Genomic DNA, 57,671 nt, shown 5'->3' on the forward strand with positions numbered 1-57,671 from the left:
CGGCATGTACTCTTTAATAGCCACTACTTTTTTGTTAGGGTCGTGTGCTAAATATACAAAGCTAAACCCACCAGAGCTCAGCACTTTGGTAATGGTGTAATCGTGTAATTTAAAGCCTATGTCGAGCGCTTGGTTTTTGTTGGTGACAGCCATTAAAAATGATCTTTTACCCAAACGGTTGAAGGTGTGGCTTTATTTTCTCATATTAACAGGTGCATTTGATACAATTGTTGAAGATTAGACGAGAGTAACCCCTATGATTTTAAGCATGACTGGCTATGCATCGCATGAGCTGAATACCCAATATGGTGTATTGATGATCGAATTGAGGTCGGTCAATCACCGTTATTTAGAACTGCAATTAAAGCTAGATGACCACTTAAGAGTATTTGAAACCAGCGTACGTGAGCAGATGCAAGCCAAGCTGGGGCGCGGCAAAGTAGACTGTCGCATCCATTTAAAGCAGGAGAATCTGACCACACAATTTGCGGCCATTAACCATCAGGCGATTCAGCAAATTGCTGAAAGCTTGCAAGCCGCTTCACAATATTTTAGCGCGGTGCAACCAGTCGATGTGCTAGAGATTTTACGTATTCCTGGCGTGACGCAATCGGCCAAGGCTGACCATGACGAATTAGAGACGACGATTAAATCGACGCTGAGTGACGTGTTGGATGCACTGATTCACGCGCGGCAGCGCGAGGGCGAAAAACTAAAAGACGTCATATTGGCACGCCTGTCAGAAATTAACGCCTTGGTGATTCAGGTGAAACCTATGCTGCCAGTCTTGATTCAAACCTATCAGGACAAGCTCACCCATAAACTTAAGGAAGCGCTAGTGAGCGATGACGAGCGTGTGCGACAAGAGATTGTATTGTATGCGCAGCGTATTGATGTGGATGAAGAGCTTTCTCGGTTGGATGCGCATATCCATGAAGTGAGCCATATCCTTGCCAAAGGTGGCGCTGTGGGCAAAAAGTTGGATTTCTTGATGCAGGAAATGAACCGGGAAGCCAATACGTTAGGGGCAAAATCTGTTGCGATTGAAACCACGCAAATCTCTATGCAGCTGAAAGTATTGATTGAGCAAATGCGTGAGCAAATTCAAAACATTGAGTAGATGCCTACTTTCTGTGCGTGATGGCTTTGGTGGTTGAATCAAAAGCGCAAGGCTGCACTTTTTTAGTGCGTTCTCAAACAGTGTAGACTTTGCGTATTTTTAAGATGCTGATTTAATTGATTTTTTAAATTGGTATGCAGTTTGCTTTTAATCGTATTATTAACGAAAGAATAAAAGCATGGCACACTCCGTCGAACAGTTTTTTGATGAAATGCAAGCCAATGTAGGTGATGTACGCAGTATTTACAAAGCCTATCAAAATTGGTTGAAAAATGTACCTACACAGCAATTGGCGGCTAAGCGAGCGGAAGCTGAGTTATTGTTTCGCCGTGTGGGCATCACCTTCAATGTGTATGGTGAGGCGGATGGCGCGGAGCGTTTGATCCCGTTTGATGTGATTCCACGCTTAATTTCGAGCAAAGAATGGGCGCATTTGTCTGCCGGGGTCGTGCAGCGCGTGCGTGCGCTCAATATGTTCTTGCATGATATCTATCACAAGCAAGAAATCATTCAAGCCGGCATCGTGCCGTATACCATTTTAAGTAATCCGCAATATCGTCCAGAGATGTTTGGTGTGGATGTGCCGAATCAGATTTACGCGCATATTGCTGGGGTGGATCTGGTGCGCACCAGTGAATCGCAATTTTACGTGTTAGAAGACAACTTGCGTACGCCTTCAGGTGTCTCGTATATGTTAGAAAACCGCAAAATGATGATGCGGCTGTTCCCGGATTTATTCCGGCAATATTCTGTTGCGCCAGTTGAGCATTACCCCCAAGTCCTACTCAATAATCTACGCTCTGTTGCACAGTCTGGCGTGCAAGATCCAACCATTGTGTTGCTGTCTCCCGGTGCTTATAACAGCGCCTATTTTGAGCATGCGTTTTTAGCGCAGCAAATGGGGATCGAGCTGGTAGAAGGCCAAGATTTATTTGTGCGCAATAATGCGGTGTATATGCGCACCACGCAAGGCCCAAGGCGGGTAGATGTGATTTACCGTCGTATTGATGATGATTTTATCGATCCGCTCGTATTTAAACCAGACTCTATGTTGGGTGTGCCGGGCTTGCTGTCGGTGTATCGTAATGGCGGCGTGACCTTGGCCAATGCCGTGGGGACAGGCGCGGCCGATGATAAAGCTACCTATATCTACGTGCCCGCCATGATTAAATTCTACTTGGGCGAAGAGCCGATTCTGCAAAATGTGCCCACTTACGAGCTAAGCAAAGAAGATGATTTGACGTATGTATTAGACCATTTGGACGAGCTGGTGGTGAAGGAAGTGCAAGGCTCTGGTGGTTATGGCATGTTGGTTGGCCCTGCAGCAACCAAGCAAGAGTTGGCTGAGTTCAAACTACGTATTCTATCCAAGCCTTCCAGCTATATTGCGCAGCCTACACTGGCGCTTTCTACCTGCCCAACGTTGGTAGAAAAAGGCATTGCGCCACGCCATGTAGATTTAAGGCCTTTTGTGCTATCCGGCAAAACCGTCAGTGTGGTGCCAGGTGGCTTATGCCGCGTGGCATTAAAAGAAGGCTCGCTGGTGGTCAATTCATCACAAGGTGGTGGCACCAAAGACACTTGGGTGTTAGAGCGTGACGACACGCAGCCTGAAAAAGTCGCGCAATCGAATAAACAAGTAATGAAAGAAGAAGTGGCATGTTAAGTCGCACAGCAGATCACCTTTATTGGATGGCGCGTTATATTGAGCGCGCAGAAAATACGGCGCGTGTATTGGATGTGACCTACAACATGTCGCTGGTGCCCACGGCGACCGGCGACGATGCAGATTTATGGCAAGCCGCGATTGAAATTTCTGGAAACACCGAAGCGTTTGAACGTGATTATGGTCAGGCCAATGCAAAAAATACGATTCAGTATTTGACGATGGACAGTAATAATCCTTCCAGTATTTACAATGCGTTGCGTAGTGCGCGCGAGAATGCACGTGCAGTACGTGTGACCATGACGACCGAAACTTGGGAAAATATCAATGCGCTGTGGCTGGAGTTTGATCAGTTTTTGCGCAAAGATTTAACCGTAGAAGGGTTAAGCGAGTTTTGTGACTGGGTAAAAGCCAGATCGCACCTATTTAGAGGTGTGTGCTTTGGCACCATGTTGCGTGACGAAGCCTTTAGCTTTGTGCGTTTGGGTACCTTTATTGAGCGTGCCGATAATACGGCGCGCTTGCTCAATATTAAGTACGATTTCCTCATGCCGGTGCAATACCAAATGGGCGGTGCGGTAGATTATTACGAATGGAGCGCAGTGCTGCGTTCGGTCTCTGCCTTCCAAGCCTATCAAAAAATCTATAGTGATGCGATTGATCCGCTACGTGTGTCCGAGCTGCTGGTACTAAGGCACGATATGCCGCGCTCGCTACATGCTTGTTACGATGAGATTATGCCGATTATCGAGCAGGTGGCGGCTAATCGCCAAGGTGAGACCAGACGCTTGGCAGGCGAGCTGCATGCCAAGTTACATTATGGCAAAATGCAGGACATCTTTAAGCATGGCTTGCATGAGTTTTTAGAGAGCTTTATTCATTCTAACCATGTATTGGGCGAAGAAATTCAACGTAGTTTCTTGAGCGCAACCGTTTAATAGGTGTAGAGTAGCAAGCATTATGCGCCTTAATATTCAGCACCAAACACAATATGTGTACAGCGAAATGGTCACTTACACTATTCAACAATTACGTCTCACGCCACAAAATGGCTTTGGTCAGCATGTGCGGCATTGGGATATCAAAGTCAATGGCCAGTTGCATGAGGTGCAAGATACCTTTGGCAATATCGCACACACATTAGTCATCGATAATCCGCATCACGAGTTGTACATTTCCGTATCGGGTGAAGTGGAAACTGGTGTGGGTGATGTAAGCCAGCATGAGGCATTGCCGATGCCTATTTACCTGCGTGAAACAGAGCTCACAGCGCCCAGTGTAGGCATTACTGAATTTGCACACGCATTCAAAGCGAAGCCGCTTGAAGAAATGATGCATGCCTTGCGTGACAAAATGCAATATCTGAAAGGTGCCACACAGGTAGACACCACGGCAGCGCAAGCTTTTGCGCTAGGCCAAGGTGTATGCCAAGATCATGCCCATGTATTTATTGCTTGCTGTCGTAGCTTAGGTTATCCGGCGCGCTATGTCAGTGGCTATTTGTTTACAGAAGACGGCAGTTTGATGCAAACCCATGCGTGGGCAGATGTGTGGTTGGATGATCGTTGGCAAAGCTTGGATGTCTCTAATGGTTGCGTTACCAATGAAACGCATATTCGGCTGGCCGTTGGATTGGATTATCGCGGCGCTAGCCCAGTAAGCGGCATGCGTATTGGTGGTGGAGAAGAGGGGATGGCCACCAGCGTTATCGTCAACCAGAATGGCGGACAGTTGCTGCAACACCAAAAAGTCAGCACAGCCACCTTGTTACAGCAAGCACAACAAGCACAACAAGCACAGCAATAGCTTCCAAAACTAACTTTTCTTTAGCAGTTTCATGCTGCTTTCGGACTATATTTTTTCAAACCTCTGCCATATGCAAAGCGTAATTTGGCTGCGTTAGATCACTGTTCTAACCACTACATCGCCAAATTAAAGGAAAAATCATGCCCCAATCATCGTTTAAGTTAAAAGTACTTGCCGGCCTGCTGTTGGCCTTCGCAGGTAGCGCCTCTGCCACCACCTACACCAATGTGCCATCTGGCGCCAACGCCAATCTACCATTTGCTTACTTTGGTAATGCAGCTAACCCTAGCGGCGATTCGCCGATGGTAGGCCAAGTGTTTGCTCTGACGCTAGATAGCCTGCTGTCATCCTTCAACTTCTATGCAGTCGGTAACACGTCAGCAACTTTTCAGCTGAATGTTGCGCAGTGGAACCCTAGCACGAACGCACAGAACCAAGCAGTCAATACAGTAGGTAGCAACCTGTTGCCTAGTACCTTTACAGCTGTTGATACCTATAACTCGACTGGTAATTACACCACCATCTCGTTTGACAATCTAGGCTTGAACCTCAACGCCAACACTAAGTACATTGCCTTTCTGACCAGTAGCGATTCAACCGTGACAGGTGTTCAACTGTCACGCACCCAGACCGCGCAAGATGTTTCTGGCTTTGGTCTTGGTCATGCCTACCTGAGCACCATTCCTGGTCAAGGCTGGCAGCTTCCATTTAACGGCAACGGATTCCTCAGTCTGCAATACACGGCAGTGACGGCTGTGGTGCCAGAGCCAGAAACCTATGCGATGTTATTTGCTGGTTTAGCGTTGGTAAGTGCAGCAGTTAAGCGCCGCAATGCTGCGTAACTTTAATCATCGCTTGATGTAAGAAACGACGGGGGCTTTTGCCCCCATTTTTGTGTGGAATAGCCATCTTCACTAGCGTGTGGTTCTCTGTCTAAATGCGGTAGATGGCGCTTTGCCTAACTGCGCACGGCTGTTGTAATGATGATGAACGCTGATGCAATGTCTTTTGGATTGATTTGTCTCACTAAACGCTTAAGCTCAATCCCATCTTTCATAAAAATCAACGTTGGCCAAAGTTTAACGGAGAATGTCCTGCCAAGTTTGCGACCCTTGCCGTCTTCAATCTTGATATGGTGAATGTCAGGGTGCAATTTAAGTGCAGATGCAATCATGCTTTGTGCTGCTTGGCAGTGCTCGCACCACTCAGCTCCAAATTCCAGCATCACAGCACCTGTGAATTGATGGATTTCTTCGCGTGTAAGCTCTGATGTATGTTGAATGCTCATCTGCTTTACAGGCCTAAATAGACTGTTGATTCACACGTTTACTAAGCAACTCAGCTGACTCTTTGCGTTCACTGTATCGGTCAACCAGCAAGCTAGAAATATCTCGTGTTAATAACGTAAATTTAACAAGCTCTTCCATCACATCAACCACTCGGTCATAGTATGCAGATGGTTTCATTCTGCCATCTTCATTAAATTCTTGAAAAGCTTTAGCGATAGATGACTGGTTTGGGATGGTAATCATCCGCATCCAACGCCCTAATATTCGCATTTGATTGACTGCGTTGAATGATTGAGAGCCGCCTGAAACCTCCATGACAGCAAGTGTCTTGCCCTGTGTTGGTCGAATTGCCCCCATGGTTAAGGGTATCCAATCAATTTGCGCCTTCATGATGCCCGTCATTGCGCCATGTCTTTCTGGTGAGGACCACACCATCCCTTCAGACCATAACGTTAGTGCTCGTAATTCCTGTACTTTAGGGTGGGTCTCTGGCGCATCATCAGGCAATGGCAAGCCATGCGGGTCAAATATCCTGACCTCACCACCTAATGCTTCCAGCAATCTAGCAGCTTCAAGTATCAGTAATTTACTGTAAGCACGTTCTCGTAAAGAGCCGTACAACAATAAAAAACGAGGCGCATGCGTAGATGGAACGTAATTGGTAAGGGTCGAAAGGTGCGTTCGGCTCAGTAGTGCATTGTCAAGGTTTGGCAAGCTGGCAACTGTTTCCATTTACCTAATCTCACCAATTGCATTGAGTTGAGCTTGAATGGCATTTTTATCTTCAAATGCTGCTGCTGGTAATTTCATAAATGCTTCAATACGTTTACGTAGTATTGAATAAGCCAATTCAAATGCAGCATCAATTTCAGCATCGGTCCCTGTTGCTTTTGCAGGATCTTCAACACCCCAATGCGCTCTTATCACTTTGCCTAAATAAGCCGGGCAAGTTTCTCCCGCGGCATTACTACAAACAGTAATCACAATGTCGGGTGTTACTGGTAGGTTATCCCAAGACTTACTAACATAGCCTGCGGTTGCAATGCCTTTGGATGCTAGCAAAGCAATGGAATTTGGATGCACATATCCAGCCGGCTGGCTACCTGCACTCATGGCTTTCATGCCACTAGGTGCTAATGCATTAAATGTCGCTTCGGCTATGATGGAGCGGCAAGAGTTGCCCGTACATAAAAATAATATGTTCATTCATTGCTCTCAAAAATCAATTAGTTTCATACCAATGTTTACTACGATTGACGATAGATACCACAGATAGCATTACAGGCACTTCGATCAGTACACCGACAACAGTGGCAAGGGCTGCACCTGAGTTAAATCCAAATAATGCAATAGCGGTGGCTACCGCTAGCTCAAAGAAATTTGAAGCACCTATTAATGCTGATGGTCCCGCTACGCAATGCGCTACTTTAAGTTGCTTATTTAACCAATAAGCCAGCATTGAATTGAAGTACACCTGAATAGTGATTGGAATTGCTAGAAGTCCAATAATGATAGGCTGAGCCAATATTTGCTCACCTTGAAATGCAAACAATAGAACTAATGTAATGAGCAATGCTGAGAGTGAGATTGGGTGTAAGTGTTTTAACAAGTTGTCCAATGTACTCGGGCCTCTGGATAGTAGTAACTTACGTAATGCCTGACTCATTGCTACGGGCACAATAATATACAAAAATACGGATACAAATAGCGTAGCCCAAGGCACTGTGATACTTGATAAGCCAAGCAGCAAGGCTACTAATGGAGCAAATGCAAACAACATGATGGCATCATTAATTGCCACTTGAGAGAGCGTAAATTTAGGTTCACCACCACATAGGCCGCTCCATACAAACACCATCGCAGTACATGGTGCCGCGGCTAGTAGAATCAATCCTGCAACGTAGCTGTCAATCTGTTCTACAGGTAACAAGCCAGCAAATAAATGGCGTATAAATATCCAAGCAAGTAATGCCATAGAGAATGGCTTCACCACCCAGTTGATAAGCAGCGTTACTCCTATCCCTTTGCGATGTGCTAGAACTTCCTTTATTGCACTAAAGTCAATGTTAAGTAGCATCGGAATAATCATCAGCCATATCAGCACTGCTACTGGAAAATTTACTTCTGCAAACTTTATGTTGCCTACTAACTGGAAGAAACTTGGAAAGACTTTGCCTAATGCGATGCCTACTACAATACAGCTAAGCACCCACCAAGTAAGATTACGTTCAAAAGTACCCATTGTTGGTGTGGTGATTTGCAATTCGCCAGACGCTATTACTTTATCCATAGTCTTTCCTACGCAGTTGGTTTGCATGTAGATAAAGGGGCGCATTTTTTTGTCCCCGCACAACAATTCTCAGTGAGATAAGCTAGCAAGCCATCCATAGCCTCATAGTTTGCTGAATAATAAATGTAGCGACTTACTTGGCGTGAATGAATCAATCCGGCATGACTTAACTCTTTAAGATGGAATGAAAGCGTGCTGGCTGGGATTTGAAGTGTTTCGCCAATATTTCCAGCAGACAGGCCTTCTGGCCCTGCCTGAACAAGTAGTCTGAATATCTCTAAACGCGCCTCTTGGGCGATGGATGAAAGTTGCAATACTGCTGATTTAATGTTCATATGATCTATATTTCCATAAATATAGAAATATAGTCAAGTGATATATTGCATTACGCGAAAAAACGTTTGGCAGATTGCTGAAGTCTGAAAAGATAATTGGAACGTAGGGTTGCTCTCAAGGCAGGTCTCCACTTAAGACATATTGCGGCTAGGCATAATGGTTGGTCCCGCATTCGTTAATTTTGGTGATGCAATACGCTTTTTTCTGCCGCAGCGCATGCCTAATGGTATGATTTCACCATTCATAAAATTGAGTTTTCCATGACTTATTGTGTCGGATTATTATTAGAGCAGGGCTTGTTATTTGCCTCTGATACGCGCACCAATGCGGGTGTAGACCAAGTAGCCATTGCGCCCAAAATGCATGTGTTTGAACAAGCCGGCAAGCGTGTGATTGTGCTGTTAACTGCTGGAAACTTAGCCATTACCCAATCTGTGGTCAACCTGCTGACGGCACAACTTAAATCCAAAAGTAAATCGGCAAAGCACCTGTATAACGTAGACAGCATGTTTGATGTGGCGGGTTTAGTGGGCGATGCCATGCGTACCGTGCATGAGCGCGACGGTGACCATTTACAAAAGCATGGCATAGAGTTTAGTGCTAGCGTGTTGGTGGGTGGGCAAATTGAAGGGGAGCGTCCACGCTTATTTAATGTATACGCCGCAGGCAATTTTATTGAGACCTGTAGCGAAACGCCTTATTTCCAGATTGGTGAAACCAAGTACGGCAAGCCGATTATTGACCGCGTGGTGAAACATAACAGCGAGATGATGGACGCAGTGAAGTGTGTACTCATTTCGTTTGACTCTACCATCCGCAGTAATATTTCCGTGAGCGCACCGATTGATTTAATGATTTATCGTACCGATAGCCTGCATGCCGATTGTAAAAAACGGATCAACGAACAAGACCCTTATTACGCAACAGTACGCAAAGGTTGGGGCGAAGGGTTAAAATCCGTATTTTCTGCATTACCTAGTCCGGATTGGTGTTAAACAATGTCTCAAGGCAATTTATTTATTATTACCGCTGCTTCTGGCGCAGGAAAAACTAGCTTGGTGAAAGCCTTGCTGGCAAAAGATGCACAGATTAAGCTTTCCATCTCACATACCACGCGTTTACCTAGGCCGCTAGAGCAGCAAGGGATACATTATCATTTTGTAGAGGATGCTACTTTCTTGACCATGCTGGAGAATGGTGAGTTTCTGGAATCAGCGCATGTGCATGGCGCACGGTATGGCACTTCGCAAGCTGGTGTTGATGTGGCGCTGGCGTCTGGCCATGACGTGATTTTGGAAATTGACTGGCAAGGCGCTGCGCAAGTGCGTGAGATTTACCCAAGCGCCATCAGTATTTTTATACTGCCACCTTCAGTGGAAACCTTAGCAGAGCGTTTAAATAACCGCGGGCAAGACAGTGCGGAGGTAATTGCCAAGCGCGTGGCGGCGGCGCGTGAGGAGATGCGTCACTTAGTCGAGTTTGATTATGTTACAATCAACGATGATTTTGATGTAGCACTGCACGACTTACTGGCGATAGTGCGCACGCAACGACTTAAAATGACAGCGCAAGTCACGCGCTATCAAGCATTAATTCAAAAACTCACCTAAACTTACCCTGAGTTTAGGGTGGCTAACGTACATTTCTAAGAGGTTACATTATGGCGCGTATTACAGTAGATGATTGTTTAGATAAAATTCCAAACCGCTTTCAATTGACATTGGTGGCAGCTTACCGTGCACGCCAATTGGCCAATGGCTCTGATCCATTTGTGCATGGTTCTGCGCAAAAAGACAAGCCGACTGTATTGGCTTTACGTGAAATTGCAGCAGGTAAAGTGGGCGTGGAAATCTTAAACCGCGGTCATTCGTAATTTAAGCATGTAGCCTATGGTCACCACCGCTAATTATCTTAAGGCGGAATCTCCAAAACGCAAATCTGACACCCTATTAGACGTGCCGGATTTGCTTCCTGCAGACACCGAGCACTCCCCGCTTACCGTTCTGCTCAAGCAGTACCTGACTCAAGACGAAATTGAACAAGTGTGGGCGGCATATCGCTATGCCGATAACGCACACCAAGGACAAACCCGTAAGACGGGTGAGCCTTATATTACGCACCCGGTTTCAGTCGCATGCATTCTTGCTAAATTACACTTAGATATCCCCACTTTGCTGGCGGCTTTGCTGCATGATGTCGTAGAGGATACGGGTGTAGTGAGTGCTGAAATTGGCGAAGTATTTGGCAAGCAAGTGGCGGATTTGGTAGATGGTTTAACCAAGCTTGATAAAGTTGAATTACAAACCGCAACGCAGGCGCAGGCCGAAAACTTCCGTAAAATGTTGTTGGCCATGAGCCAAGACGTGCGTGTAATTTTGGTGAAACTGGCAGACCGTTTGCACAATATGCAGACGCTGGATGCAATGAAGCCTGAAAAGCAAAAGCGAATCGCGCGCGAAACCTTAGATATTTACGCGCCAATTGCTAACCGCTTAGGCTTGAATCCAATCTATCAAGAGCTGGAAGATCTAAGTTTTAAATACCTATACCCTACGCGATATCATGTGATTAACAAGGCTGTTAAGGCCGCGCGTGGTAATCGTAAAGAAGTCATCACCAAGATTTTAAACGCGATTGAAGATCAGTTAAAAGAAGCAAAATTAGAAGCGGATGTGATTGGCCGAGAAAAGCATATTTACAGTATTTATAAGAAGATGACGGGTAAAACCGTAAAATTGTCGCAAGTTAATGACATTTACGGATTTAGGATTATTGTAAAAGACACCGCCTCTTGTTATCTAGCATTGGGTGCTTTGCATGCGTTATATAAACCGATTCCCGGTAGATTCAAAGACTATATTGCACTTCCTAAGGTCAATGGTTACCAATCGCTACATACGACTTTGTTTGGGCCGTTTGGTACACCGATTGAAGTGCAGATCCGCAGTGAAGAAATGCATAACATCGCCGATGCCGGTGTGGCGGCACATTGGCTATACAAAACAACCGATGCGCATTTGACCAAACTGCAACAGCAAACACATCAATGGTTGCAGCGGTTGGTAGAGATTCAAACCGAGAGTGAAGACAGCTACGAGTTTTTGGAGCATTTTAAAGTCGATTTGTTTCCAGATGAAGTCTATGTGTTCACACCTAAAGGCAAAATTTTGGCCTTGCCCAGAGGCTCCAGCGCGGTGGACTTTGCCTATGCTGTGCACTCCGATGTCGGGAATAGCTGCGTTGCGGTAAAAATCAATAATGAGCTGGCGCCACTGAGGACCGAAATGCGCAATGGTGACAATGTGGAAATCATTACCGCGCCTTTAGCCAAACCTAACCCTGCTTGGTTGAACTATGTGGTGACAGGCAAAGCGCGTTCCCATATCCGCCATTATTTAAAGACGATTAAAGTGGAAGAGTCCGCGCATTTGGGCGAACGTATGCTCAATATAGCTTTGCGCGCACTGCATGTAGAGCCTAGTGAAGTGACCGATAAGCACTGGCAAAAAGTGATGCGTGACTATGGTGTGCAAACCAAAGCGGCTATTTTGACGGACATTGGCTTGGGCAAGCGTGTTGGTTTGATGGTGGCGCACCAGTTGCTTTCCAACAATAGTGAAGGCGCCGAGACAGAAAAAGAAAAAACCAGCAAACCATTAGACACGATTACCATTCGCGGCACCGAAGGTATGGCAGTGCAATTTGCGCAATGCTGCCGACCGATTCCGGGTGACCCGATTTTAGGCTTTATCAATAAAGACAAGGGGCTGGTCATTCATACGCACGATTGTCCGGCTATCCGCAAATTCAAGTTGGATCCAGACAAATGGCTGGATGTAGATTGGGATGCTGACAATAAAAAACTGTTCAAAGTGAACCTGCGCATTGCGGTAGCCAATCAGCGCGGTATGCTGGCAAAAATCGCCACGACCATTGCCAATGCAGAATCCAATATTGATAACGTCAGCGTGGAAGAGTCAGATGGCAGTCAATATACCAATGTCAATTTCACTGTGCAGGTGCACAATCGTGTTCATTTAGCAGAATTAATCCGTAATTTGCGTAAGATTCCTGATGTGGTGCGTATTAATCGCGTTAAAGGAAATCACGCCGAGCAAAAAATCTAGTGTATTCAGTTGTCTTCATTTTCAACACATCACTTATTAGCTGAGCAAAAAGGATTTACCCCTGCGTTGGTCAGCCATTTGGCCAAAATAGGTGTGCGTACCTTGCATGACCTGATTTTGCATTTGCCGTTGCGCTATATTGACGAAACCCGCATTACGGCAATACGTGATTTACGTTTGGGTGATGAGGCGCAGGTACAGGGCGAGATTGTGCATGCAGAAGTCACGTACAAGCCACGCAAAGCATTGATTGCACGCTTGCAAGATGAAAGTGGGCAGCTCACGTTACGCTTTTTGCATTTTTATCCCAGCCAAATCACGCAGCTTAAAGAAGGTGCAAAACTGCGTATTTATGGCGAAGTGCGCCACGGATTTTTTGGTTACGAGATGGTGCATCCGCAATGCAAAGCGTGGCGCGAGGATACACCCATCAATGCAGTATTAACGCCGGTTTACCCCACTACCGCAGGTTTATCGCAAGCGCATATTCGTAAAGCGGTAATGCTCGCTTTGCAGCGCGATCTTCTATTTGAAACGCTACCGGCGTCCATCTATGCCGAGCATCGCTTGCCTAGTTTTGCCGAAAGCATACGCACCTTACATCAACCCAGTCCAGATATTTCACTGGAGGCATTACAAGCACGCCGCTTGCCAGCGTGGCGTCGATTGGCGTTTGATGAGTTGCTGGCGCAGCAACTTTCCATGCGCAAACATCACGCAAAAAGACGTAGTTTGGATGCACCCAGTGTCGCTGCATCCGTGAAGTGGGTGCCGGCACTGCTCAAGCATTTGGCGTTTCAGCTTACTGCAGCACAACAAAAAGTCACTGCGGAAATCGCGCACGATTTAGCACAACCGTACCCTATGCAGCGATTGCTACAAGGCGATGTGGGTAGCGGAAAAACCATTGTGGCATGTATTGCGGCACTACAAGCCATTGAGCATGATTGGCAAGTGGCCTTGATGGCGCCGACAGAAATTCTGGCGGAACAGCACTATAAAAAATTTATGCAATGGCTAGTGCCGCTGCATATACACATTGCTTGGTTGACCGGCAGCCAAAGCAAAAAAGAGCGCGCACAAGCGCTGGATAGCATCGCCAGTGGCCAAGCGCAGCTGGCGATTGGCACACATGCCTTGTTTCAAGAGGCCGTCGTATTTAAACGTCTGGGTCTGGCCATTATTGATGAGCAGCACCGCTTTGGCGTGCAGCAGCGCTTGGCTTTGCGCCAAAAAGGGCAGCCTGAGCCACACCAGTTAATGATGTCAGCCACACCTATTCCGCGCACACTATCGATGAGCTACTACGCAGACTTAGATGTATCGGTGATTGATGAGTTGCCACCGGGCCGTACACCCATTGTCACTAAGCTAGTCTCTGATCAACGGCGAGACGAAATTTTACAGCGCGTGCGTGATGCCTGCCAATCAGGACATCAGGCGTATTGGGTATGCCCGCTGATTGAAGAATCAGAAGCGCTACAATTGCAAACCGCTAACGATACCTATGCTTACATGCAGGCGCAATTTCCTGAACTGAACATAGGCTTGGTGCATGGCCGCATGAAATCCGCAGAAAAACAGGCGGTCATGGAAGCCTTTAGCCAACACCAAACCCAGCTATTGGTTGCAACGACGGTGATTGAGGTGGGCGTGGATGTACCCAACGCAAGCCTGATGGTGATAGAACATGCAGAGCGTTTTGGGCTCAGTCAATTGCATCAGTTGCGCGGTCGGGTAGGGCGCGGCGCTGCCAAAAGTACCTGTATCTTGCTGTATCAGGCTAAGTTATCAGAGGCTGCGCGTGAACGTTTAAAAGTCATGTATGAGCATACGGATGGCTTTTTGATTGCGCAGGCTGATTTACAATTGCGTGGGCCGGGTGAGTTTTTAGGTACGCGCCAAAGTGGTGTGCCCATGTTAAAAATCGCCGATATTAACCGTGATGAAGATTTATTGATGGCGGCTAAAGCAACAGCAGAGCAGTTATTAATGCAGGCGCCGCAGGCGGTAGACGCACATTTGGCGCGGTGGATGTACCAAGTTGATGAGCTGGTGAAAGTATGACGGGCTGTGTATTAAACCATCACCACAATACAATGTGATAAACGGCTATGCCATAATCTGCAGCATGAATAAGCAGTCACTTTGAAAATAATCTTAACTTGAAAATATACCCGCATACCGTGAATCAAAGGCAACGTTGGTTACATAAACCGTTTGCTTGCCGTCGGGATCATGCCTGGCTGATCAATCACGATTCGCTGACTGCGCGCTTACAACAGCGCTATGTGCAGTTTTCCGTACAAACGCAGTCCATGCGTTTGGCGCGCGCCATGCAAGATGAAATTCAGTTGCTTGGGCTCAAGCCGCATCAATTGGCGACTGTGCGTGAGGTCAGATTAATCGGCAATCAGCAGGCAGTGGTGTTTGCACATAGCGTGATTCCGAGAAAAGCGTTGAGAGGGCAATGGCATCGACTTGCTCGCCTAGGTAATCAGCCTTTGGGCGCGCTATTGTTTGCCAATCCGCAAGTAAAACGCACGCCGTTACGTTATAAAAAGCTGACACAGCAACATCAGCTATACCAAAAAGCGGTGGCGCACCTTAATCATGCGCCCACTTACCTTTGGGCAAGGCGCTCTGTATTTTACTTAAATTGCGCTAGTATCCATCGTGCTAGTATCTTAGTCACAGAGGTTTTTTTACCGCAACTTTATGAATAAACAAACGCTGATGTTGAAGTTGGATGCTTATGAGCGCTTGATGCGCTTAGATAAGCCAATTGGTATTTTATTGTTATTGTGGCCCACGCTATGGGCATTACTCATAGCGGGGCGTGGCTATCCAACTCTTTCTATCGTACTTATTTTTGTGACAGGGACTGTGCTGATGCGCAGTGCCGGCTGTGTTTTAAATGACATGGCTGATCGCCGCTACGATGGATTGGTGGAGCGTACCAAATTGCGTCCATTAGCCACGCAAGAGGTGAGTGTAAAAGAAGCGGCTTGGCTGGCACTAGGGCTGTGTCTAATCGCCTTTATACTCGTGTGTTTTCTAAATCGGCAAACCGTGTTGCTTTCTGTCGCCGCTTTATTTTTAGCCGCTACCTATCCACTCACCAAGCGTTTTCTGGTGATTCCACAAGCGTATCTTGGCGTTGCTTTTGGCTTTGGTATTCCCATGGCGTTTGCAGCCATAAATGATTATGTGCCACCACTGGCCTGGCAATTGCTGCTTGCTAATGTGTTTTGGGCGATTGCCTACGATACAGCGTATGCCATGGTGGATCGTGAAGATGATCTAAAGATTGGCATTCGTTCTTCCGCGATATTTTTTGGGCGCTACGATGTGCTGGCGATCATGGTTTGCTTTGCGGCCATGCTAGGCATATTGACTTATGTCGGCATGTTTATGCGGTTCGGGCTGTTCTACTACGCAGGTTTACTGCTGGCGTTATTACTGATGATGCATCAATACTGGCTCATTAAAAAACGCCTTAAGGCAGATTGCTTTAAGGCGTTTTTGTGGAATAGCTGGATAGGTGGGGCAATTACGTTGGGCTTGTGGTTAGACTTGGTCTTCTACAAAGCCTCACACCTACTATTTTAGTTGCGTGCAAGATCCAATAATTCAAATTCGAAGTGCTCTTCGTTTGCAATTTCCACATTGTCTTTGCTTGTTTCTAGCGCAAGTTGTTTGAATGCTTCTGAGGTTTCGATTTCAGGTAAGTTAATGGTCATGGTTTTTTCCTTTTTCTGTCTACGTGATGTTTTTTCTTCATGCAGTGAAATAACCTCTGCAAGTTTGACTTCTTCTTCTGCAATTTCGCGCAATAGCACAAGCTCTTCAAATACAGGTTTATCAAAGCCAGCACGTGGCTCTAAGCGTGTGTTGTAAATCAGTTCATCTAAGAACACCAAGGCTTTTTCTGTGCCCCAGAGTTTTTGCAACTCTTTAGAAATGCGCTCAAAAGACTCTAGGCTGTTACTGTCAGCAAGCGGTCTTGAAAAGTCTTCAAGCTGCACGTTAAAGTGTTTTTTGCATTCGGTAGCGGCTACTTCAAACTCTTTTTGCATGCCTTCTTTGGCCAGTAAATCTAATAAGAATAACCAGGTGGAAGCTGAGTCTTTCGGTGTTTCGATTAAATGGTTTTGCAGCAACTCAATGGCTAAATGGATGCGGCCGTGTGAAATCAATAACTCGGCATCTTCGGTAATGTGCGTTTCTTCCTGAATGATTTCAGGCATGGCTTGGCTTGGATAAGTGCTATTAAAAAGCGGTGCATTACCCATGTCAGATAGTTCTTCTTGCGGTTTGGTAGAAGCGACAGAAGTTTGTGGCTCAAATGATTCATCTAAGCCAAATGTAAGATTGCTTTCGGCGGCATGCTGCTCGGCTTGCAAGCTTACCCATAAGGCTTGTTCATTTTCTGCGCGCGCAACAGCATTTCTTCTTCTTAACCAGTCTACAAAAAAGTAGCCAGTGGCCAATAAGCCGCCGCCTAAACAAAAGGAAAGCATGCGCAATACATCATTTTGTTGTTTAAGTGTAGTGAGCTCAGCTTGTGTGTTGATGTTGGCTTGTTTAAGGCTGGCGTTTTGTGCGTACAAGCTATTTAATTGCTTGTCTAGATGCGCCAAGCGGTTGTTCATCACGGTGACTTCATCGGCAAATTCTGCTTGTTCAGAATATGCCTGTGGGTTGGTTTCACGGCTGGTGTTGATACGTTTATCAAATGCCAATTTCATAGGCACATTGGCAAGTTCCCTAAAGTTGACATCGCCACTGGAAATAGACAATCTTGGTTTTGATTCCACCGGTGCAGCAACGCTGGATTTAGGGGTGTTGTAAACAACCTGTGCATTGTGTGCTGCGTTGTTGCTTGCGCCCGCAACAACAGAATCCACGTTTGGTGCTTTTACTTGTTTTGTGGCTGAGGCTTGGCGTTTGCTTTTGCGTGCTGTTTTGACAGTGGCTGCGTTTGTACTCAATGTACTTGCTGTTTCAGTTTCGGCCTCACTAAAGCTGCTTTGTACGCCGTTGTGGCTTATGGTCATTTCGCCATTGGTGTCGGTGTCTACATTAGAGATAGTGCTGGCCGGATCAATTAATAATTGATATTGGCGTGTAAATATAGCATCGCAGTGGCCTACCACAGTCAATGAAGCAATCGGCTCCAATACCGCTTTGTTAGAGGTCAAAGACAGAATGCCAGTTTCATCGGAGGTGCGATTGAGCTTGAAATTGACGTTGCTGATGGCATTGGTGTCGTCGCTCGCAATTGAAAAGCAGCGCTCATCCATTTTTTTGTCTAGCCCGCTCACCTTAATATTAGCTAGTAAGGGCTGGCCTAAATAAGACTTCACTTGAATATCGCTCAGGCCAATCGCTTTAGAATGCAACGAGTAACCGGTGCCCATCAAGGCAATGGCGATAATGATTGCTTTTCTAAGTTTTAAATTGTTATCCATATCCACCTCTTCATCACAATTGATGAAAACTTCGTCATCATTGTCTGTAGTATAATGTACTCAACTAAGTTGATAATTTTATTAAATATTAAAAATCAATAACTTACGTATTTCTCTGCGTCGTTGTTAACTGCTTTTGATTATATATAAGCAATCGGCATGCCAATATGTGTAATGTGTGTGGTAGACGGCAAAAAAATACTTTCTTAAAATAAGCAACTCGGCGTTGACAAGCGTTAAGGCAAAAGCATATAATCCGCCCTCTTGAATTTATAAGCTATGATTTGGTAGTTATAAAAAATGAAAACATTTTCAGCAAAAACACATGAAGTACAACGTGATTGGTTTGTCATCGACGGCACCGATTTAGTATTGGGTCGTTTGGCGAGTGCTATTGCACACCGTTTACGTGGTAAACATAAAACAATTTACACGCCGCACGTAGATACAGGTGACTACATTGTTGTCATCAATGCGGACAAAATCAAAGTGACAGGCGCAAAAGCGACTGATAAAGAATATCATCGTCACTCTGGTTACCCAGGTGGTATCAGCACCACTACTTTCTCTAAAATGCAAGACCGTTTCCCAGGCCGCGCATTAGAAAAAGCAGTAAAAGGCATGTTGCCAAAAGGCCCATTGGGTTATGCCATGATCAAAAAAATGAAAGTTTATGCTGGCGACAAGCATGAACATGCTGCGCAACAACCGCAAGCATTGACTATCTAAGGATTGCAAAATGATTGGTAAATATAACTACGGTACAGGTCGTCGCAAAAGTTCAGTGGCACGTGTATTCTTAAAATCTGGCAAAGGCAACATCATTGTGAATGATAAGCCTGTAGATGAATATTTCTCACGCGTGACTTCACGTATGATTTTGCGTCAACCATTAGAGTTGACGAACAACACAGCTAGCTTTGATATCATGGTGAATGTGGTTGGCGGCGGTGAGTCTGGTCAAGCCGGTGCAGTGCGTCATGGTATTACTCGCGCTTTGATCGATTACGATGCTGCATTGAAAAGCGCATTGTCACACGCAGGTTTCGTAACACGTGATGCACGTGAAGTAGAACGTAAAAAAGTGGGCTTACGCAAAGCGCGTCGTCGTAAACAATTCTCTAAACGTTAATTGCTTACTACGCTTCATTGAGCGTCTAAGTACAAAAAAAGGTCGCGCTAGCGGCCTTTTTCATTTAAGGTTTCATTTTTAGGGCAAGCACTTATTCATGACACAACAAGTTAAAGTCGGCATTGTAGGTGGCACAGGGTATACCGGTGTGGAGCTTTTGCGTTTGCTAGCAGTGCATCCGCATGTTGAGCTCACGGTGATTACCTCACGTGGCGATGCAGGAACATTGGTAGCGGATATGTTTCCAAATCTGCGGGGATATGTAGATTTGGCGTTTAGCGATCCGGCTACTGCCAATCTGGCTGCCTGTGATGTGGTGTTTTTTGCAACGCCACATGGTGTTGCTATGAGCCAAGCGCAAGCCTTGGTGGCTGCTGGTGTCAAAGTGATTGATTTGGCGGCAGACTTTAGATTGCAAGACACTGCCGTGTTTGAGCGGTGGTACAAAATGCCGCATAGCTGCCCAGAGATTTTACAGAATGCCGTCTATGGTTTACCAGAGCTGTTCCGCACACAGATTAAGCAAGCACAAGTCATCGGTAATCCAGGCTGTTATCCGACCACGGTATTGTTAGGCTTAGCGCCTTTGCTAGAAAAAGGACTGATTGATTTCTCAGCCCCCATCATTGCAGATGCTAAATCGGGCGTATCCGGTGCAGGCCGTAAGGCCGAAGTTGCAACGCTGTTCTCTGAGTCTAGTGACAATATGAAGGCGTATGGTGTTGCTGGACATCGCCATCACCCGGAAATCGAGGCGCAATTAACGCAGTTGGCACATCAGTCACTGCAATTTATTTTTGTGCCACATTTGATTCCAATGATACGGGGCATGTTGTCGACGCTGTATGTCAAGCTATCGGCTGCCGCGCAAGACGTGGATTTGCAAAAATTGTATGAAACACGTTATGCGGATGAGTATTTTGTGGATGTGTTGCCAGCTGGGAAACTTCCGGAAACACGTTCGGTCAGAGGAGCAAACCATTTGCGCATTGCCTTGCAGCGTCAGAGTGCAGACTATCTCACATTGGTAGTAGTACAAGATAACTTGGTGAAAGGCGCAGCCGGCCAAGCTGTGCAAAATATGAACATTATGATGGGGTTGGATGAGAAAACAGGCTTACAGGTATTGCCCTTACTCCCCTAATACACTGGCATGAAACCGATACGACGTAAATTCCGCAGTAACTTTGGCTTAACCGCTAAGCAAGTAGCAGTGCGTTCACGTCGTCCCTGGTATTTTCAGTGGCTGTCTGCGTTTATATTCATGTGTTTAGGGGTCGGTTTGGCATTTTGGGCGCTGCACGATAGCGAAAGAGAAACGATTCGTGTACGTTTACAGCAAACAACACTTGAAAATAAAGACCTGCAGACCAAACTAATAGGGGCGCAGCGTGAGTTACAGGTGGAGCTTGCGACAAATAATAACCTTGCAAAAGAGCTAGCAACCGTTCAAGATGAGAACTTGAAGGTCAAAGAAGAGTTGGTGTTTTATAAAAACATGCTGAGTAGAAGAACTGGCAAATAACCAACGTCATGCAGTTTCAATACCGTAGCGTTTTGTAAGGATTGGCAATGTTTTTCAAAAAAAGTAATAAGATTGATAGCAGAATCGATACATTAATCGGCGCGGATACGCGTGTAGAAGGCAATATTTATTTTAGCGGTGGCCTGCGTATTGATGGCGCAGTGTACGGCAATGTAGCAGAGCCAGTGGATTCGCCCAGCACCTTGATTTTAAGTGAACATGGGCGTGTAGAAGGCGCGGTTGCTGCAGCAAAAATTGTATTAAATGGTAAGGTGGTCGGCCCGGTCAAAGCTGGACAATTTATAGAATTGCAGTCGAAGGCACGTATTACTGGTGATTTGCATTACAAATCACTGGAAATGCATACCGGTGCAGTGATTGAAGGTCGCTTGATTTACATTGGTGAAGAGTCCGTAGACTCCGCGGTGTAGCTGGCGGCGCAAGAAATAAAATTTAAGTATTAAATCGTCGAACGTTTGCATGGGGCGGTCGTCGAACACATTATTGTAAGCAACTCAGGCACGAAAAAGGAGCGCACATGAATACAGTTGCAGAATTATCTACAGAGAGTTTGGCCAACATTGAGATGCCAGCACCATTGGTGTTTACCGACAATGCGGCAAAAAAAGTAAAAGAACTGATTGAGGAAGAAGGTACGCCAGATTTGAAGCTGCGCGTATTTGTCAGTGGCGGTGGTTGCTCAGGCTTCCAGTACGGTTTCACTTTTGAAGAGGAAGTGAACGAAGATGATACGCAAGTACAAAAAGACGCGGTCACCTTACTGATTGACCCAATGAGCTTACAGTATCTCATGGGTGCGGAAATTGATTACCAAGATAGTTTGCAAGGTTCACAGTTTGTGATTCGTAACCCGAATGCACAAACGACCTGCGGCTGTGGGTCTTCATTTTCAGTGTAAGGTATGCAGTTGCACACAACTAAAGCCAAGCATATTGCTTGGCTTTTTTATTGGCTGTGATGAGTGGTAAAGAGCATATGAAAAAACTAGTGTTGGTGATTTTTTTGGTCTTGTTGGCCTGTGCGGAAAAGCATCCGCCGCAACCTGCAATAGCGCAGGGGGCAACGGTATTGATTCTGGGCGATAGCTTGAGCTATGGCACAGGGGCAAAGCCAGAAGAGGCTTATCCTGAACTATTGGAAAAAGCCACTGGCTGGCATATTGTAAATGCGGGTATTCCTGGTGATACCACCAGTGGCGGCTTACAACGTTTGCCTAACCTGCTGGAGGAGCATCAGCCTAAACTGCTCCTGATTGAATTAGGGGGAAATGATTTATTGCGTCAGGTGCCGACTAAGCAAGTAGAGGAAAACTTGAAATCTATCATCGCACAGGCCAAAACGCAGGGTGTGCAAATTGCGTTGGTGGCGATTCCCGAAATCAGTCCGTTGATGGCGGCGGTGGGCAATTTGTCAGACCATCCGCTCTATGCGCGTGTGGCGGAAGAAACCAAGGTGCCTTTAATCACGGACATCTTTTCAGATGTACTGTCCAAGCGTGATCTCAAGGCAGATCAGATACATCCGAATGCACAAGGCTATGTGGAGGTGGCTAAGGCTATGCAAGAAACATTAAAGGCGCTTGGGTTTGTCCGAGCGCCTTAATTAAGTGAATAGGAAGTTGATTGGCTAGCGTTTGTTAATGGGCACAAACTCACGTCTGTGGTCGCCGGTATATAGCTGTCTTGGCCGACCGATTTTGTGTTCCGGGTCTGCGTTCATCTCGCTCCATTGCGCAATCCAGCCTGCGGTACGCGCTAAGGCAAAAATGGCGGTGAACATGCTATTAGGAATGCCCATTGCACGCATGACGATGCCGCTGTAAAAATCTACGTTTGGATACAGTTTGCGTGAAACGAAATAGTCATCCTCCAGCGCAATGCGCTCCAACTCCATCGCCAGTTTAAACATTGGGTCATCATGCAGACCTAATTCGTTTAGCACCTCATGGCAGGTTTTACGCATGATGGCTGCGCGCGGATCCATATTGCGATAGACGCGATGGCCAAAGCCCATGAGACGGAAGCTGTCGGTTTTATCTTTTGCACGTTTGATAAACTCACCAATACGGCTAACATCACCCATCTCCTCTAGCATTTTAAGCGTGGCTTCGTTAGCGCCGCCGTGGGCTGGCCCCCATAGCGATGCAATGCCGGCGGAGATGCTGGCAAACGGGTTGGCACCGCTAGAGCCTACCAAGCGCACTGTACTGGTAGAAGCGTTTTGCTCGTGGTCGGCATGTAAGATCAGGATTTTCTCAAATGCTTTGGCCAATACTGGGTTGGGCTCGTATTCTTCACACGGCGTTGCAAACATCATATGCATAAAGTTTTCTGCATAATTGAGTTTGTTTTTTGGGTACATAAACGGTTGACCCAAGTTGTACTTATAACTCCAAGCAGCAATGGTCGGTACCTTGGCCAATAAACGGTAGGCTGAAATTTCGCGATGCTGCGGGTTATATACATCCATTGCATCAAAATAGAACGCTGACATAGAACCGACCACGCCGATCATGACTGCCATAGGGTGTGCGTCGCGCCTGAACCCGCGGAACACATTGCTTAGCTGGTCGTGCAGCATGGTGTGCGTGCCAATCAGTTTGGTGAACTCTTCCCTTTGTGCGGCATTGGGTAACTCACCATGCATCAGCAGATAAGAGACTTCTAGAAAATCACAGTGCTCAGCCAATTGCTCAATCGGGTAACCGCGGTAGTAGAGCAGGCCTTGCTCGCCATCAATAAACGTAATATTGGATTGGCAGGCGGCTGTAGACATAAAGCCAGGGTCGTAGGTAAATACGCCATGCTTGCCTAGCGAGCGAATATCAATGACGTCATTGCCCAAAGTGCCAGACAGCACGGGTAATTCAATCGGGCTGCTTTGGTTGTCAAATGTGATGGTTGCTTTGGTAGGTTTTGTTGCCATAAGTGACTCTTTATTAACGTTTATGATCAATTATACGCAATCGAAAGCTGAAATGTTGATAGAACCGGGCACAAATACCACTGCAAGGCAAAAACTGGCAAATTTATTGCACAATTAAAGTGCGCACTGTTGGTGCATAAGCTCAGGCTGGGTAAATTGCACCCAATACTCTCGGGCCTTTGGCGCCGGTCACGCTAGGCAAGTTACCGGCTTGACCAGTCATGGTTTGTTGCGCTAACCATGCAAAGGCGGCGGCTTCAACCCAATCCACGCCAACATGGAGTGTATCTGTTGTATGCACTGGTGTGTGTTTGAACAAGCCACGTAATGTGTCGACCAGCAAAGTGTTGCGTGCACCACCACCGCACAGATAAATTTCCTCGGTTTGGCTGCAGTGGTCTTGAATCGCTTGGTAAATCGTATGTGCGGTGAACGCAAGCAGGGTGCGTGCAACGTCTTGAGGTGCGTACTGCTCATTGCCCAATTGCGTAGCTAGCCACGCATCGTTGAATAAATCGCGACCGGTGCTTTTTGGTGGCGGTGCTGTAAAGTAAGGGTCGTTCAATAAGGCAGACAGCAGGGCAGGAAGTACTGTCCCAGTTGCGGCCCAAGCACCATCCGCATCATAATTTCTCTGTAGGTGTTGTTTAATCCAAGCATCCATCAGCATATTGCCTGGGCCAGAATCAAAGCCCAATATTTGGGAGTCTTTGGCATTTGCTTTGGGCAGATACGTAATATTGGCAATGCCCCCAATATTCACCAGTGCCCGATTGTAATCAGCATGGCTAAAAATGGCTTGGTGGAACGCGGGCACCAATGGTGCACCTTGACCGCCCGCCGCAATGTCGCGGCTTCTAAAATCCGCAACCACTGTAATATGGGTGAGCTCCGCCAACAATGCGGCATTGCCGATTTGTAATGTAAATCCCATCTTGCCATCTATCACCGGGCGATGACGGATAGTTTGCCCATGACAACCGATGGCGGCAATTTGATTCGGCAGAAGTTGCTGCTCAGTGAGCAACGCATTCACTGCTTGGGCGTACAAGGTAGCCAAGTCATTGGCCACCATTTGGCTGTACTCTAGCTCGTTATGGCTTGGGGTATGTAATGTTAGTAATGCCGATTTGATCTGTTCTGGATAAGCCAAAAAATGCGTGGCTAAGACCTTGAATTGCTGTGGCCGTGTATCGACTAGACAGACATCTATGCCATCTAGGCTAGTGCCAGACATAATGCCAATATATAGATTAGGTGCGTTCATAGGACTCAATTAATGCGTTAGCTGGGGTGCAGGATAAGCTGCCAGTTGCGCGCGCTGTTTTAATAATGCCAGTTTGGCCATTAATTGTATGCTCTGTGCGTGAAATGCGGTTTTAAAATTTCCATCCATCGGCGTGCTGGTCGGCAAGGTAATTTTCATTGGGTCGCGATGGCTGCCATTCACCAAAAACTCATAATGCAAATGTGGGCCAGTCGCCATGCCGGTCATGCCTACGTAGCCAATAATATCACCTTGATTTACGGCATCCCCTTTGCGAATGGCGTCTGAAAAGCGCGATAAATGGCCATATACTGTACTCACGCCATTGGGGTGGCTCAGAACCACTACATTGCCATAACCGCCTTTTCTACCCATAAAAGCCACTACGCCATCACCTGCTGCTTTAACGCGGGTGCCGGTTGGCGCGGCCATGTCAACGCCTTGGTGCGCGCGGATGCGTTGTAATATTGGATGGTAACGCCCTGCGCTGAATGAGGAGCTGATGCGCGTATATTCTAACGGGGAGCGTAAAAATGTTTTGTGCAGACTTTTGCCTTCCGGTGTGTAATAAGCGTATTTGCCGGAGGCGTCACCGTAATGAATGGCTTGATAGGTCTGGCCATTGTTGACAAACTCCACTGCCAACACGTTGCCGGTTTTCATCATTTCGCCGGCATTGTAAAACGCTTCGTAAATCACATGAAAGCGGTCACCCGGACGCAGATCCTGATAAAAGTCGATTTCGGAAGAGAGAATGTCTGCAATTTGAATGGCAATCTGATCTGGAATACCTGCGTCGTCCGTCGCGCCAAATAAAGTGTCTCGAATCACCGCAGATTTTAATACCTGTTGGCTTTCCAGCAATAGTTTTTTAGTGGCAATCACATAGCCGGTGTTGGTCAGGCCAGCGACCAAGATATTTTCCTCATCTAATTCATACTCTAGATAGAGCAATTTCCCCAGTATATTCGACTTGATTTCCACAATGTGCCCGGGTAGCAGTTGTGTATTCAACGCATGTGCATCTGGGCTGAGTAACAGAAATTTAATGGCCTCATCATCGCGGATATTCATGCGTCTCAGCAATGTTTGCAGCGTGTCATCTTGCCGCACTTGCTCTAATTGCCAGAACGACTCATTGGTATCCAACGTTGGGCTGGGCAAAGGCAGGCTTACTTCTTCTGTAATGGTTTTGAGCGTAAGGGCTTGTGTTTCTGCCTGAGGGGCTGCATTGAAGGCCATACATAAAACAATGGCTAACACTGCGCTGATTGCAATCAGCCATTGAAGCTTGGTTTTGTGGCGTGAAAATTTGCGTTTAGAAAACATAATGTTTGCGTTAAAATGTGGGCGATGCTTTGTGCAATATCCATTGAATCAACAGATAAACACGTCAAATGATTAGGCGTAGAAAAGCATACTAACAGAAAAAAATGATTATTAAAAAATCAAGGTATGCAAGCTCACATCAACCTGAATATATCGGAATCCGCAGTGAATATAGACATAAATCAAACCTTAGCGATCATCAAACGTGGTGCTGATGAGTTGCTGATTGAGCAAGAGCTGATCGAAAAGTTAAAGGCTGGCAAACCCCTCAGGATAAAGGCTGGCTTTGATCCCACTGCACCGGATTTGCATTTGGGTCACACGGTATTATTGAGCAAACTCAGACAGTTTCAAGATCTAGGGCATCAGGTGTTGTTCCTGATTGGCGATTTTACCGGCATGATTGGTGACCCGACTGGCAAAAGTGCAACGCGTCCACCACTCACTAAAGAGCAGGTGGCGGAAAACGCACAATCTTATGCTGAGCAAGTATTCAAGATTTTAGATAAAGATAAAACGGAAATCGTATTTAACTCCGCCTGGCTAAATGATCTGGGCGCGGCGGGTATGTTGAAGTTGGCGGCCAGTCTCACCGTCGCACGCATGCTTGAGCGTGATGATTTCAGTAAGCGTTTTAAAAGCAATCAGCCGATTGCTATCCATGAGTTTATGTATCCTTTATTGCAAGGTTACGATTCAGTCGCGCTGAAAGCGGATGTGGAATTGGGTGGTACCGATCAGAAATTTAACTTGCTGATGGGGCGTGAGCTGCAGAAACAAGCAGGTCTTAGCCAGCAGTGTGTGTTGACCATGCCATTGTTAGAAGGCTTGGATGGCGTGAATAAGATGTCCAAGTCACTAGGTAACTATATTGGTGTGGCCGAGGCGCCTGAAATCATCTTTGCCAAACTCATGTCGGTTTCTGATGTCTTGATGTGGCGTTATATAGAATTGCTGTCGTTTGAATCGCTAGAGACAATTGCGCAATGGAAAGCGCAGGTGGCCGCTGGCGAAAATCCACGCAATATTAAAGTACGTTTTGCGCAGGAAATTGTCACGCGTTTTCATAGTCGAGCGGATGCTGAAAAAGCGTTGGAAGATTTCCAAACACGCGCAAAAGGCGGGGTTCCCGATGAAGTGCCGGAAGTGCGTGTTGATCTGGATGGTGCCAGCGTGGGGATTGCGCAATTGCTAAAAATGGCAGGGTTGGTAGAGAGTACCAGCGAGGCGATACGTGCGATTCAGCAGGGCGGTGTCAAATTAGATAGTGAGAAGGTCACAGATAAGAACTTGCAGATTCAAAAAAACACAACAGTCATTGCGCAGGTAGGTAAGCGTAAGTTTGCAAAAATCGAACTACGTTAATGTGTTAGCTTCATGTACAGTATGACTGGTCATCAGTCATACAATGTAATCAAACGATAGGCATACAGTTTTGCTTTAAGGAAAAGAGATGAGACGTAAAATCGTAGTGGCCAATCGCAAAATGAATGGCAGCTTACCGTCCAATCAAGCTTTTTTAGAAACACTGTTGACCGAAACCCGCGACTTTCAACGCGCAGATTATGTGGTGTGTATGCCACATCCCTATTTATTCCAAGCACAGTCCATGCTTCAAGATAGCCATATCCAGTGGGGTGGCCAAAATATGAGCCGCTACTTATCTGGTGCCTACACCGGCTCAGTTTCACCCACCATGCTGACCGAATTCGGATGTACTTACGTCATTATCGGACACTCGGAACGCCGCCAACGTGGGCATGATACTGATTTATCTACAGGCGAACGTTTTGAAGCTGCGGTGCAGTGCGGCCTAACCCCTATCTTTTGTATGGGTGAGACTTTAGAAGAGTACGAGGATGGCACTACGGACATCGTGACCATTCGCCAGCTCAATGCAGTCATTCATGAAATCGGTATCCAAGGGCTAGCTGGTGGTGTGTTGGCGTATGAACCGGTATGGGCCATCGGCACCGGGCGTGCAGCCACGCCGGAACATGCGCAAAATGTATTGGGTTTCCTGCGCGGGCATATCGAAATTCTCAATCCGGAAATCGCGCAAAACATACGCATACTATATGGCGGTAGTGTGAACAGCACCAATGCCGCAAAATTATTCGCCATGCCAGACATAGATGGCGCCTTGGTGGGCGGGGCTTCACTTAATACCGAAGAGTTTGTTGGCATTTGCCTAGCAGCCGATAGCGCATCCTCTGCTATCTAATATCTGTAAAGCATGTTCTTCATCTTGTTTACAGACGCACTAATTAAACCTCTATTAATTTAGATATCTGTCAGCTCTATATTCAATTTGTAATTAAATTGTAAAAACTTCGATTAGTGCTTGACCAAAAATCTAGCCTCTGTAAAATGCGCGCCTTCGCTAGCAAAATACCGCAGTGAAGCGCAGCAGGTGGTTGGAAAATGTATCGTATTTATATTAATTTAAAAAAATTCAAAATTAGTATTGACGATAATTAAAAGCCCTGTAGAATGCGCGGCTCGTTAGCAAAACATCGCAGCGATAAGTAGTAAAATTGTGTTGCAAGAAATACCGTTTATATTAATTTAAAATTGTTTGAAAATTAGTATTGACGCCGCTGAAAAGCTCTGTATAATGCGCACCTCGTTAACGCAAAGCGCTAACGAAAAGCTGAAAAGCAAACTGTTCTTTAACAATCTGAATGACTGATAAGTGTGGGTGTTTGTGGTGATGGGTTAAGAGACTGCGGTTTCTTAGAGACTCAGAATATAAACGCTTACACTTAAATTTAAGACAAGTATGTACAGGTTACTTTAAGTAGTAACACATACCTTGAAATGAATTTGAGAAATAAAGCAAAGCGAAATAACCACCTCGTAAGAGGTAAACAAGTAATAGTCAGAAATTAAACTGAAGAGTTTGATCCTGGCTCAGATTGAACGCTGGCGGAATGCTTTACACATGCAAGTCGAACGGCAGCACGGGAGCTTGCTCCTGGTGGCGAGTGGCGAACGGGTGAGTAATATATCGGAACGTATCCAATAATGGGGGATAACTAGTCGAAAGATTAGCTAATACCGCATACGCCCTGAGGGGGAAAGCTGGGGATCTTCGGACCTAGCGTTAATGGAGCGGCCGATATCTGATTAGCTAGTAGGTGAGGTAAAGGCTCACCTAGGCTTCGATCAGTAGCTGGTCTGAGAGGACGACCAGCCACACTGGAACTGAGACACGGTCCAGACTCCTACGGGAGGCAGCAGTGGGGAATTTTGGACAATGGGCGCAAGCCTGATCCAGCCATTCCGCGTGAGTGAAGAAGGCCTTCGGGTTGTAAAGCTCTTTCGCAAGGGAAGAAAACTTAGTCTCTAACATAGACTGAGGCTGACGGTACCTTGATAAGAAGCACCGGCTAACTACGTGCCAGCAGCCGCGGTAATACGTAGGGTGCGAGCGTTAATCGGAATTACTGGGCGTAAAGCGTGCGCAGGCGGCCTGATAAGTCAGATGTGAAATCCCCGAGCTCAACTTGGGAACTGCGTTTGAAACTATCAAGCTAGAATATGTCAGAGGGGGGTAGAATTCCACGTGTAGCAGTGAAATGCGTAGAGATGTGGAGGAATACCAATGGCGAAGGCAGCCCCCTGGGATAATATTGACGCTCATGCACGAAAGCGTGGGGAGCAAACAGGATTAGATACCCTGGTAGTCCACGCCCTAAACGATGTCTACTAGTTGTTGGTGGAGTAAAATCCATGAGTAACGCAGCTAACGCGTGAAGTAGACCGCCTGGGGAGTACGGTCGCAAGATTAAAACTCAAAGGAATTGACGGGGGCCCGCACAAGCGGTGGATTATGTGGATTAATTCGATGCAACGCGAAAAACCTTACCTGGCCTTGACATGCCACTAACGAAGCAGAGATGCATTAGGTGCTCGAAAGAGAAAGTGGACACAGGTGCTGCATGGCTGTCGTCAGCTCGTGTCGTGAGATGTTGGGTTAAGTCCCGCAACGAGCGCAACCCTTGCCAATAATTGCCATCATTTAGTTGGGCACTTTATTGGGACTGCCGGTGACAAACCGGAGGAAGGTGGGGATGACGTCAAGTCCTCATGGCCCTTATGGCCAGGGCTTCACACGTAATACAATGGTCGGTACAGAGAGTTGCCAACCCGCGAGGGGGAGCCAATCTCAGAAAGCCGATCGTAGTCCGGATTGCAGGCTGCAACTCGCCTGCATGAAGTCGGAATCGCTAGTAATCGCGGATCAGCATGTCGCGGTGAATACGTTCCCGGGCCTTGTACACACCGCCCGTCACACCATGGGAGTGGGTTTTACCAGAAGTAGGTAGTCTAACCGCAAGGGGGACGCTTACCACGGTAGTATTCATGACTGGGGTGAAGTCGTAACAAGGTAGCCGTATCGGAAGGTGCGGCTGGATCACCTCCTTTCTAGAGCAAAACCTTTTGCTGCAAGCATTCACTCTTATCAGTCATTCAACAGTAGTACAACAAAGATTGGCCACAGGTAATATTAGAAACTACCTTATTGGGTCTGTAGCTCAGCTGGTTAGAGCACCGTCTTGATAAGGCGGGGGTCGTTGGTTCGAGCCCAACCAGACCCACCAGATTCACCTCGTAATATATGGGGGATTAGCTCAGCTGGGAGAGCACCTGCTTTGCAAGCAGGGGGTCGTCGGTTCGATCCCGTCATCCTCCACCAAGCTTTGTTGAGTAGAAATTAGAAGCAAGTATTGCTTAAGGATTGATTTAAACAATACTTGCTTCTAGTTTTTAACTAGACTGTTCTTTAACAAAATGGAAGAAGTAAAGAGAATGCACATTGTGTGATGACAATGTTGTATTCAAATGGGCAATATTATTTTTTAACCGGAGTAATATTGACTGATTGCAAAATCGAACATTTTGCTTGGCATGAGTTTCTGGAATGAAAGTTCTTGAAATAAATGTAAGTGAAATAAAAACCATCTTAATTTGTACAACCTTGCAGATTAAGAAAAGTTGCTTTAGAAAAACTATAACGCATGTCTCATGCATGATGAAATCTGGATTTAAAAAGGGTTTAGGTTTTAACGTTATAGGATCAAGTGAATAAGTGCATATGGTGGATGCCTTGGCGATTACAGGCGATGAAGGACGTGATAGCCTGCGTAAAGGTTCGGGGAGCTGGCAAATAAGCTTTGATCCGGACATATCCGAATGGGGAAACCCACCCGCAAGGGTAACCGCTCCTGAATATATAGGGAGATGGTGGCGAACCGAGTGAACTGAAACATCTAAGTAGCTCGAGGAAAAGAAATCAACCGAGATTCCGTAAGTAGTGGCGAGCGAACATGGAACAGCCTGTTATTTTTAGCACATGCGATAGTAGAACGGAATGGAAAGTCCGGCCATAGAGGGTGATAGCCCCTTATACGAAATCCCGTGTGTGGAACTAGGGTAACGACAAGTAGGGCGGGGCACGAGAAACCTTGTCTGAACATGGGGGGACCATCCTCCAAGGCTAAATACTCGTAATCGACCGATAGTGAACCAGTACCGTGAGGGAAAGGCGAAAAGAACCCCGGGAGGGGAGTGAAATAGATCCTGAAACCGTATGCATACAAACAGTGGGAGCCTCGTAAGGGGTGACTGCGTACCTTTTGTATAATGGGTCAGCGACTTACATTCAGTAGCAAGCTTAACCGATAGGGGAGGCGTAGCGAAAGCGAGTCCGAATAGGGCGTCTAGTTGCTGGGTGTAGACCCGAAACCAAGTGATCTATCCATGGCCAGGATGAAGGTGCCGTAACAGGTACTGGAGGTCCGAACCCACAAATGTTGAAAAATTTGGGGATGAGCTGTGGATAGGGGTGAAAGGCTAAACAAACTTGGAAATAGCTGGTTCTCTCCGAAAACTATTTAGGTAGTGCCTCGTATATCATTCTCGGGGGTAGAGCACTGTTATGGCTAGGGGGTTCATAAGAACTTACCAAACCATTGCAAACTCCGAATACTGAGAAATGCAATTACGGGAGACAGACCATGGGTGCTAACGTCCGTGGTCAAGAGGGAAACAACCCAGACCGACAGCTAAGGTCCCAAATGACGTGCTAAGTGGAAAACGAAGTGGGAAGGCATAGACAGCCAGGATGTTGGCTTAGAAGCAGCCATCATTTAAAGAAAGCGTAATAGCTCACTGGTCGAGTCGTCCTGCGCGGAAGATGTAACGGGGCTAAGCACGTAACCGAAGCTTCGGATACTAGTTTACTAGTATGGTAGGAGAGCGTTCTGTAGGCCTGCGAAGGTGTTCTGTGAGGAATGCTGGAGGTATCAGAAGTGCGAATGCTGACATGAGTAGCGATAAAGGGAGTGAAAAGCTCCCTCGCCGAAAGCCCAAGGTTTCCTGCGCAACGTTCATCGGCGCAGGGTGAGTCGGCCCCTAAGGTGAGGCAGAGATGCGTAGCTGATGGGAAACAGGTTAATATTCCTGTACCTCTATACAATGCGATGTGGGGACGGAGAAGGTTAGGTCAGCCGGGTGTTGGATGTCCCGGTTCAAGCGTGTAGACAGATTCTTTAGGCAAATCCGGAGAGTCAATGTCAAGGCGTGATAACGAGTCTACTTGTAGACGAAGTGATTGATACCATGCTTCCAAGAAAAGCCACTAAGCTTCAGTTGTATAAGACCGTACCGCAAACCGACACAGGTGGGCAGGATGAGAATTCTAAGGCGCTTGAGAGAACCCGGGAGAAGGAACTCGGCAAATTAGCACCGTAACTTCGGGAGAAGGTGCGCCTCGGTAATGTGTAGAGATTTACTCTCGAAGCATGATGAGGTTGCAGTGAAAAGGTGGCTGCGACTGTTTAATAAAAACACAGCACTCTGCAAACACGAAAGTGGACGTATAGGGTGTGACGCCTGCCCGGTGCTGGAAGATTAAATGATGGGGTGCAAGCTCTTGATTGAAGTCCCAGTAAACGGCGGCCGTAACTATAACGGTCCTAAGGTAGCGAAATTCCTTGTCGGGTAAGTTCCGACCCGCACGAATGGCGTAACGATGGCCACACTGTCTCCTCTCGGGACTCAGCGAAGTTGAAATGTTTGTGAAGATGCAATCTACCCGCGGCTAGACGGAAAGACCCCATGAACCTTTACTGTAGCTTTACATTGGACTTTGACAAGATTTGTGTAGGATAGGTGGGAGACGTTGAAGCGGAGTCGCTAGATTTCGTGGAGTCAACCTTGAAATACCACCCTGATGTTGTTGAGGTTCTAACCTAGGTCCATAATCTGGACTGGGGACCGTGTATGGTGGGCAGTTTGACTGGGGCGGTCTCCTCCCAAAGAGTAACGGAGGAGTGCGAAGGTAACCTAGGTACGGTCGGAAATCGTACTGATAGTGCAATGGCATAAGGTTGCTTGACTGCGAGACGGACAGGTCGAGCAGGTGCGAAAGCAGGTCATAGTGATCCGGTGGTTCTGTATGGAAGGGCCATCGCTCAACGGATAAAAGGTACTCTGGGGATAACAGGCTGATTCCTCCCAAGAGTTCATATCGACGGGGGAGTTTGGCACCTCGATGTCGGCTCATCACATCCTGGGGCTGTAGCCGGTCCCAAGGGTATGGCTGTTCGCCATTTAAAGTGGTACGTGAGCTGGGTTTAAAACGTCGTGAGACAGTTTGGTCCCTATCTGCCGTGGGCGCTGCAAGTTTGAGGGGACCTGCTCCTAGTACGAGAGGACCGGAGTGGACACACCGCTGGTGGACCAGTTATCATGCCAATGGTATCGCTGGGTAGCTAAGTGTGGAAGAGATAAACGCTGAAAGCATCTAAGCGTGAAACTCGCCTCAAGATGAGACTTGCCGGGGGTTTAACCCCCCTAAAGGGTCGTTCGAGACCAGGACGTTGATAGGTCAGGTGTGGAAGCGCAGTAATGCGTTAAGCTAACTGATACTAATTGCCCGTGAGGCTTGATCCTATAACCTTAAGACTTGACCAAAAAGTTAAGATTAACGGTTTGTTTTAAAGCACGATATGTAATCACCCCATTTAAATTCTTTACTTCTTCCAATTTGTTAAAGACGCCTCATGAAAATGAGACGGCAACACAGCATTTCTGCTGATGAAAACTCGTAAGAGTCAAAACATCAGTGATACCAGTTATGCTTGGCGGCCATAGCGGTTTGGAACCACCCCTTCCCATCTCGAACAGGGCCGTGAAACGAACCAGCGCCAATGATAGTATGCTCTTCGCATGCGAAAGTAGGTCACCGCCAAGCTATTTATATTGAGTTACTTAAGCTATATTAGCTTTAAGTAACTCTCAATAAAGCCCTCTTGTGAGGGCTTTATTCGTTTTAGCTACCGTTAATACATGCGATGGAAAGCATTCCAATTGCTTGAATTAATTGGTATAATATGGCAATAATTTGAATGGGCTTTGTGCCCATTTTTTGTTTCTGCTCGTTGCGTAGTAGTACAAATGACAGCTGGAGTAATGATTGATGCAAGACTTGCAAACTTTGATTGAGAAAACAGTGAATCAACTTGGCTTTGAGTTGGTTGATTTGGAAATGTCAAACAGAGGTAAATTGCTGCGGGTGTTCATTGATAAGTTGAACCCAAAAGACAATAAAGACAGCGTGAATATTGACGATTGTGTACTGGTCAGTAATCAGTTGGGCAATGTACTTACCGTTGAGCATGATATTGATTACGATAGGCTGGAAATTTCTTCTGCAGGACTAGACCGTGTGTTGAAGAAGTTAAACGATTTTGTACGATTTACAGGCGAGCGTGTGCAAATTAAGTTGCGCATGGGCGTCAAGGATATGGGGCCTAAAGCCACGGATACGACCTTGCCACGCAAAACATTTTTGGGCATTTTGCGCGGTACAGAAGATGAGTCTGTGCTGTTGGAGTTTGAGGGGCACGTTTACAAGTTGGCTTTAAGTAATATTGATAAAGCCAGATTAAGTCCGGTGTTTGATTAAGTAAGCTTTTGCTTTGAAGCATTTAAGTATAATTTGAGTTGGAGATTGCAATGAGTCGTGAAATTTTATTATTAGTAGACGCCTTAGCTCACGAGAAAAATGTGAGTAAAGAGGTGATTTTTACTGCTTTGGAACTCGCATTAGCCTCTGCAACGAAAAAAAATCACGAAGAGAACGCGGATATTTGTGTGACCATCGATCGTGAAACTGGCGATTATGAGACCTTTAGACGTTGGCAATATGTCGAGTACGACTTATTAGAGAATTCAGCCTATCAATTTGATGAGGAAGATGAGCGCGCCAAAGATCGCAATATTGGCGATTACGTGCAGGTACCGTTAGAGTCGATTTCATTTGGACGCATTGGCGCACAAGCCGCTAAGCAAGTGATTTTACAAAAAGTGCGTGAAGCCGAACGTGAGCAAATTCTGCAAGACTTCTTAGGCCGTGGCGAGAATCTAGTCACTGGCGTTATCAAACGTATGGAAAAAGGTAATGCCATTATCGAAGTAGGCCGTATTGAATGTTTGTTGCCACGTGAGTCGATGATTCCAAAAGAGAATTTACGTGTGGGTGATCGTGTGAGAGCTTATTTGTCACGTGTTGATCGCGGTGGTCGTGGTCCACAACTGGTGTTGTCTCGCGTTGCGCCTGAGTTTTTAAAGCGTCTATTTGAATTGGAAGTGCCAGAGATTGAAGAAGGCTTGCTGGAAATTCGTTCAGCCGCGCGTGATCCTGGATTGCGTTCAAAAATTGCAGTAAAAACCAATGACCAACGTTTAGACCCTGTAGGTACTTGTGTTGGGATGCGTGGATCACGTGTGCAAGCGGTGACTTCTGAGTTGGCGGGTGAACGTGTAGATATCGTCCTGTGGAGTATGGATCCAGCACAGTTTGTCATCAACTCTTTGGCGCCAGCTGAAGTGTCCTCTATTGTGGTGGACGAAGATGTGCACAGTATGGATGTGGTGGTGGATGAAGAGCAATTAGCAGTTGCGATTGGCCGCAATGGTCAAAACGTGCGCTTGGCCTCTGAATTAACCGGCTGGACGTTGAATATTCTGACCGAAGAAGCTGCAGCTAAGAAAAATCAAGACGAATACGCCAGTGTCAGTACCTTGTTTATTGAAAAGCTGGATGTAGATGAAGAGGTGGCCGACATTTTAGTGCAAGAAGGTTTTAGCACGCTGGAAGAAATTGCTTATGTGCCATTGGCTGAGATGGCCGAAATTGATGCGTTTGATGAAGACACCATCAATGAATTGCGTTCACGTGCACGTGCAGCCTTATTGACAGAAGCAATTGCCAAAGAAGAAAAAGTGGAAGAAGCCGCAGAAGACTTATTGGCGATGGAAGGCATGGACGACAAAACGGCGCACTTGCTTGCCTCAAAAGGCGTAGCCACGATGGATGACTTAGCAGAACTCGCAGTGGATGAATTGGTTGAATTGACCGGTATGGAAGAAACCCGTGCAAAAGAACTCATCATGACAGCGCGTGCGCCTTGGTTTAAGTAATCAGGTTTAAATAATCGGCATTGCAATCAAGCATTTGATCGAATAGTAAGTGAAAAAGAATAGTTAAGAGACTGGAGCAGTAAATGGCACAATCAACCGTTGCACAATTCGCCGCAGAGTTAGGGCTGCCAACGACTCTATTATTGGAGCAGCTTAAAAGTGCGGGCGTGAATAAAACAACAGTAGAAGATCGCTTGGATGAGGCGGACAAAACTGCATTGTTGGAATATTTGCGCAAAGAACACGGTGCTGCGCAGACGCCAAAAAGTAAAATCACGCTTACACGTAAACAAAATACAGAAATTAAAAAAACAGATAGCTCAGGCCGTGCGCGCACCATTCAGGTGGAAGTGCGTAAAAAACGCGTGTTAGAGCGCCGTGAAGACGAGGATGAATTGCCAGCGATGGAAGCTGAGGTGCAGACTGAAGTGGTCGAAGTGCCAGCAGAAATCACGCCAGTGGTGGAAGTGGTTGCAGAGCCCGAGGTCATTGTACCTGTAGTGCAAGAGGCGCCTGTAGTAGAGCCTGTGGTGGTAGAGCCAGCACCAGTAAAAGTAGAGCCGGTTTCGACCACAATCAAAAAACAAGTGCTTTCTCCGGAGCAAATTGCAATCCGCGAGCAAGAGGCAAAACGTCACGCAACTTTACTCGCGTTGCAAGCCGAAGATACGCGTAAAAAACAAGAGTTGGTCCAGCGCCGCGCCGATGAAGAGGCGAAGCGATTGGCTGAAGCTGAAGCAGCGAAAGCAAAAGCAGCCAAATTAAGCGAAGGTACGCTGCATAAACCAGTTGCAAAAGAAGGCGCTAAACCTGAAGCAAAAGAAGCTAAAAAAGGTAAGGGCGGCAACAACAAAGATTGGAATGATGCAGAGAGCAAGAAGCGTGGCTTGAAAACGCGTGGTGATGTGAGTGCGAATCAGGGCTGGCGTACACCTAAGAGCAAGCATAAATCACACAAAGATGATGATCAGCATGCATTTAATGCACCAACCGAGCCTATTATCCATGAAGTGTTAGTACCAGAAACCATTTCGGTGGCAGATTTAGCGCACAAAATGGCAGTGAAAGCGGCTGAGGTAATTAAAGCCCTTATGAAGATGGGCATGATGGTCACGATCAACCAAGTACTGGACCAAGAAACGGCCATTATCGTCGTCGAAGAAATGGGTCACAAAGCACAAGCAGCGGCAGCCAATGACCCAGAAACATTCTTAGAAGAAGATGATTCAACTGAAGCGGTATTGGAAGAGCGTCCGCCAGTGGTCACTGTGATGGGTCACGTCGACCATGGTAAAACATCATTGCTGGATTATATTCGCCGTAGCCGTGTCGCTTCTGGCGAGGCCGGAGGGATTACCCAGCATATTGGCGCGTACCATGTGGAAACGCCACGTGGCATGGTCACTTTTTTGGATACGCCAGGCCATGAAGCCTTTACGGCAATGCGTGCTCGTGGTGCCAAAGCCACGGATATTGTGATTTTGGTGGTGTCTGCTGATGATGGCGTGATGCCGCAAACGATTGAAGCGATTCACCATGCCAAAGCCGGTAATGTGCCGATTGTGGTTGCGATTAATAAGGTGGATAAGCCGGAAGCACAGCCAGAGCGCGTGAAGATGGAGTTGGTCAATCACGAAGTTGTGCCAGAAGAGTTTGGTGGCGAAGTGATGTTCCGTGAAGTGTCTGCCAAAACAGGTAAGGGTATTGATGAATTGCTAGAAGCTGTGTTGCTACAGGCTGAGGTGTTGGAACTAAAAGCATCCAAAAATACACCGGCCAAAGGTTTGGTGATTGAAGGTCGCTTAGATAAAGGGCGTGGTTCTGTCACTACCGTATTGGTGCAATCAGGTATTTTACGCCGCGGCGATATGTTATTGGCTGGTAGCTCTTACGGCCGTGTACGTGCGATGTTAGACGAGACAGGTAACGAGATTAAAGAAGCAGGCCCATCGATTCCAGTCGAAATTCTGGGTTTGTCTGATGTGCCTAGCGCCGGCGAAGAGGTTATTGTATTGAACGATGAGCGTAAAGCACGCGAGATTGCGCTATTCCGTCAAGGTAAATTCCGCGATGTGAAATTGGCCAAACAGCAGGCGGCCAAGCTTGAAAATATGTTTGAGCAAATGACTGAAGGCGAAGTGCAAACGCTGAATATTATTATCAAATCGGATGTACAGGGTTCTTTCGAGGCCTTGTCTACTAGCTTGCAAAAACTCTCTACAAGCGAAGTGCGAGTGAATATCATTCACTCGGGCGTCGGTGCAATTAGCGAGTCCGATGTGAATTTGGCAGCTGCATCTAGTGCTGTATTGATTGGTTTTAACGTCCGTGCCGATGCTGGCGCACGTAAGTTGGTCGAAAATCTTGGTGTGGACGTACGTTATTACAACATTATTTACGAAGCAGTCGATGAAGTGAAAGCTGCTTTAGGTGGTATGTTGGCGCCAGAGCAAAAAGAACAAATGATTGGTACGGTAGAGATTCGTGAAGTATTCCGTATTTCTAAAGTGGGCTCTATTGCTGGCTGTTATGTGCAAGATGGTCTGGTGAAGCGTAATTCTAAAGTACGTGTATTGCGCAATAACGTGATTATTCATACTGGCGAACTGGACTCTCTCAAACGCTTTAAAGATGACGTTAAAGAAGTGAAAAATAACTTCGAGTGCGGTTTATCACTGAAAAATTTCAATGACATTGAAGTCGGCGATATCTTGGAAATTTACGAAGTCGTTGAAGTGGCGCGTACACTTTAGGATACGAATCAACAATGGCAAAAGAATTTTCAAGAGCAACCCGCGTTGCAGAACAAATGCAGCGCGAGTTGGCCGATTTGCTTCAATTTGAAGTGAAAGATCCGCGCGTTGGCATGGTGACAATCACGCAAGTGGAGGTCACTGGTGATATGGCGCATGCCAAGATTTTTTACAGTGCCGCCAAAGCGAGTGATAGTACTCAAAAAGGCCTTGAAAAATCAGCAGGGTTTCTACGTACGCAATTAGCCAAACGCATGCTGTTGCGCACAGTGCCACAATTACATTTTGTGTACGATGCCTCTATCGACAACGGCATGAAAATGGCACAACTCATTAATGAAGCGATTGCTTCGGACAATAAATCCCACTCTTAGCGCGTGCAAGCATCACCCTCTACACCTAAAAAAACGCAAGTCAAACGCATCAAGCGCCTTGTGGATGGTGTGCTCTTGTTGGATAAGCCGCTCGGCTTTTCTTCCAACCAAGCCTTACAAAAAGTGAAATGGCTGTTTCAAGCAGCAAAAGCCGGGCATACCGGCACGTTAGACCCATTGGCAACTGGCGTTTTGCCTATTTGCTTAGGTGAGGCGACTAAGTTTGCACAATACCTGACAGATGCCGATAAAACTTATGTTGCAAATGTGCAATTTGGTGCAACCACGACCACTGGCGATGCGGAAGGCGAAGTGCTATCCACACAGCCCGTCACCTTTAATCGTGCACAACTAGAGAATGCATTAAAGCAGTTTGAGGGCGAGGTTAGTCAAGTGCCTCCCATGTATTCCGCGTTAAAGCACGAAGGCAAAGCACTCTATGCCTATGCGCGCGAAGGCCTTGAAATCGAACGTCCGGCGCGCACCGTCTATATTCGTCAGATAACATTAAATAGCTATACAGAAGGCGGTAGCATTGCAGAGTTCAGCGTTACTTGTAGCAAGGGTACTTATATTCGTACCTTGGCAGAGGATATAGGAAACGTATTGGGCTGTGGTGCACATTTAATCGGCTTACGTCGCACCGCAACAGCAAGTTATGATATCCACCAAACGATTAGTCTAGAGACGCTGGAAAGTATGACGCAAGTGCAACGCGATCAGCTGCTATTGCCAGTGGATTCTGCCATTGAAAGCATTCCTAAAGTTGTGCTGAATGCAGAGGCTGCATACTACCTATTGCAAGGTCAACCGATTTGGCAATCTGGCAAAATTCCAGATGGTGATTTACGTTTGTATGATGCGCAACATCATTTTTTGGGTTTGGGTTTTTTGCAGAGTGACGGCAAGATTGCGCCCAAGCGGCTGTTACAAACCAAGCAGGTGCTTTCTAGTCAATAACACCAATAAAAACAGACATTTAATTCAATAATTGCTTGTGAAGCTAGGCAAATACATATAAAATGCGCGGTTCATCGTAAATGAATGCTTTCGCGGGGCGATGATTGAAAAAACCTGCTTCTGCATTGACGCTAACTAAAGGAAAAAAGATGGCAATTACAGCACAAGATACAGCAAAAATCGTTAAAGAATATCAACGCGCACCAAACGATACAGCAAGCCCAGAAGTACAAGTGGCTTTGCTAACAAGCCGCATTACATATTTAACAGAACATTTTAAATCTAACAAAAAAGACAATCACTCACGTCGTGGTTTGTTGGCATTGGTAAGCCAACGTCGTCGCCTGTTAGACTACTTAAAAAGCAGAGATGTAAGCCGCTATCAAACATTGATTGAGCGCTTAAGCCTCCGTAAGTAATTGTTATAGAAGTGCCTATTATTTTAAATTTTGGTTCACTTTTATAATTGATAAAAGCCGATTGCATTGTGATATGCATCGGCTTTTTTTATGGCAAACGTTCCTATCGTGTATGCCATGGGTAAAAATATCACAAAGAGTAATAACATAAAACGTAATAAAAAGTAGTGCTTGCTATTGGGTAGTGAATAGTAAGTTATTGAGATGAAAAGGAAAAATAATGTTTAATATTGTGAAAAAAAGTATTCAATACGGTGCGCATACGCTCACCCTTGAAACAGGTGAAATCTCACGTCAAGCCGATGCGGCTGTGTTGGTGAGCTATGGTGATACCGTAGTATTGGTAGCAGTAACAAGTAAGCGTGAAGTAAAAGAAGGTCAAGATTTTTTCCCATTGACTGTAGATTACATGGAAAAAACCTATGCCGCAGGCAAAATCCCAGGTGGCTTTTTCAAACGTGAAGGCCGTCCTTCAGAAAAAGAAACACTGACGAGCCGTTTAATCGATCGTCCATTGCGTCCGTTGTTTCCAGAAGCGTTCTATAACGAAGTGCAAGTCGTGGCAACTGTGTTGTCATCTGACCCAGAAATTGATGCAGATATTCCAGCCATTATCGGTGCCTCAGCTGCCATGTCTATTTCTGGCATTCCATTCTTTGGTCCTTTAGGTGCTGCACGCGTTGGTTATATTAATGATGCCTATGTGCTTAACCCAACCGCTGCGCAGTTGAAAGAAACTAAATTAGATTTAGTGGTCGCTGCAACTGAAACGGCTGTGATGATGGTGGAATCTGAAGCGCAAGAGTTATCAGAAGAAGTGATGTTGGGTGCAGTGGTCTATGGTCACGAGCAAATGCAAGCTGTAATCAAAGTGATTAACGAGCTGACTGCAGAAGCGGGTAAAGATGCTTGGGACTGGGTTGCACCAGAGCCAGATACTGCCTTGATTGAAAAAGTTGCACAATTGGCTGCTGCTGATGTGAACGCTGCGTTCCAAATCAAAGCAAAAGGTGAGCGCTCTGCTAAATTAGACGAAATTAAAAACCGTGTAATGGCTGAGTTAATTACTGAAAATACATCGACGACTGAAGCCAATAAAATTAAAGGCGAGTTCTTTAATCTAGAAGCCAAAACAGTACGTAGCCAAATTTTAAATGGCGAGCCACGTATTGATGGTCGTGATACACGTACTGTGCGTCCAATCAGTATTCGTACTGGCGTATTGCCACGTACACACGGTTCAGCATTGTTTACCCGTGGTGAAACACAAGCATTGGTGGTGGCGACATTGGGTACAGGCCGCGACGAGCAAGTGATTGACGCGTTGCAAGGCGAGTACACAGACCGCTTTATGTTGCACTACAACATGCCTCCGTACGCTACTGGTGAGACAGGTCGCGTTGGTACACCAAAACGTCGTGAAATCGGCCATGGCCGCTTAGCTAAACGTGCATTGATTGCTGCGTTGCCAGCCAAAGAAGATTTTGATTACACCATGCGTGTGGTGTCTGAGATTACAGAATCTAACGGTTCTAGCTCTATGGCGTCAGTATGTGGCGGCTGTTTGGCATTAATGGACGCTGGTGTGCCGATGAAAGCGCACGTGGCAGGTATTGCGATGGGCTTAATTAAAGAAGGCAATCGCGTTGCTGTGTTGACTGATATTTTGGGTGATGAAGATCACTTAGGCGATATGGACTTTAAAGTGGCGGGTACCGAAAATGGTGTCACGGCATTGCAAATGGACATCAAAATCACCGGCATTACTGCACAAATTATGCAAGTGGCTTTAGCGCAAGCGAAAGAAGGTCGTGCGCATATTCTCGGTTTAATGAAGCAAGCTGTGTCTGGTGCAAACACTGAGATGTCTGCATTTGCGCCACGTATTATTACCATGAAGATCAATCCGGACAAAATCCGTGACGTGATTGGTAAAGGCGGTTCAGTCATTCAAGCGCTGACTAAAGAAACCGGCACCAGCATTGATATTGAAGAAGATGGCACAATCAAGATTGCTTGTACAAGTGCTGAGCAAGGCGAAGAAGCGCAACGCCGTATTGCACAAATCACTGCCGAGGTAGAAGTAGGTCAAATCTACGAAGGCCCTGTGGTCAAAATCTTAGATTTTGGTGCAGTGGTGTCACTATTGCCAGGTAAAGATGGCTTGGTGCATATTTCACAAATCGCGCATGAACGTGTAAAAGCGGTAGGTGATTTTGTGAAAGAGGGCGATGTCGTTAAAGTGAAAGTGGTGGAAATCGATGACAAAGGTAAAGTGCGTTTAAGCATGAAAGCCTTGATCGATGCGCCAGCAAAAGAAGAAGCACCTGCTCAAGAGTAATCTTGAATATAAAAAAGCCCGCGCAAGCGGGCTTTTTTATTGGGAGTTACTTTTACTTCTGACTTATATCGTTACACGAGTTGGTCCTTGTAGACAGCAAGTTGTAAATAGTGTGCTTTTAGTGCCAACATAACCTGAAGCTTAGTCTTTGCCAAAAAAAGTAGCGATTTGCTTAGGTTATTTTTAGCTACAACATAACATGCTGCGCATGTTGGTCTTCACTGAAAGCAAGTTGCCAATTACTTGGCTACTTGCTTTTCACGCATTTCGTCTAGGGTTTTGCAATCAATGCACAATGTTGCAGTTGGACGTGCTTCTAAGCGTTTTAAGCCAATTTCTACGCCGCAACCTTCGCAGTAACCATATTCATCCGCATCAATATTGCGCAGGGTCTCATCAATTTTTTTGATTAGTTTGCGCTCACGATCACGGTTACGTAACTCTAATGCCATGTCCGATTCTTGGCTTGCGCGATCATTCGGATCTGCAAACATGGTGACTTCATCTTGCATCGTATGCACAGTTTTGTCGATATCATGGCTGAGTTCAGATTTCCAACCGTTTAAGATTTTACGGAAGTGATCTTGTTGCTTTTTGTTCATGTACTCCTCACCAGGAGCTACTTGATAAGGGGTAAAGGTTTTGTTGAGTGTTTCTGCCATGTTGTTTCCAGCGACTATATTGTCGTTAAATCACAGTTAATAAGAAAAGAGAATTGCCAACCAAATCTATAACAAAAACAAAAAATTTAATCGCGCGAGTTTACACCGAATGACACATATATGCAAAAATCATTTGCATGGTCATTTACGCGCGAATATCCTGCTCGCTTTGCTCTCGTAATTCTAATCCTAACAGCGTGTTTTCCATCAGGGTTGCAACCGTCATTGGGCCCACACCGCCTGGTACCGGCGTAATATAGCCGGCACGTGTTTTGGCGGCATTAAAGTCCACATCACCACAAATCGTGCCATCCGCAAGCCGGTTAATGCCAATATCAATCACAATCGCTCCCGGCTTAATCCAGTCCCCTTGAATTAAGCCCGCTTTACCCGCGGCAGCAACCACAATATCTGCTTGCATCACGTGCTTGGCAAGGTCTTTAGTATGGCGATGACAACTGGTGATGGTGCAGCCTGCAAGGAGTAGCTCTAATGCCATTGGGCGGCCAACGTGATTGGATACACCCACAATCACAGCGTCTAATCCCATCAGCTCAATATTGCTTGCTTGCAGCATTTTAATCACGCCAAACGGCGTGCATGAGCGTAACGTAGGCTGGCGCACGGCCAAGCGACCAATGTTGTAAGGGTGGAAGCCATCCACATCTTTAAATGTGCTGATGCGCTCAATCAATAAATCTTCATTAATATGCTCTGGCAAAGGCGATTGCACCAAAATGCCATCTACATTAGGGTCAGTGTTAAGAGCATCCACCAGTGCCAAAAGCTCGGCTTGACTAGTGGTGCTAGGTAGCTGATGGGCAATTGATTGTATGCCCACCTTTTCGCAAGCAAGGCGCTTATTACGCACGTAAATGGCGGATGCGGGGTCTCCGCCGACCAGAATCACTGCTAGGCATGGTGCGCGCTTACCGGCATCTATGCGTTGCTGCACTCTGATTTTGAGGTTGTCGAGTAATGCTTCGGCAATTGCCTTGCCGTTAATAATCTGCGCTGTCATGCTTATTTTTTGAATAATTATTAAAAATAAAACGCAATTTTAACATATTAGAATTGACCGACAGGCAGTATTGCGCTATATTTCTGCCTCTTCGGCGTGTAGCGTAGTCTGGTAGCGCGCCTGCTTTGGGAGCAGGATGTCGGGAGTTCGAATCTCTCCACGCCGACCAAATATCTTTGGTTTACCCGTTAGTGTCAACATGTAACTAAATCTGCCCGTAGCTCAACCGGATAGAGCACCAGCCTTCTAAGCTGGGGGTTACAGGTTCGATTCCTGTCGGGCAGGCCAATTTGTGCTCAATGGTGGCTGTAGCTCAGCTGGTAGAGCCCTGGATTGTGATTCCAGTTGTCGTGGGTTCGAGCCCCATCAGCCACCCCATAAATTCAAATACTTACAAAATCCTTATCTTAGTAAAGTTCTCAATATTAGACGATTGTCTAATATTCTATTTAATCTCACTGAAATAATATTTCACAGTTTTTAAAGTAAACTGAACGTTATTTAACTTTAAATTGCAAAAAATGTTAAAAAATATTTTCTCAATTTTTATTTTGTTTTTTTCATCTTTTCTTTATGCAGATGAACTGCCTGAGAACGCTATAAAAAATAATTTCGGCTCAGGCTGGACATGTATAAGTGGTTACAAAAGAATAGGTAACCAATGTAACAAAGTTAATATTCCAGATAACGCAAAATTAAATTATTACGGCAATGATTGGGAGTGCGTTTCAGGTTTTAGAAAGATTCGAGACAGATGTGACAAAGTTCAAATACCTGAAAATGCAAAACTGAATTATTACGGTAATGACTGGGAGTGTAACAATGGTTATAGAAAAGCAGGCCAAAATTGCTTAAAGGTTGAAGTGCCTGAAAATGCAAAGTTAAACTTTTATGGTAATGATTGGGAGTGTAATACAGGATACAAAAAAGTTGGGGTTAAATGCGAGCAGATTATTATCCCGAACAATGCAAAGCTCAATTTTTACGGCAGTGATTGGGAATGTAACAGTGGCTACAAAAAAGTAAATCAACAGTGTTTAAAAATTGATGTACCTGAGAATGCTAAATTATCTGTTTATGGAAATGATTGGCAATGCAATAACGGGTTCAAGAAGAATAAAAACGAATGCTTACCTATGAGCGATCAAGAAATTCAGAAGCAAAAAGAAATTGAATTAATGATTTTGAAAAAGATTGCAGATAATAAGAACAAAGTGTTGACCGATGGGAATTGCAAAAAAGAATATAAAACAAATGCAGACGTATGTGTGAGAGTAAATAACAGTGGTATCGATTGCTACAAAAACTTTGACCGAACTGCTTACAAAGGATGTGATGTTTCGCTTGACTATCAAGTAACTACAAATTATAGCGGTGGAGCATACCTTGATGTTGATGTTGAGTGTAATGTTGAAATAAGTTACAAAAGTAGCTATGGCAAAAGATCAGATGAACAAAGTGAAACAGAATCTTTTGATATATACGCAAATGATAGTAAAAGTGAGTCAGCTAGCTTTAATTTTTCTTTCAGCTCATTATCTGAGGTCACAAAAGTTGAGGTTTCTAACGCTGAATGTGAGATTGAAAAGATTGATTTATGGTAGAGAACTTAATAGATTCTAAATTAGACTTTTAACTACTTTGTATTCTCTTTGTTTTATGTAATGTTCTGTCATTGCAAATGAAGAGTGCCCAGCTAGAGATTGTGCATCTAGTCCCATTCTTTTTGCATCAGTTAGAGCTTTTGCCCTAATGTCATGAAAAGTAAAACGTTGACCACCTGACCTCGACCACTTAATTTGAATGCGCTGCCACATAGCTTTAAAGCCTGAATCGGTATATGGTTGACCTTGTCTATTGCAGAATAAATATAAACCTCGTATTGGTCGTTTTAAAGCTTTTGCCCTTGCTATCACCTCAGTTAATCCGTTAGTCCATTCATAGAGTTGTTTAGCACCTGTTTTAGATTGCTTTACCCATATACCTTCATCAGTAATTTGGTCTAATCTTAATTTGAGAATATCTCCCTTTCTCATTGCTGTTATGTATGCAAAGTCCATAACAATTGCAATTAATTCACTCGCAATTTCTTTTACACCTTCAAACTCTTGATCAGTGATATAACGATCACGACCTTTTTCAGTATGCTTTGCGACACCCAAGCAAGGATTTCTGTCTACTTGTCCCCAGCGCATTGCATAGCTAAACATATGGGATAGTAGTGATATTTCTCTGTTTGCTCTTATAGGCGCTTTTAATCCACGTATATCGAGGTATTTTGCAATATGGGTAGGTCTGACTTCTAAAATCAGCATTTTCCCAAAAACTTCTCTAAGGTTTTTTGCTTCCATAACATTGCCTGTATAAGTTGCTTTAGCTTTTTTAGGAGCAATCTCAATCATGTATTTATCAATAAGGGCAGCCATTGAACCAGTAATTGGTTTTTCCGAGCCTGATTCTCTTGGTATTTCACCTTCAATTTCCGCCCACTTAGAAAAGGCGATAGCTTTATCATCAGATAATCTAAGCCACTTGTTGTCCCTTGAGACATAGTAGTAAGCACCATGCTTTAAGTACATTCTTGGTGGTAGATTAAAATTAGCTTTGCGGCGTCTTCCCATTGATAATCTCGCTATCTTATTGCATCAAAATTTGGTTGGTTTGAATATGACTCAGGACTAAGTGATCGTAACTTTTGCATTACATATTCGCGCAGTACTTTTGGTTTGCCACTCGCGCTAATTACAAATGGATAAGCATGTTTTTGTAACCAGCGAATTTGAGCATTGGGGATTTTTCTATCAGTTAGCTCTTTTAGCTCATCCTGAGTTAAAAACATATGGTTGTTGTTTTGACTAGATAGCATCACCACCACCAACTACTGGCAAGTTCATTCGAGTGGGAATGCCTTCTTTTGAGAGTTCAGCGATGATTTCATCACTAGTAAACTCCAGTATATTTTTCATAGTCCAGATTAATTTGCCGTAACTATTTCTGCAGGACTTTTTTAAGACATCGAAAGAGATAGTTTGCTTTTGTTTTGTGGACTCAAAATGAAGTTGGTCAGCATTGATCCAATTTAAGCAAGCGAATGAGCCGGCAAGATACAGACCAGGATAAATGATTACGATATTCGGTATGTAATAGCTAGCGCTATGAAGTTCAAGCTCCCATCTAGTCCAATTGCTATTTGGGTCGCCAAGTTGCTTACCTTTCTCATAAACTCTCAGTAGCTTCCCATTTTTTCTGTTACCGATATAAAATGTTTTACCAGCGCCAGAGTTGAAGTCATCTATAAGCTTTGCCTTAGGAGGTCTTCCATGTGTACTGTTAAATTGACCATTCGCATGAAAGTCTAGTGCGGTTTTAATGTTGTATTGCCCTAGAAAATCATCATGTGCCAAATCTACCCTTGTAATGTTGGCTTTAAGCTCTTCGAGTAGTTTATAAACCGCGTTCCAATCTTTTGTTGCGGTGCAGCCATTTCCAGAAATGCTAAAAAATGCTGTACCACCTGACCTGCCCCCTGTAACACTACCAACCGATTCTGAAAAAAAGTCCGTTTAAAAATCATGTTGCTTGTCTAAGTTTTTGTGCATAAATAGCTGGTGGAATGCGCCCACAGCTACTATGCGGTCTTACTTCGTTATAATCTCTGCGCCAGGCTGATATTACCTTCCTAGCTTGCGCCAATGTTTCAAACCATTGTTCATTTAAGCATTCATCTCTAAATTTACCATTGAATGACTCAATATACGCATTCTGGGTTGGCTTACCAGGTTGAATCAGTAAATGCTCTATACCGTTGGTGTGCATCCAGCCCATAAATACACGACTGGTAAACTCGGGACCACCGTCGGTTCTAATCGCCTGTGGAAAGCCTCTAAATATTGCCGCTTGCTCTAAGACTCTGGTGACATACAAACCACTGATGCCATGATCCACTGCAATATCGATACATTCATGGGTCTTGTCATCTGCGATTGTTAAACACTTGAGCTTGCGTCCATTAGCTAAGCTGTCCATCACAAAGTCGATACTCCACACTTGATTAGGCTCATCAGGTATTAGCAACTCTGCACGTTCTGTGATGGGTCGCTTGGCTTTCTTACGTCGCTTTACCGTGAGCTTTTGCTCAGTGTAAAGACGATAAACGCGTTTGTGATTCACCGCGTATCCTTCAAACTTGAGCATATCGTGGATACGTCGATAGCCAAATCGCTTACGTTCATGAGCGAGTTGCTTAATACGCTGCCGAAGTAATACTGTTGCTTCTTCATCCTGCGGCGGGTTGCGCCATGATGATCTAGATAACCCCACCAAGCTACAAGCTCTACGCTCTGACAACATGCCAGCATCAAGGATACGTTGTATGCCTACTCGTTTTGCTTGTGGGGTTAGCGCTTTACCCCAAAAGCCACTTTAAGTGCGGAGATATCCAAATGCGCTTCTGCCAGCAGTTTCTTAAGATCCGCGTTCTCGCGTTCTAATGCACGAAGACGTTGTGCTTCGGTGCTGTCCATACCACCAAATTTGGCGCGCCAACTATAAAAAGTACCAACACTGATGCCTTCTCGCCGACATAAGTCGGCAATTGGAAATCCTGCTTCTGCTTCCTTCAAAAAACCAATGATTTGTTCTTCTTTATATCTGCTCTTCTTCATTACGCCACTCCTGAAAGTGGACTTTATTTCAATTTAGATTGGTATGGCAAGCGGGGAGCAGGTCACGTAGTAACCAATAAAGGCGGGATTGCAACTATTAGCCTAATAAAAAACCTAGTGAAAAATGAATCATTATATTTTTTATAAGCCCATTTGCAGAATTTAGACAAGTATTTAGTACTGCCGTTGGGAATTTTCATTGTTATAGTTTTAGAAGTCGTTATTAACGAGCATCCATAGTGGTTATTAAGAATTGTCTAATAATAACAAATGCGGTCAGATATAAAACAGTATTATGGCTAGTATGCCTTATATTAGTTATTAGACAAATGTGAGTTAAATTTAGCAATCATGACATTATGTTACAGGGGATTGTATACAGGGTTGTGATTCCAGTTGTCGTGGGTTCGAGCCCCATCAGCCACCCCATTTATTTCCCTATTAAACTCCATTTGACGCAACACTTGCGCCAGTTTTGTATGCTCGCCCTTCATCTTTCGAATGAGGCTTGGCAACGTCTCGTAAGCATCCCAACTTATGAACATTAAGGTAATCAGCATTACTTAAATCTTATATATAAGATTTAAGTAGGCTTGAAATGTATAAGTTAACTTGTTCCTCGCTAGTTGACTCCTCCTGCCCGTTGTTGCTTTAAACAAAGTTGCTATAGAAGTATCTGCAAGAAGTTTCCTTACAGAGCGGTGCTATCACTAGACTTTTTCGCGTTTGCTTTTAGAGTTACGTTAACAAGTGCCTATGTATTTGTGATGAAGCTTGAAGAGTGATTGGTATACACATTAAGTAAATACAACTTATGGCCTCTTGCGCGGTAAATATATCAAGTTTAACAAAGTAAAAAATCAATAATAATTATACACATGTATAATTATGGTGTATATTATACATGTGTATAAGGCGGGCCATCGCCAGCAATCACACAAGGCGCTTATGTAGGGAGTGTTAAAGCATCAGCTACATGGTGAATGTGCGGCTTGCTGTTGAGGAAAGCCTCATCCAAAAGTTGCAAAAAAATCAATTAATTAATAAAAGAGGAGTTTTGTATGAAGATAACACGTCATCAGCGTGGTCAAGGCATGACTGAGTATATTGTGATTGTTGCATTGGTAGCTATTGCGGCAATTGCAACGTATCAATTTTTTGGTCAAACAATCCGTAATCAAACTGCATCGATTGCGCAAGAAATTGCAGGTAATGCAAACACAGCACAAGCACAAGCAATTACAAACTCGACTGCAGCTGCTACGGCAGCAAACGTGCATGAAACATTAGATAGTTATGATGGCAATGTGGGTAAATAAAGCATCTGTATAGATGGCTAAGCCGCCACTAATTGTGGCGGCTTTTCTATGATGATAAACAAATATCTTTTTCAGCGTGGTCAAGCTTTGCCGCTTGCGCTCGTATTGTTAGCGGCAATAGCGGCTACCGTTTTCTATATGTTTAATACCGGCCAATTGGTGCAAGAGAAAATAGGGCTTACTAATGCGGCTGACGCCGTCGCTTATAGTGCAGGGGTGTATGAAGCGCGCGTGCTCAATTATGACGCTTATACCAATCGCGCCATGATTGCCAACGAAATTGCAATCGGCCAAGCAGTGGGCTTGGCATCGTGGGCCAAATATGCAGGCACATCTGCAAATAATATAAGCCAGTGGGCAAAATATATACCTTACGTGGGCCCGTATATTGAGGCAACACTTAAGGCGGTTGAAAAGGCAATGGATGCCATTTTAAAGCCACTTGGTATTGCTGTTGGTTTGCATGATGGTGCCATTCAGGTGCTGAAAGCTTCACAATTTGCAGTGCATGGGCCAGGCAATTCAATCGCTTTGTTTAATCGCAAAGTGGTAATGGATGAAGTGGCCAAGCAAAATGATCCGGATGTAAGCGTGGATATTCTACCGATCAGTGACAGCTTTGCAGGGTTTACCAAGCGTTACGCGCAAGGTGAGCGTACCCGAATGCGTGATGTCGTAGAGCGGAATCGTCAGCAAGAGGATTTTTTAAAAACGAGACGATGGGATTTTAAATTTGGTATATGTGTCAGGCCTTTTGGCGGGTTTCGGATTGATTTTAAAAAGCGCGGTGGCACTGCTTTAATCGGGCTAGATGGCTGGAAGTCGATAGATACACTGTCAGCGCATACGAGGTCTGGTAGCAAATGTAAACGAAGAGAAAGGCCGGTTGGCTATGGGTCAAGCTTTTCTGCAGATGGTCTGCCTGATAACTACGATGCATACAATCAATCACGTAGTACCAATCCGCGCGCGACGTCACGTGCGCTTTCAGAAGGTGTGGCATGGAATAGTGCGCCAGCAAGTGTAACTGGCGGTGCAATTCCAGAATTTTATGATTTATCGGAAGATGCGTTAAAGCAGAAAGACCCACGCACACAAATCACGATCAGAGTGACTAAGCCCAATAATAGGCAGCGTTATTCAGGTGGAACTAGCATAGTGAAGCCTAGCGGAAGTTTGGATTTGTATGGTGGAGAGCATCAAGGTGAAGTAACTGCAAGTATTGCACGTGCTGAAGTGTATTTTGAGCGGCCAGATGGCGCCAATAAACTATATAACAAAGCCGAATTGGGAAGTTTGTTTAACCCATATTGGCAAGTGCATTTAGTGCCAGTATCTATTGCTGAACGTGCTCAAGCTGCATTATTACAAGGATTTAAATGATTAAAGCATTAAAAAAATGGCCGATGCGAAGTGTGTGGCTGATAAGTTTGATTGCATTCATCCAGCCAATATTGGGGAATACGCAGTCGATGGTGCATGTGCATTACACGGGAAGTATTAAATTGAATTTTGGTGGAATGACTGCACATGAGTTTTATAAAAAGACTTGTGATGATTTAAATAAAATACAAGCCCCATTGGGTAAAGTGACGCCGTTTAAAGTGAGCGGAAGCCTGAAAGACTTAGAAACCTATACGGAGGATGTATATATTTCTACAGAAAACGGCTATCACGCAACTTATAAGCAGGGGTATGCACTAGAGCAAAATAGACCTGCTTGCGATTACAAAGTGATCCCACGCCAAGAAATCACAATTGTGTATTACAAGCAGCGTAGTACATATGCGTTTGATTCGTCGCGTCCACAGGGTGAGCAATGGGTGAGAAGTGAATTACCAAGCTCGGCAGTTAGCAAAATGACAGGCAATGCGGTTGCTGGTTTATGGGGTTTTAACGTGCGGCCTACAGGTAAGAAAGATAGGATTGCTAACTTATTTTGTGATGTTGCTGAAATTCGTCTAGGAAAGACGAATGAGCTGGCGGGCACCATGTGCGCTTGGCACTCTGATCCAAAAGATCATCTGGTATTTCTTGGCCACCCACTTGAGCTAGATTTAAGTAGTCAAATGCAAATGGGTAAAGGGGCAACTAGTCAGCATGTTGCTAATAAAGTTAACCTTAGAGAGGCATTTGACGCGAGCGTTCTTCAAGTGCCTAGTGCCGTAAAAAATATGCCGTTTTATGCAGATGAACCCAACTACACCAAGCCAGAAAAAGATGACACTGACCTAGACTGCAAAGCCGAAAAGAAGAGAACAGGGATTAACCCATGCGCAAGTCCTGCAGAGCTAGCTAAATGGTGTAAAGCAGAAATGGATAAAACTGGTGAAGATCGTTGCAATAACGATGATATGGACGACAGCAGTGAATAACTATTCATCTCAAACTGGGCAATCAACGCTTGAGTTCATTGTCGTTTCATTGGTATTAGTCCCTTTGTTTTTGATTGTGCCACTCTTGGGTAAATATTTAGATTTAGCGCAAACCACACAAGTCGCCAGTCGCTATGTGGCTTTTGAAGGTGCAGTGCATCACTCTTCTAGCGCTGCAGGATGGAAAACAGATGCAGAATTGGCAGCCGAGGTGCGCAGACGTTTTTATAGTCGAAATGATTTATCGATCAAAACTGGCGACGTGGTAAGTGAGATTGACAGTGAAAGAAACCCACTTTGGGTTGATCATCGTGCGGATGCATTATTGCCTGATTTTAATCAGGTCAGTGTACAAACCACAAAAAAATCCATAGCTACTATGTTTAATGGCGTTACTAATATGCTTGATTTTAGTGATGACTTTAATTTGCCGCAAGATAACTTATACAGTGGTAGTGTCAGTGTGCAGCTCGCAAATGTGGCAGGGCTGGCACCGTTTGATGCGATTGATTTATCCATGGTGAGAAAGACTGTTGTGTTGGTGGATCCATGGGCTGCGAAAGGGCCGGCTGATATCAGCAGCAAAGTAAAAAATTCTGGTATCAAGACGTTTCCCTACCAAGTGTTACAAGTCCCAGCCAGTATTTTAGAGCCCGTCATTTCAGTATTTGAGGATGGCTTAGGTGGCGCCTCTCCACCAAAAATTGGTAGGGTAGATGCAGATGTTGTGCCTAAAGACCGCGTACTGCAGCCTTATCAATGAAAAAAATTATTTTGAGTATCGTATTAAGTTGCGTGGCAACTTGCAGTTGGGCTGACTGGCCTAGCTTGCCTTATCCCAATCATGCCAAAGTAGAAGCGATTGGCGAGCAGGTGCGCTTGAATGGGGTGCCAATGCGTATGCATCGCATACTCAGCGAACAAAGCGCGGAAAGTATGCTGGTATTTTACAAAAAAGCATTGGGCACAAGGCATGCACAGGCCGAGTTTTATGGCACACACATCTTGTCGCAAGAGCGTGGCGATTACTTTATTACGGTGAGGATTAGTAAGCTTAGCCCAAGCTTAACCGAAACATTGTTATCTATCAGTGATGGTCGTGCATCGCAACGGGTTGACAGCATGCCTTTAGGATTTTCTCTGCCAGCAGATAGCGAGTTGTTGTCAGATATGGAGTCGACTGATGCAGGTAAAAGTTCACGCCAACTTATCTTTAATAACGGCCATTCTATGCAGACTAACGCAAATTTCATTACCAAGGTTTTACAAGATAAAGGCTATGCATTACAGCCTAAGTTGACAGTTAAACATACCAACAGCCTTAGCTTGATGTTTGAAGGAAACAAACGCGAAGCTAGGCTGGTGGTGTCGCAGGGTGAAGGTGAAACAAGCGCGGTACTCACAACGATATTAAGCCAATGAAGCATATTAAAAAACAGCTCGGTCAGTCTGCAACAGAATACATCATCACTTTAATTGTTGTGATGATGATATTGGGGGTTGGTTTTGCGAACGAAGGCTCGGTGATTACCATTTTCTTGGATGCGGTAAGAGAAGGGTTTGAACGGTACAGTGGTTTCTTGTCGCTACCGTAATAGCAAGGCTGAAACATTGGGATATGAAAGTTAATTATTTAAAGGAAGTAGCAGGAACGCGATGATGCCAAAAATAAATAAAAATTGGTTAATTTTAATAGTGGCACTGTTGGTAGGTGCTTTTGCTGCGTTCAGCACAAAAAATTATATTAAAAGCAAAGTAGAAGACATTGAAGCGCAGAATAAAAACAAGGCGATGGTCAAAGTCGTGGTAGCAAAGCAAGCATTAGAAAAAGGGGGGTTGTTGTCTGCGGCTAATATGGCGACACGTGAAGTGCCGCAAGAGTGGGCACATTCAGGCGCAATCACACCGGACCAATTTAGTCGCGCAGAGGGCGCTGTATTGGCGTATGCAGCCAATGCAGGTGAGCCCGTGATTTGGGCTCAATTGGAAGGTCAAAAATTAGCCACATTCTCTGCCAAGCTAGATGCCGGTCGGCGAGCGGTGACGGTGCCGGTGGATGAGATTAGCTCAATTTCAGGCATGGTAGAGCCGGATGATTTGATTGATATTGTGGTTTCTATGCAGAAAGATACGCACAACTTTACCTTTACATTGTTGCAGAGTGTGCGTGTGCTTGCCACAGGTACCAAAGTATCGCAAAGCAGTAAAGACGATGCAGGTAGACCGGTGACTTACACAACGGTGACATTGGATACCAGCCCGGAGGATGCAAAGCGACTGATAGCAGCACGTGAAGTAGGGCGTGTAACTGCGTTGCTGAGGGCGCCAGGCGATATCACAGATGTCTCTGCAAGCCGTGCCAATGCAGAGGATTTGCTGGGTTTGGGTTCGCAAGCCAGTTACGGTTTAAGCTCTGTACCAGTGATTTATGGTGGCGGCCCAATTAAAGAAGGTCTGCGGATGAACCCGCCGCAAGTGCTAGAAGAGTTCATGCCTGCCGCAGATGCCAAGCAAGCCGCTTCTGTTTTGCCAACAAAGCCCACGTTTAACAATGAGGCTAGCAGCCACTAATGGCCGCTTCACTTTGAATTCAAGATATCCAGATTACATATACATCATACTCAATTGTTAGGAAATACCTTGCTTAAATTAACATTTAACACACGCACAATATCGGCATTGCTGTTATTGCTAACGCCTTATCTAACATACAGCGCTGGCTATGTGCCGCTGCCAGATGTGGTGCCAGCTTATGACGACACGAAACCTCAGCCAGTCATCAAAAAAACACCTCAGGCTGCAAAAAAAACGACCAACAATGCTTTACCTTATATACAAAACTTTTCTACAGAAATAGAAATGTTCGCAGGTGAAACACGGGTCATCAGTGAGCCCAATGCAGGGCGGTTGGCTGTGGGAAATGGATCGGCACTGTCCGCAGCGGTACTCGACGACAAAGAAATCTTGTTGATTGCCAATGAAACCGGTGTGTCATCACTGCATATATGGACAAAAGATGGGAGAAATCGACGTATTAAAGTGACAGTAATGCCTGGGGAGACTTCGCGAGTATCTAAGGAAGTCGCGTCGTTTCTCAAAACCATTCCCAAAGCCAAAGCAACGCTGGTGGGCGATAAAGTTGTGGTGGAAGGCGAGGGGATGGCAGATAACGACTTGACTAAGGTGGAGGAGCTATCAAAACGTTATCCGCAAATTATTAATTTTACCAACCGTCAAGGTTGGGAAAAAATGATTGCCATGGATGTCAAAGTGGTTGAGTTTCCAACTAAGTTTTTACGGGAAGTCGGCATTAAGTGGGGTGCGACTGGAGGAGGGGCCGTTGGGGCGGTTTGGGGACCAGTTCGATACAATAATGACGGCCCATTTCAGATTAATCAAATCTCTGGCACGCAAAACGCCGCGCCAATTACTGGGGGTGGGGGAAGTGCTTTAGCGATTCCCAGTGGGCTAAATATCCTTTCGGTACTCAATGTAGGCTTCAATGCGCAACTCAATATGCTTGAACAAAATGGCACGGCAGTGATCCTTGCTCGACCCACACTATCAACGCGTAGCGGTACAAAGGCAAAGTTTCTTGCTGGTGGCGAGTTTCCTTACTCTGTAAGTAATATCAACGGCACCACTATTGAGTTTAAGCCCTATGGCATTAAGCTAGATATTGAGCCTAGAGTGGATCAAAGCGGTGTGATTCGCGCCAAAATATTTAGCGAAGTCAGCGACATAGACTCTTCGGTGTCTACGCTTTCTGGCCCTGCACTTAGAACGCGTAGAACAGAATCAGAGTTTAATGTACAAGACGGCCAAACCATTGTGCTCAGTGGATTGCTGTCACGCGATAAAAACGTCACTGTAGATAAGTTGCCGTTTTTGGGAGACATTCCAATTCTAGGTGCATTATTTCGCTCTAAACGCTACCAAAATAATGAGACTGAGCTAGTGGTATTTGTCACGCCCACTTCAA

At 45.4% G+C, this 57,671-nt stretch carries 53 protein-coding genes, 5 tRNA genes and 3 rRNA genes (2 of these 61 running past the window's edge); 45 read left to right on the top strand and 16 right to left on the bottom strand.

What is annotated here, in order from left to right; translation table 11 throughout:
• Positions 1-153, bottom strand: the beginning of a protein-coding gene (locus tag FG11_RS12055; protein WP_020183368.1) for a serine/threonine protein kinase. 792 nt of this gene lie to the left of the window's left edge; 153 of the gene's 945 nt are visible here — the first part of the coding sequence; the start codon lies at positions 151-153; its stop codon lies beyond the left edge, outside the window.
• Positions 154-256: 103 nt separating this feature from the next.
• On the opposite strand from FG11_RS12055, the gene FG11_RS12060 reads away from it, so the two are divergent.
• From FG11_RS12060 to FG11_RS12080, 5 genes are all read left to right on the top strand, one after another.
• Positions 257-1,120: a YicC/YloC family endoribonuclease gene (locus FG11_RS12060; protein ID WP_047535346.1), complete on the top strand. Its 864-nt coding sequence runs from the start codon at positions 257-259 to the stop codon at positions 1,118-1,120.
• Between the two features lie 178 nt (positions 1,121-1,298).
• On the top strand, positions 1,299-2,786 hold the full coding sequence (locus FG11_RS12065; protein WP_020183371.1) for a circularly permuted type 2 ATP-grasp protein: 1,488 nt from the start codon (positions 1,299-1,301) through the stop codon (positions 2,784-2,786).
• Complete coding sequence (locus FG11_RS12070; protein WP_020183372.1) at positions 2,780-3,724, top strand: alpha-E domain-containing protein; 945 nt, start codon at positions 2,780-2,782, stop codon at positions 3,722-3,724. The genes FG11_RS12065 and FG11_RS12070 overlap by 7 nt, the downstream gene beginning before the upstream one ends.
• Positions 3,725-3,746: 22 nt before the next feature.
• Entirely contained in the window at positions 3,747-4,592 is an 846-nt protein-coding gene (locus FG11_RS12075) for a transglutaminase family protein (RefSeq protein WP_025223456.1), read from the top strand.
• Between the two features lie 140 nt (positions 4,593-4,732).
• The gene (locus FG11_RS12080) at positions 4,733-5,434 is read left to right on the top strand and encodes a PEP-CTERM sorting domain-containing protein (RefSeq protein WP_047535347.1); all 702 of its coding nucleotides are present in this window, start codon (positions 4,733-4,735) and stop codon (positions 5,432-5,434) included.
• Between the two features lie 116 nt (positions 5,435-5,550).
• On the opposite strand, the gene FG11_RS12085 is transcribed toward FG11_RS12080, so the two are convergent.
• The 5 genes from FG11_RS12085 to FG11_RS12105 are packed head-to-tail and all read right to left on the bottom strand — an operon-like array spanning position 5,551 to position 8,506.
• Positions 5,551-5,880: a thioredoxin family protein gene (locus FG11_RS12085; protein ID WP_025223458.1), complete on the bottom strand. Its 330-nt coding sequence runs from the start codon at positions 5,878-5,880 to the stop codon at positions 5,551-5,553.
• Between the two features lie 13 nt (positions 5,881-5,893).
• Positions 5,894-6,613 carry an arsenical resistance protein ArsH gene (arsH, locus tag FG11_RS12090; RefSeq protein ID WP_047535351.1) on the bottom strand — a complete coding sequence of 240 codons (720 nt, stop codon included), beginning with the start codon at positions 6,611-6,613 and terminating at the stop codon, positions 5,894-5,896.
• Positions 6,614-7,087, bottom strand: coding sequence for an arsenate reductase ArsC (locus FG11_RS12095; protein ID WP_020183377.1), 474 nt, complete (start codon positions 7,085-7,087; stop codon positions 6,614-6,616).
• Positions 7,088-7,103: 16 nt separating this feature from the next.
• Positions 7,104-8,171 carry an ACR3 family arsenite efflux transporter gene (gene arsB / locus FG11_RS12100; RefSeq protein WP_047535352.1) on the bottom strand — a complete coding sequence of 356 codons (1,068 nt, stop codon included), beginning with the start codon at positions 8,169-8,171 and terminating at the stop codon, positions 7,104-7,106.
• A gap of 8 nt (positions 8,172-8,179) precedes the next feature.
• Positions 8,180-8,506, bottom strand: coding sequence for an ArsR/SmtB family transcription factor (locus tag FG11_RS12105; protein ID WP_047535355.1), 327 nt, complete (start codon positions 8,504-8,506; stop codon positions 8,180-8,182).
• A gap of 261 nt (positions 8,507-8,767) precedes the next feature.
• Between FG11_RS12105 and FG11_RS12110 the strand changes: the two genes are divergently transcribed.
• The 7 genes from FG11_RS12110 (at position 8,768) to ubiA (ending at position 16,246) form a co-directional block, all read left to right on the top strand.
• The gene (locus tag FG11_RS12110; RefSeq protein ID WP_047535360.1) at positions 8,768-9,502 is read left to right on the top strand and encodes a proteasome-type protease; all 735 of its coding nucleotides are present in this window, start codon (positions 8,768-8,770) and stop codon (positions 9,500-9,502) included.
• A gap of 3 nt (positions 9,503-9,505) precedes the next feature.
• Complete coding sequence (gene gmk / locus FG11_RS12115; protein WP_047535363.1) at positions 9,506-10,117, top strand: guanylate kinase; 612 nt, start codon at positions 9,506-9,508, stop codon at positions 10,115-10,117.
• A 50-nt stretch (positions 10,118-10,167) separates the two neighbouring features.
• Entirely contained in the window at positions 10,168-10,380 is a 213-nt protein-coding gene (gene rpoZ / locus FG11_RS12120) for a DNA-directed RNA polymerase subunit omega (RefSeq protein ID WP_020183382.1), read from the top strand.
• A 16-nt stretch (positions 10,381-10,396) separates the two neighbouring features.
• Positions 10,397-12,634, top strand: a complete 2,238-nt coding sequence (locus tag FG11_RS12125) for a RelA/SpoT family protein (protein WP_020183383.1) — start codon at positions 10,397-10,399, stop codon at positions 12,632-12,634.
• Between the two features lie 9 nt (positions 12,635-12,643).
• Entirely contained in the window at positions 12,644-14,701 is a 2,058-nt protein-coding gene (gene recG, locus FG11_RS12130; protein WP_047535366.1) for an ATP-dependent DNA helicase RecG, read from the top strand.
• 98 nt (positions 14,702-14,799) lie between these two features.
• Complete coding sequence (locus tag FG11_RS12135; RefSeq protein WP_020183385.1) at positions 14,800-15,360, top strand: chorismate--pyruvate lyase family protein; 561 nt, start codon at positions 14,800-14,802, stop codon at positions 15,358-15,360.
• Entirely contained in the window at positions 15,353-16,246 is an 894-nt protein-coding gene (gene ubiA, locus FG11_RS12140; RefSeq protein WP_047535369.1) for a 4-hydroxybenzoate octaprenyltransferase, read from the top strand. Before FG11_RS12135 ends, ubiA begins: the two co-directional genes overlap by 8 nt.
• Here the strand turns inward: ubiA and FG11_RS12145 are convergent.
• Positions 16,243-18,108 carry a type IV pilus assembly protein FimV gene (locus FG11_RS12145; RefSeq protein ID WP_047535371.1) on the bottom strand — a complete coding sequence of 622 codons (1,866 nt, stop codon included), beginning with the start codon at positions 18,106-18,108 and terminating at the stop codon, positions 16,243-16,245. The genes ubiA and FG11_RS12145 overlap by 4 nt on opposite strands.
• A gap of 300 nt (positions 18,109-18,408) precedes the next feature.
• Here FG11_RS12145 and rplM point away from each other — a divergent pair, with 300 nt between their 5' ends.
• From rplM to FG11_RS12180, 7 genes are all read left to right on the top strand, one after another.
• Complete coding sequence (gene rplM / locus FG11_RS12150; RefSeq protein WP_020183388.1) at positions 18,409-18,837, top strand: 50S ribosomal protein L13; 429 nt, start codon at positions 18,409-18,411, stop codon at positions 18,835-18,837.
• A gap of 10 nt (positions 18,838-18,847) precedes the next feature.
• Positions 18,848-19,240 (top strand): 30S ribosomal protein S9, encoded by a 393-nt coding sequence (rpsI, locus tag FG11_RS12155; RefSeq protein WP_020183389.1) that lies wholly within the window; start codon positions 18,848-18,850, stop codon positions 19,238-19,240.
• Between the two features lie 97 nt (positions 19,241-19,337).
• Positions 19,338-20,384 carry an N-acetyl-gamma-glutamyl-phosphate reductase gene (argC, locus tag FG11_RS12160; RefSeq protein ID WP_047535373.1) on the top strand — a complete coding sequence of 349 codons (1,047 nt, stop codon included), beginning with the start codon at positions 19,338-19,340 and terminating at the stop codon, positions 20,382-20,384.
• A gap of 9 nt (positions 20,385-20,393) precedes the next feature.
• The gene (locus FG11_RS12165; RefSeq protein WP_020183391.1) at positions 20,394-20,765 is read left to right on the top strand and encodes a hypothetical protein; all 372 of its coding nucleotides are present in this window, start codon (positions 20,394-20,396) and stop codon (positions 20,763-20,765) included.
• 47 nt (positions 20,766-20,812) lie between these two features.
• Positions 20,813-21,196 carry a bactofilin family protein gene (locus FG11_RS12170; protein ID WP_020183392.1) on the top strand — a complete coding sequence of 128 codons (384 nt, stop codon included), beginning with the start codon at positions 20,813-20,815 and terminating at the stop codon, positions 21,194-21,196.
• 107 nt (positions 21,197-21,303) lie between these two features.
• A complete protein-coding gene (erpA, locus tag FG11_RS12175; protein WP_020183393.1) occupies positions 21,304-21,684 on the top strand; it encodes an iron-sulfur cluster insertion protein ErpA in 381 nt (126 codons plus the stop codon).
• 38 nt (positions 21,685-21,722) lie between these two features.
• Positions 21,723-22,388, top strand: a complete 666-nt coding sequence (locus FG11_RS12180) for an arylesterase (RefSeq protein ID WP_200884581.1) — start codon at positions 21,723-21,725, stop codon at positions 22,386-22,388.
• A gap of 24 nt (positions 22,389-22,412) precedes the next feature.
• Here the strand turns inward: FG11_RS12180 and gltA are convergent, their stop codons facing one another.
• From gltA to FG11_RS12195, 3 genes are all read right to left on the bottom strand, one after another.
• Positions 22,413-23,711: a citrate synthase gene (gltA, locus tag FG11_RS12185; protein ID WP_020183395.1), complete on the bottom strand. Its 1,299-nt coding sequence runs from the start codon at positions 23,709-23,711 to the stop codon at positions 22,413-22,415.
• Between the two features lie 142 nt (positions 23,712-23,853).
• Positions 23,854-24,978, bottom strand: a complete 1,125-nt coding sequence (locus FG11_RS12190) for an anhydro-N-acetylmuramic acid kinase (RefSeq protein WP_047535376.1) — start codon at positions 24,976-24,978, stop codon at positions 23,854-23,856.
• Between the two features lie 9 nt (positions 24,979-24,987).
• On the bottom strand, positions 24,988-26,307 hold the full coding sequence (locus tag FG11_RS12195) for a M23 family metallopeptidase (RefSeq protein WP_047535379.1): 1,320 nt from the start codon (positions 26,305-26,307) through the stop codon (positions 24,988-24,990).
• Between the two features lie 126 nt (positions 26,308-26,433).
• On the opposite strand from FG11_RS12195, the gene tyrS reads away from it, so the two are divergent.
• The 14 genes from tyrS (at position 26,434) to pnp (ending at position 43,648) form a co-directional block, all read left to right on the top strand.
• On the top strand, positions 26,434-27,672 hold the full coding sequence (gene tyrS, locus FG11_RS12200; RefSeq protein ID WP_052185040.1) for a tyrosine--tRNA ligase: 1,239 nt from the start codon (positions 26,434-26,436) through the stop codon (positions 27,670-27,672).
• A gap of 88 nt (positions 27,673-27,760) precedes the next feature.
• The gene (tpiA, locus tag FG11_RS12205) at positions 27,761-28,531 is read left to right on the top strand and encodes a triose-phosphate isomerase (protein ID WP_020183400.1); all 771 of its coding nucleotides are present in this window, start codon (positions 27,761-27,763) and stop codon (positions 28,529-28,531) included.
• Between the two features lie 666 nt (positions 28,532-29,197).
• Positions 29,198-30,738 (top strand): 16S ribosomal RNA (locus tag FG11_RS12210).
• 99 nt (positions 30,739-30,837) lie between these two features.
• Positions 30,838-30,914: transfer RNA gene (locus FG11_RS12215), tRNA-Ile, on the top strand.
• 19 nt (positions 30,915-30,933) lie between these two features.
• Positions 30,934-31,009 (top strand) — tRNA-Ala (locus FG11_RS12220).
• A gap of 379 nt (positions 31,010-31,388) precedes the next feature.
• Positions 31,389-34,269 (top strand): 23S ribosomal RNA (locus FG11_RS12225).
• Between the two features lie 187 nt (positions 34,270-34,456).
• A 5S ribosomal RNA gene (gene rrf, locus FG11_RS12230) occupies positions 34,457-34,570 on the top strand.
• Together the 16S, 23S and 5S rRNA genes with 2 tRNA genes alongside form the textbook arrangement of a ribosomal RNA operon.
• A 225-nt stretch (positions 34,571-34,795) precedes the next feature.
• On the top strand, positions 34,796-35,284 hold the full coding sequence (rimP, locus tag FG11_RS12235; RefSeq protein WP_025223475.1) for a ribosome maturation factor RimP: 489 nt from the start codon (positions 34,796-34,798) through the stop codon (positions 35,282-35,284).
• 50 nt (positions 35,285-35,334) lie between these two features.
• A complete protein-coding gene (nusA, locus tag FG11_RS12240; RefSeq protein ID WP_020183403.1) occupies positions 35,335-36,801 on the top strand; it encodes a transcription termination factor NusA in 1,467 nt (488 codons plus the stop codon).
• 83 nt (positions 36,802-36,884) lie between these two features.
• Positions 36,885-39,554, top strand: a complete 2,670-nt coding sequence (gene infB, locus FG11_RS12245) for a translation initiation factor IF-2 (protein WP_047535382.1) — start codon at positions 36,885-36,887, stop codon at positions 39,552-39,554.
• Positions 39,555-39,568: 14 nt separating this feature from the next.
• Positions 39,569-39,928: a 30S ribosome-binding factor RbfA gene (gene rbfA, locus FG11_RS12250; protein WP_020183405.1), complete on the top strand. Its 360-nt coding sequence runs from the start codon at positions 39,569-39,571 to the stop codon at positions 39,926-39,928.
• Positions 39,929-39,931: 3 nt separating this feature from the next.
• Complete coding sequence (gene truB / locus FG11_RS12255; RefSeq protein ID WP_047535385.1) at positions 39,932-40,888, top strand: tRNA pseudouridine(55) synthase TruB; 957 nt, start codon at positions 39,932-39,934, stop codon at positions 40,886-40,888.
• 149 nt (positions 40,889-41,037) lie between these two features.
• A complete protein-coding gene (gene rpsO, locus FG11_RS12260; RefSeq protein WP_020183407.1) occupies positions 41,038-41,307 on the top strand; it encodes a 30S ribosomal protein S15 in 270 nt (89 codons plus the stop codon).
• 220 nt (positions 41,308-41,527) lie between these two features.
• Positions 41,528-43,648 carry a polyribonucleotide nucleotidyltransferase gene (pnp, locus tag FG11_RS12265; protein WP_020183408.1) on the top strand — a complete coding sequence of 707 codons (2,121 nt, stop codon included), beginning with the start codon at positions 41,528-41,530 and terminating at the stop codon, positions 43,646-43,648.
• Positions 43,649-43,887: 239 nt separating this feature from the next.
• Here pnp and dksA read toward each other — a convergent pair whose 3' ends face one another.
• Positions 43,888-44,310, bottom strand: a complete 423-nt coding sequence (gene dksA, locus FG11_RS12270) for an RNA polymerase-binding protein DksA (protein ID WP_020183409.1) — start codon at positions 44,308-44,310, stop codon at positions 43,888-43,890.
• A 145-nt stretch (positions 44,311-44,455) separates the two neighbouring features.
• Complete coding sequence (folD, locus tag FG11_RS12275; protein WP_020183410.1) at positions 44,456-45,331, bottom strand: bifunctional methylenetetrahydrofolate dehydrogenase/methenyltetrahydrofolate cyclohydrolase FolD; 876 nt, start codon at positions 45,329-45,331, stop codon at positions 44,456-44,458.
• Positions 45,332-45,423: 92 nt separating this feature from the next.
• Here folD and FG11_RS12280 point away from each other — a divergent pair.
• The 4 genes from FG11_RS12280 to FG11_RS12295 all read left to right on the top strand — a co-directional run bounded on the left by FG11_RS12280 (position 45,424) and on the right by FG11_RS12295 (position 46,935).
• Positions 45,424-45,500: transfer RNA gene (locus tag FG11_RS12280), tRNA-Pro, on the top strand.
• Between the two features lie 42 nt (positions 45,501-45,542).
• Positions 45,543-45,619 (top strand) — tRNA-Arg (locus tag FG11_RS12285).
• Positions 45,620-45,633: 14 nt separating this feature from the next.
• A tRNA-His gene (locus FG11_RS12290) sits at positions 45,634-45,709 on the top strand.
• A 143-nt stretch (positions 45,710-45,852) separates the two neighbouring features.
• The gene (locus FG11_RS12295) at positions 45,853-46,935 is read left to right on the top strand and encodes a hypothetical protein (protein ID WP_047535387.1); all 1,083 of its coding nucleotides are present in this window, start codon (positions 45,853-45,855) and stop codon (positions 46,933-46,935) included.
• A 15-nt stretch (positions 46,936-46,950) separates the two neighbouring features.
• On the opposite strand, the gene FG11_RS12300 is transcribed toward FG11_RS12295, so the two are convergent.
• From FG11_RS12300 to FG11_RS12315, 4 genes are all read right to left on the bottom strand, one after another.
• A complete protein-coding gene (locus tag FG11_RS12300) occupies positions 46,951-47,952 on the bottom strand; it encodes a tyrosine-type recombinase/integrase (protein WP_047535390.1) in 1,002 nt (333 codons plus the stop codon).
• Positions 47,953-47,963: 11 nt separating this feature from the next.
• The gene (locus tag FG11_RS12305) at positions 47,964-48,197 is read right to left on the bottom strand and encodes a DUF4224 domain-containing protein (protein ID WP_047535391.1); all 234 of its coding nucleotides are present in this window, start codon (positions 48,195-48,197) and stop codon (positions 47,964-47,966) included.
• Positions 48,187-48,825 (bottom strand): replication initiation factor domain-containing protein, encoded by a 639-nt coding sequence (locus FG11_RS12310; RefSeq protein WP_081978216.1) that lies wholly within the window; start codon positions 48,823-48,825, stop codon positions 48,187-48,189. Before FG11_RS12310 ends, FG11_RS12305 begins: the two co-directional genes overlap by 11 nt.
• Positions 48,826-48,901: 76 nt before the next feature.
• Positions 48,902-49,995 (bottom strand): IS3 family transposase gene (locus FG11_RS12315; protein WP_088177900.1). Its coding sequence is split into 2 segments (ribosomal slippage): positions 48,902-49,734 and positions 49,734-49,995, totalling 1,095 coding nucleotides; the frame shifts between segments, so codons are not numbered across the junction.
• A 1,061-nt stretch (positions 49,996-51,056) separates the two neighbouring features.
• Here FG11_RS12315 and FG11_RS12330 point away from each other — a divergent pair.
• From FG11_RS12330 to FG11_RS12360, 8 genes are all read left to right on the top strand, one after another.
• Positions 51,057-51,314, top strand: a complete 258-nt coding sequence (locus FG11_RS12330; RefSeq protein ID WP_025223477.1) for a hypothetical protein — start codon at positions 51,057-51,059, stop codon at positions 51,312-51,314.
• A 48-nt stretch (positions 51,315-51,362) separates the two neighbouring features.
• Entirely contained in the window at positions 51,363-52,697 is a 1,335-nt protein-coding gene (locus tag FG11_RS12335; RefSeq protein WP_200884582.1) for a pilus assembly protein TadG-related protein, read from the top strand.
• Complete coding sequence (locus FG11_RS12340; protein ID WP_047535397.1) at positions 52,694-53,689, top strand: hypothetical protein; 996 nt, start codon at positions 52,694-52,696, stop codon at positions 53,687-53,689. The genes FG11_RS12335 and FG11_RS12340 overlap by 4 nt, the downstream gene beginning before the upstream one ends.
• On the top strand, positions 53,664-54,452 hold the full coding sequence (locus FG11_RS12345) for a hypothetical protein (protein WP_047535398.1): 789 nt from the start codon (positions 53,664-53,666) through the stop codon (positions 54,450-54,452). Before FG11_RS12340 ends, FG11_RS12345 begins: the two co-directional genes overlap by 26 nt.
• A complete protein-coding gene (locus FG11_RS12350; protein WP_047535401.1) occupies positions 54,449-55,111 on the top strand; it encodes a hypothetical protein in 663 nt (220 codons plus the stop codon). The genes FG11_RS12345 and FG11_RS12350 overlap by 4 nt, the downstream gene beginning before the upstream one ends.
• A complete protein-coding gene (locus FG11_RS13625; RefSeq protein ID WP_160277164.1) occupies positions 55,108-55,284 on the top strand; it encodes a hypothetical protein in 177 nt (58 codons plus the stop codon). The genes FG11_RS12350 and FG11_RS13625 overlap by 4 nt, the downstream gene beginning before the upstream one ends.
• Positions 55,285-55,345: 61 nt before the next feature.
• Positions 55,346-56,260 (top strand): Flp pilus assembly protein CpaB, encoded by a 915-nt coding sequence (gene cpaB, locus FG11_RS12355; protein WP_081978217.1) that lies wholly within the window; start codon positions 55,346-55,348, stop codon positions 56,258-56,260.
• 69 nt (positions 56,261-56,329) lie between these two features.
• A protein-coding gene (locus FG11_RS12360) for a type II and III secretion system protein family protein (RefSeq protein ID WP_052185042.1) crosses the window boundary here: on the top strand, positions 56,330-57,671 show its 5' portion. It continues 188 nt past the right edge of the window; 1,342 of the gene's 1,530 nt are visible here — the first part of the coding sequence; its start codon is at positions 56,330-56,332; the stop codon falls past the right edge of the window.

Source organism: Methylotenera sp. N17 (assembly GCF_000799155.1).
Lineage (GTDB): Bacteria > Pseudomonadota > Gammaproteobacteria > Burkholderiales > Methylophilaceae > Methylophilus.

Excerpts from the sequence above, each read along its gene's own strand:
- FG11_RS12060 (WP_047535346.1), top strand. The coding sequence starts at position 257 with ATGATTTTAAGCATGACTGGCTATGCATCGCATGAGCTGAATACCCAA.
- FG11_RS12065 (WP_020183371.1), top strand. The coding sequence starts at position 1,299 with ATGGCACACTCCGTCGAACAGTTTTTTGATGAAATGCAAGCCAATGTA.
- FG11_RS12070 (WP_020183372.1), top strand. The coding sequence starts at position 2,780 with ATGTTAAGTCGCACAGCAGATCACCTTTATTGGATGGCGCGTTATATT.
- FG11_RS12075 (WP_025223456.1), top strand. The coding sequence starts at position 3,747 with ATGCGCCTTAATATTCAGCACCAAACACAATATGTGTACAGCGAAATG.
- FG11_RS12080 (WP_047535347.1), top strand. The coding sequence starts at position 4,733 with ATGCCCCAATCATCGTTTAAGTTAAAAGTACTTGCCGGCCTGCTGTTG.
- FG11_RS12085 (WP_025223458.1), bottom strand. The coding sequence starts at position 5,880 with ATGAGCATTCAACATACATCAGAGCTTACACGCGAAGAAATCCATCAA.
- arsH (WP_047535351.1), bottom strand. The coding sequence starts at position 6,613 with ATGGAAACAGTTGCCAGCTTGCCAAACCTTGACAATGCACTACTGAGC.
- FG11_RS12095 (WP_020183377.1), bottom strand. The coding sequence starts at position 7,087 with ATGAACATATTATTTTTATGTACGGGCAACTCTTGCCGCTCCATCATA.
- arsB (WP_047535352.1), bottom strand. The coding sequence starts at position 8,171 with ATGGATAAAGTAATAGCGTCTGGCGAATTGCAAATCACCACACCAACA.
- FG11_RS12105 (WP_047535355.1), bottom strand. The coding sequence starts at position 8,506 with ATGAACATTAAATCAGCAGTATTGCAACTTTCATCCATCGCCCAAGAG.
- FG11_RS12110 (WP_047535360.1), top strand. The coding sequence starts at position 8,768 with ATGACTTATTGTGTCGGATTATTATTAGAGCAGGGCTTGTTATTTGCC.
- gmk (WP_047535363.1), top strand. The coding sequence starts at position 9,506 with ATGTCTCAAGGCAATTTATTTATTATTACCGCTGCTTCTGGCGCAGGA.
- rpoZ (WP_020183382.1), top strand. The coding sequence starts at position 10,168 with ATGGCGCGTATTACAGTAGATGATTGTTTAGATAAAATTCCAAACCGC.
- FG11_RS12125 (WP_020183383.1), top strand. The coding sequence starts at position 10,397 with ATGGTCACCACCGCTAATTATCTTAAGGCGGAATCTCCAAAACGCAAA.
- ubiA (WP_047535369.1), top strand. The coding sequence starts at position 15,353 with ATGAATAAACAAACGCTGATGTTGAAGTTGGATGCTTATGAGCGCTTG.
- FG11_RS12145 (WP_047535371.1), bottom strand. The coding sequence starts at position 18,108 with ATGGATAACAATTTAAAACTTAGAAAAGCAATCATTATCGCCATTGCC.
- rplM (WP_020183388.1), top strand. The coding sequence starts at position 18,409 with ATGAAAACATTTTCAGCAAAAACACATGAAGTACAACGTGATTGGTTT.
- rpsI (WP_020183389.1), top strand. The coding sequence starts at position 18,848 with ATGATTGGTAAATATAACTACGGTACAGGTCGTCGCAAAAGTTCAGTG.
- argC (WP_047535373.1), top strand. The coding sequence starts at position 19,338 with ATGACACAACAAGTTAAAGTCGGCATTGTAGGTGGCACAGGGTATACC.
- FG11_RS12165 (WP_020183391.1), top strand. The coding sequence starts at position 20,394 with ATGAAACCGATACGACGTAAATTCCGCAGTAACTTTGGCTTAACCGCT.
- FG11_RS12170 (WP_020183392.1), top strand. The coding sequence starts at position 20,813 with ATGTTTTTCAAAAAAAGTAATAAGATTGATAGCAGAATCGATACATTA.
- erpA (WP_020183393.1), top strand. The coding sequence starts at position 21,304 with ATGAATACAGTTGCAGAATTATCTACAGAGAGTTTGGCCAACATTGAG.
- gltA (WP_020183395.1), bottom strand. The coding sequence starts at position 23,711 with ATGGCAACAAAACCTACCAAAGCAACCATCACATTTGACAACCAAAGC.
- FG11_RS12190 (WP_047535376.1), bottom strand. The coding sequence starts at position 24,978 with ATGAACGCACCTAATCTATATATTGGCATTATGTCTGGCACTAGCCTA.
- FG11_RS12195 (WP_047535379.1), bottom strand. The coding sequence starts at position 26,307 with ATGTTTTCTAAACGCAAATTTTCACGCCACAAAACCAAGCTTCAATGG.
- tyrS (WP_052185040.1), top strand. The coding sequence starts at position 26,434 with ATGCAAGCTCACATCAACCTGAATATATCGGAATCCGCAGTGAATATA.
- tpiA (WP_020183400.1), top strand. The coding sequence starts at position 27,761 with ATGAGACGTAAAATCGTAGTGGCCAATCGCAAAATGAATGGCAGCTTA.
- rimP (WP_025223475.1), top strand. The coding sequence starts at position 34,796 with ATGCAAGACTTGCAAACTTTGATTGAGAAAACAGTGAATCAACTTGGC.
- nusA (WP_020183403.1), top strand. The coding sequence starts at position 35,335 with ATGAGTCGTGAAATTTTATTATTAGTAGACGCCTTAGCTCACGAGAAA.
- infB (WP_047535382.1), top strand. The coding sequence starts at position 36,885 with ATGGCACAATCAACCGTTGCACAATTCGCCGCAGAGTTAGGGCTGCCA.
- rbfA (WP_020183405.1), top strand. The coding sequence starts at position 39,569 with ATGGCAAAAGAATTTTCAAGAGCAACCCGCGTTGCAGAACAAATGCAG.
- rpsO (WP_020183407.1), top strand. The coding sequence starts at position 41,038 with ATGGCAATTACAGCACAAGATACAGCAAAAATCGTTAAAGAATATCAA.
- pnp (WP_020183408.1), top strand. The coding sequence starts at position 41,528 with ATGTTTAATATTGTGAAAAAAAGTATTCAATACGGTGCGCATACGCTC.
- dksA (WP_020183409.1), bottom strand. The coding sequence starts at position 44,310 with ATGGCAGAAACACTCAACAAAACCTTTACCCCTTATCAAGTAGCTCCT.
- folD (WP_020183410.1), bottom strand. The coding sequence starts at position 45,331 with ATGACAGCGCAGATTATTAACGGCAAGGCAATTGCCGAAGCATTACTC.
- FG11_RS12295 (WP_047535387.1), top strand. The coding sequence starts at position 45,853 with ATGTTAAAAAATATTTTCTCAATTTTTATTTTGTTTTTTTCATCTTTT.
- FG11_RS12300 (WP_047535390.1), bottom strand. The coding sequence starts at position 47,952 with ATGGGAAGACGCCGCAAAGCTAATTTTAATCTACCACCAAGAATGTAC.
- FG11_RS12305 (WP_047535391.1), bottom strand. The coding sequence starts at position 48,197 with ATGCTATCTAGTCAAAACAACAACCATATGTTTTTAACTCAGGATGAG.
- FG11_RS12330 (WP_025223477.1), top strand. The coding sequence starts at position 51,057 with ATGAAGATAACACGTCATCAGCGTGGTCAAGGCATGACTGAGTATATT.
- FG11_RS12335 (WP_200884582.1), top strand. The coding sequence starts at position 51,363 with ATGATGATAAACAAATATCTTTTTCAGCGTGGTCAAGCTTTGCCGCTT.
- FG11_RS12340 (WP_047535397.1), top strand. The coding sequence starts at position 52,694 with ATGATTAAAGCATTAAAAAAATGGCCGATGCGAAGTGTGTGGCTGATA.
- FG11_RS12345 (WP_047535398.1), top strand. The coding sequence starts at position 53,664 with ATGATATGGACGACAGCAGTGAATAACTATTCATCTCAAACTGGGCAA.
- FG11_RS12350 (WP_047535401.1), top strand. The coding sequence starts at position 54,449 with ATGAAAAAAATTATTTTGAGTATCGTATTAAGTTGCGTGGCAACTTGC.
- FG11_RS13625 (WP_160277164.1), top strand. The coding sequence starts at position 55,108 with ATGAAGCATATTAAAAAACAGCTCGGTCAGTCTGCAACAGAATACATC.
- cpaB (WP_081978217.1), top strand. The coding sequence starts at position 55,346 with ATGATGCCAAAAATAAATAAAAATTGGTTAATTTTAATAGTGGCACTG.